The organism is Pseudomonas arsenicoxydans, from assembly GCF_006438915.1.
Lineage (GTDB): Bacteria > Pseudomonadota > Gammaproteobacteria > Pseudomonadales > Pseudomonadaceae > Aquipseudomonas > Aquipseudomonas arsenicoxydans_A.
The window spans coordinates 457,222-502,425 of record NZ_RCZE01000003.1 but is presented as its reverse complement, the minus strand read 5'-3'; the positions used below and the strand labels follow the sequence as shown (position 1 = coordinate 502,425).

General features: G+C 58.7%; 40 protein-coding genes and 4 tRNA genes (1 of these 44 only partly in view). 21 read left to right on the top strand and 23 right to left on the bottom strand.

Annotation, left to right across the window (positions count from 1 at the left end):
• Positions 1-299: 299 nt before the first annotated feature.
• Complete coding sequence (locus tag EAH78_RS08990) at positions 300-836, bottom strand: TetR/AcrR family transcriptional regulator (RefSeq protein WP_140667230.1); 537 nt, start codon at positions 834-836, stop codon at positions 300-302.
• Positions 837-1,001: 165 nt separating this feature from the next.
• Between EAH78_RS08990 and EAH78_RS08985 the strand changes: the two genes are divergently transcribed.
• The 4 genes from EAH78_RS08985 to EAH78_RS08970 all read left to right on the top strand — a co-directional run bounded on the left by EAH78_RS08985 (position 1,002) and on the right by EAH78_RS08970 (position 5,779).
• Complete coding sequence (locus EAH78_RS08985) at positions 1,002-2,195, top strand: MFS transporter (protein ID WP_140667229.1); 1,194 nt, start codon at positions 1,002-1,004, stop codon at positions 2,193-2,195.
• Between the two features lie 42 nt (positions 2,196-2,237).
• Positions 2,238-2,549, top strand: coding sequence for a cupin (locus EAH78_RS08980; protein ID WP_140667228.1), 312 nt, complete (start codon positions 2,238-2,240; stop codon positions 2,547-2,549).
• Between the two features lie 105 nt (positions 2,550-2,654).
• Positions 2,655-3,806 carry a TDT family transporter gene (locus EAH78_RS08975; RefSeq protein WP_140667227.1) on the top strand — a complete coding sequence of 384 codons (1,152 nt, stop codon included), beginning with the start codon at positions 2,655-2,657 and terminating at the stop codon, positions 3,804-3,806.
• A 98-nt stretch (positions 3,807-3,904) separates the two neighbouring features.
• On the top strand, positions 3,905-5,779 hold the full coding sequence (locus tag EAH78_RS08970) for an MFS transporter (protein WP_140667226.1): 1,875 nt from the start codon (positions 3,905-3,907) through the stop codon (positions 5,777-5,779).
• 115 nt (positions 5,780-5,894) lie between these two features.
• Here the strand turns inward: EAH78_RS08970 and sugE are convergent, their stop codons facing one another.
• The 3 genes from sugE to rdgC form a co-directional block, all read right to left on the bottom strand.
• The gene (sugE, locus tag EAH78_RS08965) at positions 5,895-6,209 is read right to left on the bottom strand and encodes a quaternary ammonium compound efflux SMR transporter SugE (protein ID WP_027922462.1); all 315 of its coding nucleotides are present in this window, start codon (positions 6,207-6,209) and stop codon (positions 5,895-5,897) included.
• A gap of 118 nt (positions 6,210-6,327) precedes the next feature.
• Positions 6,328-7,293 carry a bile acid:sodium symporter family protein gene (locus EAH78_RS08960; protein ID WP_140667225.1) on the bottom strand — a complete coding sequence of 322 codons (966 nt, stop codon included), beginning with the start codon at positions 7,291-7,293 and terminating at the stop codon, positions 6,328-6,330.
• A 145-nt stretch (positions 7,294-7,438) separates the two neighbouring features.
• Positions 7,439-8,359 (bottom strand): recombination-associated protein RdgC, encoded by a 921-nt coding sequence (gene rdgC / locus EAH78_RS08950; RefSeq protein WP_046032934.1) that lies wholly within the window; start codon positions 8,357-8,359, stop codon positions 7,439-7,441.
• A 161-nt stretch (positions 8,360-8,520) separates the two neighbouring features.
• On the opposite strand from rdgC, the gene EAH78_RS08945 reads away from it, so the two are divergent.
• The 4 genes from EAH78_RS08945 to EAH78_RS08930 all read left to right on the top strand — a co-directional run bounded on the left by EAH78_RS08945 (position 8,521) and on the right by EAH78_RS08930 (position 9,059).
• Positions 8,521-8,596: transfer RNA gene (locus EAH78_RS08945), tRNA-Val, on the top strand.
• 19 nt (positions 8,597-8,615) lie between these two features.
• Positions 8,616-8,692, top strand: a tRNA-Asp gene (locus EAH78_RS08940).
• A gap of 199 nt (positions 8,693-8,891) precedes the next feature.
• Positions 8,892-8,967 (top strand) — tRNA-Val (locus tag EAH78_RS08935).
• Positions 8,968-8,982: 15 nt separating this feature from the next.
• Positions 8,983-9,059: transfer RNA gene (locus tag EAH78_RS08930), tRNA-Asp, on the top strand.
• A 92-nt stretch (positions 9,060-9,151) separates the two neighbouring features.
• Here the strand turns inward: EAH78_RS08930 and EAH78_RS08925 are convergent.
• Positions 9,152-10,285 (bottom strand): catalase family protein, encoded by a 1,134-nt coding sequence (locus tag EAH78_RS08925; RefSeq protein ID WP_140667224.1) that lies wholly within the window; start codon positions 10,283-10,285, stop codon positions 9,152-9,154.
• Complete coding sequence (locus EAH78_RS08920) at positions 10,282-12,090, bottom strand: di-heme-cytochrome C peroxidase (protein ID WP_140667223.1); 1,809 nt, start codon at positions 12,088-12,090, stop codon at positions 10,282-10,284. The genes EAH78_RS08925 and EAH78_RS08920 overlap by 4 nt, the downstream gene beginning before the upstream one ends.
• Positions 12,091-12,359: 269 nt before the next feature.
• Here EAH78_RS08920 and EAH78_RS08915 point away from each other — a divergent pair, with 269 nt between their 5' ends.
• The 9 genes from EAH78_RS08915 (at position 12,360) to EAH78_RS08875 (ending at position 21,643) form a co-directional block, all read left to right on the top strand.
• Complete coding sequence (locus EAH78_RS08915; protein WP_140667222.1) at positions 12,360-13,073, top strand: FKBP-type peptidyl-prolyl cis-trans isomerase; 714 nt, start codon at positions 12,360-12,362, stop codon at positions 13,071-13,073.
• Between the two features lie 293 nt (positions 13,074-13,366).
• The gene (locus tag EAH78_RS08910) at positions 13,367-13,831 is read left to right on the top strand and encodes a YkvA family protein (protein ID WP_140667221.1); all 465 of its coding nucleotides are present in this window, start codon (positions 13,367-13,369) and stop codon (positions 13,829-13,831) included.
• A gap of 104 nt (positions 13,832-13,935) precedes the next feature.
• On the top strand, positions 13,936-14,277 hold the full coding sequence (locus EAH78_RS08905) for a helix-turn-helix domain-containing protein (protein ID WP_140667220.1): 342 nt from the start codon (positions 13,936-13,938) through the stop codon (positions 14,275-14,277).
• Positions 14,274-14,645 carry a hypothetical protein gene (locus tag EAH78_RS08900; protein WP_007898892.1) on the top strand — a complete coding sequence of 124 codons (372 nt, stop codon included), beginning with the start codon at positions 14,274-14,276 and terminating at the stop codon, positions 14,643-14,645. Before EAH78_RS08905 ends, EAH78_RS08900 begins: the two co-directional genes overlap by 4 nt.
• The gene (locus EAH78_RS08895) at positions 14,646-15,050 is read left to right on the top strand and encodes an SEL1-like repeat protein (protein ID WP_140667219.1); all 405 of its coding nucleotides are present in this window, start codon (positions 14,646-14,648) and stop codon (positions 15,048-15,050) included.
• Between the two features lie 241 nt (positions 15,051-15,291).
• Positions 15,292-19,950 (top strand): RHS repeat-associated core domain-containing protein, encoded by a 4,659-nt coding sequence (locus EAH78_RS33230; RefSeq protein ID WP_140667218.1) that lies wholly within the window; start codon positions 15,292-15,294, stop codon positions 19,948-19,950.
• Positions 19,947-20,264: a hypothetical protein gene (locus tag EAH78_RS08885; RefSeq protein WP_140667217.1), complete on the top strand. Its 318-nt coding sequence runs from the start codon at positions 19,947-19,949 to the stop codon at positions 20,262-20,264. Before EAH78_RS33230 ends, EAH78_RS08885 begins: the two co-directional genes overlap by 4 nt.
• A gap of 192 nt (positions 20,265-20,456) precedes the next feature.
• On the top strand, positions 20,457-20,876 hold the full coding sequence (locus EAH78_RS08880) for a hypothetical protein (RefSeq protein ID WP_140667216.1): 420 nt from the start codon (positions 20,457-20,459) through the stop codon (positions 20,874-20,876).
• 443 nt (positions 20,877-21,319) lie between these two features.
• Entirely contained in the window at positions 21,320-21,643 is a 324-nt protein-coding gene (locus tag EAH78_RS08875) for a hypothetical protein (protein ID WP_140667215.1), read from the top strand.
• 145 nt (positions 21,644-21,788) lie between these two features.
• On the opposite strand, the gene EAH78_RS08870 is transcribed toward EAH78_RS08875, so the two are convergent.
• Positions 21,789-23,579, bottom strand: a complete 1,791-nt coding sequence (locus tag EAH78_RS08870) for a bifunctional diguanylate cyclase/phosphodiesterase (protein ID WP_140667214.1) — start codon at positions 23,577-23,579, stop codon at positions 21,789-21,791.
• Between the two features lie 146 nt (positions 23,580-23,725).
• Positions 23,726-25,807, bottom strand: a complete 2,082-nt coding sequence (locus EAH78_RS08865; RefSeq protein WP_170219107.1) for a carboxy terminal-processing peptidase — start codon at positions 25,805-25,807, stop codon at positions 23,726-23,728.
• A gap of 139 nt (positions 25,808-25,946) precedes the next feature.
• Here EAH78_RS08865 and EAH78_RS08860 point away from each other — a divergent pair, with 139 nt between their 5' ends.
• Positions 25,947-26,909, top strand: a complete 963-nt coding sequence (locus EAH78_RS08860) for a zinc-binding dehydrogenase (protein WP_140667212.1) — start codon at positions 25,947-25,949, stop codon at positions 26,907-26,909.
• Between the two features lie 113 nt (positions 26,910-27,022).
• On the opposite strand, the gene EAH78_RS08850 is transcribed toward EAH78_RS08860, so the two are convergent.
• From EAH78_RS08850 to EAH78_RS08825, 6 genes are all read right to left on the bottom strand, one after another.
• Positions 27,023-27,676: an HAD family hydrolase gene (locus EAH78_RS08850; protein ID WP_045058073.1), complete on the bottom strand. Its 654-nt coding sequence runs from the start codon at positions 27,674-27,676 to the stop codon at positions 27,023-27,025.
• A gap of 34 nt (positions 27,677-27,710) precedes the next feature.
• Positions 27,711-28,700 (bottom strand): ABC transporter ATP-binding protein, encoded by a 990-nt coding sequence (locus EAH78_RS08845; protein WP_140667211.1) that lies wholly within the window; start codon positions 28,698-28,700, stop codon positions 27,711-27,713.
• A complete protein-coding gene (locus EAH78_RS08840; RefSeq protein ID WP_140667210.1) occupies positions 28,697-29,497 on the bottom strand; it encodes an ABC transporter permease in 801 nt (266 codons plus the stop codon). The genes EAH78_RS08845 and EAH78_RS08840 overlap by 4 nt, the downstream gene beginning before the upstream one ends.
• On the bottom strand, positions 29,484-30,329 hold the full coding sequence (locus EAH78_RS08835; RefSeq protein ID WP_140667209.1) for an ABC transporter permease: 846 nt from the start codon (positions 30,327-30,329) through the stop codon (positions 29,484-29,486). The genes EAH78_RS08840 and EAH78_RS08835 overlap by 14 nt, the downstream gene beginning before the upstream one ends.
• Positions 30,326-31,132 carry an alkaline phosphatase family protein gene (locus tag EAH78_RS08830; RefSeq protein WP_140667208.1) on the bottom strand — a complete coding sequence of 269 codons (807 nt, stop codon included), beginning with the start codon at positions 31,130-31,132 and terminating at the stop codon, positions 30,326-30,328. The genes EAH78_RS08835 and EAH78_RS08830 overlap by 4 nt, the downstream gene beginning before the upstream one ends.
• 174 nt (positions 31,133-31,306) lie before the next feature.
• Complete coding sequence (locus EAH78_RS08825; RefSeq protein WP_140667207.1) at positions 31,307-32,371, bottom strand: ABC transporter substrate-binding protein; 1,065 nt, start codon at positions 32,369-32,371, stop codon at positions 31,307-31,309.
• 361 nt (positions 32,372-32,732) lie between these two features.
• Between EAH78_RS08825 and EAH78_RS08820 the strand changes: the two genes are divergently transcribed.
• Positions 32,733-33,446 (top strand): UTRA domain-containing protein, encoded by a 714-nt coding sequence (locus tag EAH78_RS08820; protein ID WP_027922478.1) that lies wholly within the window; start codon positions 32,733-32,735, stop codon positions 33,444-33,446.
• A 109-nt stretch (positions 33,447-33,555) separates the two neighbouring features.
• Here the strand turns inward: EAH78_RS08820 and EAH78_RS08815 are convergent, their stop codons facing one another.
• From EAH78_RS08815 to minC, 7 genes are all read right to left on the bottom strand, one after another.
• A complete protein-coding gene (locus tag EAH78_RS08815) occupies positions 33,556-35,712 on the bottom strand; it encodes a mechanosensitive ion channel family protein (protein WP_140667206.1) in 2,157 nt (718 codons plus the stop codon).
• A 77-nt stretch (positions 35,713-35,789) separates the two neighbouring features.
• Positions 35,790-35,966, bottom strand: a complete 177-nt coding sequence (locus EAH78_RS32300) for a hypothetical protein (protein WP_170219106.1) — start codon at positions 35,964-35,966, stop codon at positions 35,790-35,792.
• A gap of 194 nt (positions 35,967-36,160) precedes the next feature.
• Positions 36,161-37,450: a M18 family aminopeptidase gene (locus EAH78_RS08810; protein WP_140667205.1), complete on the bottom strand. Its 1,290-nt coding sequence runs from the start codon at positions 37,448-37,450 to the stop codon at positions 36,161-36,163.
• A 242-nt stretch (positions 37,451-37,692) separates the two neighbouring features.
• Positions 37,693-38,328 carry an RluA family pseudouridine synthase gene (locus tag EAH78_RS08805; protein WP_027922481.1) on the bottom strand — a complete coding sequence of 212 codons (636 nt, stop codon included), beginning with the start codon at positions 38,326-38,328 and terminating at the stop codon, positions 37,693-37,695.
• Positions 38,329-38,574: 246 nt separating this feature from the next.
• Positions 38,575-38,829, bottom strand: coding sequence for a cell division topological specificity factor MinE (gene minE, locus EAH78_RS08800; protein WP_007944431.1), 255 nt, complete (start codon positions 38,827-38,829; stop codon positions 38,575-38,577).
• Positions 38,829-39,641: a septum site-determining protein MinD gene (minD, locus tag EAH78_RS08795; RefSeq protein WP_123434149.1), complete on the bottom strand. Its 813-nt coding sequence runs from the start codon at positions 39,639-39,641 to the stop codon at positions 38,829-38,831. Before minD ends, minE begins: the two co-directional genes overlap by 1 nt.
• Positions 39,642-39,842: 201 nt before the next feature.
• Entirely contained in the window at positions 39,843-40,580 is a 738-nt protein-coding gene (minC, locus tag EAH78_RS08790; RefSeq protein WP_123434623.1) for a septum site-determining protein MinC, read from the bottom strand.
• A 118-nt stretch (positions 40,581-40,698) separates the two neighbouring features.
• On the opposite strand from minC, the gene EAH78_RS08785 reads away from it, so the two are divergent.
• Both EAH78_RS08785 and EAH78_RS08780 read left to right on the top strand, forming a co-directional pair.
• Positions 40,699-41,631 (top strand): lipid A biosynthesis lauroyl acyltransferase, encoded by a 933-nt coding sequence (locus tag EAH78_RS08785; protein WP_140667204.1) that lies wholly within the window; start codon positions 40,699-40,701, stop codon positions 41,629-41,631.
• Positions 41,632-41,658: 27 nt separating this feature from the next.
• Positions 41,659-42,831, top strand: coding sequence for a patatin-like phospholipase family protein (locus EAH78_RS08780; RefSeq protein ID WP_140667203.1), 1,173 nt, complete (start codon positions 41,659-41,661; stop codon positions 42,829-42,831).
• A gap of 139 nt (positions 42,832-42,970) precedes the next feature.
• On the opposite strand, the gene EAH78_RS08775 is transcribed toward EAH78_RS08780, so the two are convergent.
• Positions 42,971-43,756 carry an outer membrane protein OmpK gene (locus EAH78_RS08775; RefSeq protein WP_140667202.1) on the bottom strand — a complete coding sequence of 262 codons (786 nt, stop codon included), beginning with the start codon at positions 43,754-43,756 and terminating at the stop codon, positions 42,971-42,973.
• A 506-nt stretch (positions 43,757-44,262) separates the two neighbouring features.
• On the bottom strand, positions 44,263-45,204 hold the 3' portion of the coding sequence (locus EAH78_RS08770; RefSeq protein WP_140667201.1) for a nucleobase:cation symporter-2 family protein. The gene runs 417 nt beyond the window's last position; only the last 942 of its 1,359 coding nucleotides appear in the window; its start codon lies off the right edge, out of view — the gene reads right to left on this strand; the stop codon is at positions 44,263-44,265.

The window sequence follows — 45,204 nt, the reverse complement described above, 5'->3', positions numbered from 1 at the left end:
TGCGGATTGATCCGGATTTCAAGGTTGTCTTTAGAAACGTCGATGCCTGCGCAGGAAAACATAGCCAAACCCTCTTACACTCAAAGGTGAGAGCGCTCTGGCTGGGCTCCACGCTTGTAACTGTTCGAGGTAGGCTCGTTCAACTGTTCGGGCTCAATAACCAGAGTGGAGGGGTGAATGGCAGCGTGGGCTCCCACACGTGCTTTAAGCACTCCGGGCGTTCAGCTTGCCACTCACCGCTCTCATCACCAGTCTAATTCCTGCGCAAGACACAAGCGGGCTTGCTCGCGAAGGCGGCCTCACTGATTCAACGCAATCGCGATCAACCGATGCAGCTCCTCAACCTCCAACGGCGCCTCGGAAAACAGGATTCGAAACACGATAGGCGCTGCCACCATGTTGATCAGCCGATCGACACTCGGTTTCGGCTCATTCGGATAACGATCCAGAATCATCTGCAGCTGCCCGCCAATGATCGTCGCGCAGTAGCTCGGCTTGAGGCTGGCTTGCACGTCGCGCAGCATGTTGCGGCCGGGTTCGGAGCTCATCTCGTCCAGATACTGTTCCGCCCAGGCCTGCACATCGCCGCGCAGGCTGCCGGTATCGGCCGATGCGGTTTCCGGCTGCATGCGGGCGAGGGCGACGTCCGCCAACAATGCCGACAAATCTCCCCAGCGCCGATAGATAGTCGACGGCGTAACCCCCGCGCGCGCGGCGATTTGTGGCACGGTCACAGTGGCGCGGTCCTGCTCTTCGAGCAGTTCGCGCACAGCTTTGTGAATCGATTCCTGAACCCGGGCACTGCGGCCGCCGGGACGTAAAGTGGGGCCTGTCATTACCTGTTTCCTGTTCTCGCCGAGACTTGCCGTCGGGCAAAAGCCTCGGCTCTAAAAGCCATGCATCGGACCTTAACACAAAGAATTTGCTTTAAGCGCTGACCAGTAGCACACTCCGCAAAAGCGAAAAATTAGCTTTTGCGGAGACTTTTGCGGAGTGTGCCGATGTCCAGTTCTCATTCAAATCGTGCAAGCCTGTGGTTTCTGGCGATCACTTTACTCAGTTTTCTCGCAGCTTCCACGGCGCCAACGCCGTTGTATCGCTTGTACCAAGAGCAGATGCACTTCTCGGCCGCGACCCTGACCCTGATTTTCGGCGTCTACGCCTTCAGCTTGTTGGCGGCGCTGCTGACGGTCGGTTCGCTGTCGGATCACCTTGGGCGCAAACCGGTTATTTTCAGCGCCGTGGTGTTGAATGCCCTGGCGATGTTGCTGTTTATCAACGCTGACAGCGTCGCGTGGCTGATCAGTGCCCGGGTGCTGCAAGGGTTTGCCACCGGCATGGCGACCGCCGTGCTCAGTGCCACGCTGCTCGACACCGACCGTCAACAGGGGCCGCTGATCAACAGCGTTGCGCCGTTGCTTGGCATGGCCCTGGGCGGGTTGGGCTGTGGTTTGCTCGCCGAATTTGCACCCGCGCCGTTGCACCTGACTTATTGGCTGCTGCTCGTCCTGTTTGCGTTGCAGGCCGTGTATATCTGGCGTTTGCCGGAAAGTGTGTCGCGTCAGCCGGGGGCTTGGGCTTCGCTGCGGCCGACCTTGCATGTGCCGGTTCAGGCGCGCTCGACCTTATGGCGGGTACTGCCGCTGAATACGGCGACGTGGGCGCTCGGCGGTTTTTATGCGTCCCTGGCACCTTCGTTGGTGCGCACGGCCACCGGCTCCACCTCGAACCTGATTGCCGGTTCGACTGTGGCCGCGCTGACGGTGACAGGGGCGTTGATGATTTTCACCCTGCGCAATCGCCCAGCCGTGTTGGCGCTGCAGTTGGGAGCAAGCCTGCTGCCGACGGGGATCGTTCTGGTTTTGCTGGGCGTTCACAGCGCCAGCCTGCCGTTGTTTTTCCTCGGCACGCTCGTCGCCGGTTGTGGTTTCGGTGCCGGTTTTCTGGGGGCCGTGCGCAGTCTGGTGCCGTTGGCTCTACCTCACGATCGCGCGGGTCTGATGTCGGCGTTTTATGTGCTCAGTTACCTGGCGTTCTGTTTGCCATCTCTGTTGGCCGGGAACCTGACGCGAAGCTTTGGCCTGGTTGCGACCACAGACGGCTACGGTGCCGTGTTAATCGTGCTCTCCGTTGGCGCTTTGCTGGCCTTGCTGCGTCAGCGCTCGTTGAAAGCCTGTGGCGCTGATGTGCGTTGATCGCTAGCCTTGGCTTCGCCATTCATTTCGACGGACCGCCCCATGAAGATCATTCGCAGCAAATCCTTCACCGCTGAGCGTGCCTGGGGCGCGTTGGACATCGCCAACATGAACGGCATCACCACCCGTTTGCACTGGACCGATCAGCCTTACAAATGGCACGTCAACGATGGCCAGGAAGTGTTCGTGGTGCTGGATGGGCAGGTGCAGATGCGTTATCGCGAAGAGGGCATCGAGAAGGCAGCGCTTCTGGAGGTCGGCGATATCTTTTATGCCTCTGTCGGCACCGAGCATGTGGCGCATCCGCAGGGCGCGGCGCGGATTCTGGTGATCGAATCGGAAGGCAGTGTCTGAGGCTATATCTGCAAAACAGATAAGTTATAGAGATATTACCCGTTATATAGATATTCGATTCAGTTCTACCATGGGCTCCACCTCACCAGAGGACAGGAGTTCGCCATGACATGCCCTAACAGCGTCACAACCGGTATCAAACCGTTCAGCCATTTGCAGCACCCGCGTGAAGTCATCCGTCAATTCACGCCCAACTGGTTCGCCGCGACCATGGGCACCGGGGTGCTCGCATTGGCACTGGCGCAATTACCCCTCGACATTCCCGGTTTGCGCGCGTTCGCCGAAGGGTTGTGGCTGTTCAATATTTTCCTGTTCGCCGTCTTCACCGCCGTGTACACCGCTCGCTGGGTGCTGTTCTTCGACGAAGCCCGGCGGATTTTCGGCCACTCCACGGTCTCGATGTTCTTCGGCACCATTCCCATGGGACTTGCGACCATCATCAACGGCTTTCTGGTGTTCGGCCTGCCACGTTGGGGCGATGGCGTGATCGATATTGCCGAAATGCTCTGGTGGCTGGACGTGGCGATGTCGCTGGCGTGTGGCGTGCTGATTCCCTACATGATGTTCACTCGTCAGGAGCACAGCATCGACCAAATGACTGCGGTCTGGCTGTTGCCGGTGGTGGCCGCGGAAGTCGCTGCTGCCAGCGGTGGCTTGCTGGCGCCGCACTTGGCGGACGCCCATTCGCAACTGGTGGTGCTGGTGACGAGTTACGTGCTCTGGGCGTTTTCCCTGCCGGTAGCCTTCAGCATCCTGACGATCCTGTTGCTGCGCATGGCGCTGCATAAACTGCCCCACGAAAACATGGCCGCCTCCAGCTGGCTCGCGTTGGGTCCGATTGGTACCGGGGCACTGGGTATGTTGCTGCTGGGGGCGGACGCGCCGGTCATCTTCGCAGCCAACGGTTTGCCAGGCATCGGTGAAATCGCCGCCGGCCTGGGGCTGGTGGCCGGGATCACCCTGTGGGGTTTCGGTTTGTGGTGGATGCTGATCGCGGTGCTGATTACCCTGCGTTACCTGCGCGCCGGCATCCCGTTCAACCTTGGCTGGTGGGGATTTACCTTCCCGTTGGGCGTCTACTCGCTGGCGACGTTGAAACTGGCCAGCACTTTGAACCTGACGTTTTTCAGTGTGTTTGGCTGCGTGCTGGTGGCGTTGCTGGCAGTCATGTGGCTGATCGTTGCCCGGCGCACGTTGCAAGGCGCGTGGCGCGGTGAGCTGTTTGTCTCGCCGTGCATTGCAGGATTAAAGAAATAACCTGCAAAGATTAGGTAATGTGTGGCCTGGATCGACGTTCGGCATTCCAATAACCGTATCCACGCCACTCGCTACCTAACATCAGGGACACATGGAAGATGAGTCACCCCTCGCAGTTCACCTTGCTCCGTACCCGGCGCTTCCTGCCGTTTTTCGTGACCCAGTCCCTCGGGGCGTTCAACGACAACATCTTCAAGCAGTCGTTGATCCTCGCCATTCTGTACAAACTGACCATCGACGGTGACCGCTCGATCTACGTCAACCTCTGTGCGCTGCTGTTCATCCTGCCGTTCTTTCTGTTCTCGGCATTGGCCGGGCAGTTCGGCGAGAAGTTCGCCAAGGACCGCCTGATCCGTCTGATCAAACTCGGCGAAATCGCGATCATGTCGGTCGGCGCGGTGGGTTTCGTCTTTGATCATCTGTCGTTGATGCTGCTCGCGCTGTTTGCCATGGGCACGCATTCGGCGCTGTTCGGGCCGGTGAAATACTCGATCCTGCCCCAGGCCCTGCGCGAAGAAGAGCTGGTCGGCGGTAACGGACTGGTGGAAATGGGCACCTTTCTGGCGATTCTCGCCGGGACCATCGGCGCCGGGATCATGATGTCTTCCAGTCACTACGCGCCTATTGTCTCCAGCGCGATCATCGGCGTTGCCGTGCTGGGTTACCTGGCCAGTCGCAGCATTCCACGAGCAGCGGCCGCTTCGCCGCAAATGCGTCTGAACTGGAACATTTTCAGCCAGTCCTGGGCCACGTTGAAGTTGGGTCTTGGGCAGACGCCCGCCGTATCGCGTTCGATTGTCGGCAACTCGTGGTTCTGGTTCGTCGGGGCGATTTACCTGACGCAGATCCCGGCCTATGCCAAAGAGTGGATGCACGGCGACGAAACCGTGGTGACGCTGATTCTGACGGTGTTCTCGGTGGGGATCGCGCTCGGCTCGATGCTCTGTGAAAAGCTCTCCGGGCGCAAAGTCGAGATTGGCCTGGTGCCGTTCGGCTCGTTCGGCCTGACCGTCTTTGGCTTGCTGTTGTGGTGGCATTCCGGCGGAATTCCGGACAGCGCGACCGGCCATGGCTGGGTCGAAATCCTCGGCTTTGGTCACACTTGGCTGGTGTTGATCGACATCCTCGGCCTGGGGATCTTCGGTGGCTTCTACATCGTGCCGCTGTACGCGCTGATCCAGTCGCGCACCGCCGAGAACGAGCGGGCGCGGGTGATTGCCGCGAACAATATTCTCAATGCGCTGTTTATGGTGGTGTCGGCGATTGTGTCGATCATCTTGTTGAGCCTGGTCAAGCTGTCGATTCCGCAGCTGTTCCTGGTGGTGTCGCTGCTGAACATCGGCGTCAACGCCTACATCTTCAAGATCGTCCCCGAGTTCAGCATGCGCTTCATGATCTGGCTGCTCAGCCATTCCATGTACCGTGTGGAACATCGCAATCTGGATCTGATTCCCGATGAGGGCGCGGCGCTGCTGGTGTGCAATCACGTGTCGTTTGTCGATGCGCTGCTGATCGGCGGCGCGGTGCGTCGGCCGATTCGCTTTGTGATGTACTACAAAATCTACAACTTGCCGGTGCTGAACTTTATCTTTCGCACGGCAGGGACGATTCCGATCGCGGGGCGTCAGGAAGACATTCAAATCTACGAAAGAGCCTTCAAGCGGATTGCGCAGTATCTGAAGGATGGCGAGTTGGTGTGCATCTTCCCGGAGGGCAAATTGACTGCTGACGGGGAGATCAATGAGTTCAAGGGAGGGCTGACGCGGATTCTTGAAGAAACACCGGTGCCGGTGATTCCGCTGGCGTTGCAGGGGTTGTGGGGGAGTTTCTTCAGCCGCGATCCGGGCAAGGGGTTGTTTCGCCGGTTGTGGTCCCGGGTGACGTTGGTGGCGGGGCCGGCGGTGGCGGTTGAGGCGGCGGAGCCGGCGGCGTTGCAAGCGATGGTTGGCGAGTTGCGCGGCACCGTTAGATAGTCGGTGAATGTGCGGGCCCCTTCGCGAGCAAGCCCGCTCCCACACTAGATCGAGTTCCTCCAGATGGAATGCGATCAAATGTGGGAGCGGGCTTGCTCGCGAAAGCGGTAGTGGCTTAAGCGCTAACCTTGAGCCCAACCAACCCGGCAATGATCAACGCCACGCTGGCCAGCCGAAACAGCGCCATCGACTCACCAAACAGAATGATCCCGGCAATCACCGTGCCGACCGCACCGACACCCGTCCAGATCGCATAGGCGGTGCCCAGCGGCAATTCCTTCATCGCAAGACCCAGCAACCCAAGGCTGATGGCCATGGCTGCGACGGTCAGCGCGGTGGGTAGCGGACGGCTGAAACCGTCGGTGTACTTCAGGCCAACGGCCCAGCCGACTTCGAACAGGCCGGCGAAAAACAGGATGATCCAGGACATGAAAGACCTCCATCGATTGACGGGGTCGTCCCCAGATTAATGACTCGATCGAGCCGCGAGGTCGTCCTCGCGTTGCGCGATAGAGTGCCCATCATTAACCCGGGGATCAAGTTTCGGCTTATTCAGTAGCCTGTCGCGCAGCGATTTCCCGGTCTTCTTTCTCGCTCATTCGACGGAAGTACGTCGAGAGCAGCGCCCCGGAAATGTTGTGCCACACGCTGAACAACGCACTCGGCACTGCCGCCAGCGGCGAGAAGTGTGCACTGGCCAGCGCGGCGCCCAGCCCGGAATTCTGCATGCCGACTTCCAGCGCCAGTGATTTGCGTTGGGCCAACGGCAGCTTGAACAGGCGCCCGGTGAAGTAACCCAGTAGATAACCGAAGCTGTTGTGCAGCATGACCACGGCCATGATCAGCAGGCCGGACTCGGCAATCTTCGCCTGGCTGGCGGCGACCACGGCGGTGACGATGATCACGATGCTCACCACCGAAATCAGCGGCAACACTTCCACCGCGTGGCGCACCTTGGCGCCGAGCACGCGTTGCGCAACCACACCGAGGATGATCGGCAACAGCACCACTTGCAGAATCGACCAGAACAGCTCCATGAAGGACACCGGCAACCACGCCGAAGCCAGCAGCCAGATCAGCGCCGGGGTCAGCAGCGGGGCGAGGAGGGTGGTGACGGCGGCGATGGCCACCGACAGGGCCAGATCGCCGCGTGCCAGCCAGGTCATGACGTTCGACGAAGTGCCGCTTGGGCAGCAGCCGACCAGAATCACGCCGACAGCGATTTCCGGCGGCAGGTGGAACGCCTGGCAGAGCAACCACGCCACACCGGGCATGATCACGAAATGTGCAACCACGCCCAACGCCACGCGCCATGGATGGCGGGCGACTTCGGCGAAGTCTTCGAGTTTGAGGGTCAGGCCCATGCCGAACATTACCAACCCCAGCAGTGGCACGATCGCGCCTTTGAGGCCGATGAACCACGCCGGTTGCAGGAACGCCACGACCGCGAAAATCAGTACCCAGTAAGCGAAGGTGTTGCCGACAAAGCGGCTTAATGCAGCGAGTGCGCGCATGGTCTGATCCTTATTATTAGTTAACACCACAAATCAAATGTGGGAGCGGGCTTGCTCGCGAAAGCGGAGTGTCAGTCAACATCATCGTTGAATGACAGTCCCTATTCGCGAGCAAGCCCGCTCCCACAATTGATATCACAAGGCTTTAGATCCCTTGCGGAGTCTCTTCACCGCCCAGCGCTTCAACCAGCGCCGGCAGGAAGTCGCCGAAGGTCAGCATCATCAGGGTGAAGCTGGCGTCCAGTTGGCCCAGGGCCTCTTCGCCGCCGTCCTGTTCCGCCTGATCTTGCAGCAGGTCTTCGAACTTCAGGCGCTTGACTACCATCTTGTCGTCGAGGACGAACGACAGCTTGTCTTGCCAGGCCAGCGACAGCTGAGTGACTACTTTGCCGGTGCTCAGGTGCAACTGGATTTCTTCGCTGGTCAGGTCCTGACGCTTGCAACGCACGATGCCGCCGTCTTCGTGGGTATCACGCAGCTCGCATTCGTCCAGCACAAAGAAGTCGTCCGCGGCTTTCTGGGTGGTGACCCATTCGGTCATGGTGGCGGTTGGCGACATTTTTACCGTCAGTGGACGGACCGGCAGGGTGCCGATCACTTCACGCAGGGTGGACAGCAGATCTTCGGCACGTTTCGGGCTGGCCGAGTTGACCAGAATCAGGCCCTGTTTCGGCGCGATGGCGGCGAACGTCGAGGAGCGACGAATAAAGGCACGCGGCAGGAACGCCTGGATGATTTCATCCTTGATCTGATCGCGTTCCTTCTTATAGACCTTGCGCATTTGCTCGGCTTCGATCTCGTCGACCTTTTCCTTCACGGCGTCACGCACGACGCTGCCCGGCAGGATGCGTTCTTCTTTACGCGCAGAGACCAGCAGGAAGTCGCCGCTGACGTGGACCAGCGGCGCATCTTCGCCTTTACCGAATGGCGCGACGAAACCGTAGGTGGTCAACTCCTGGCTTGCACATGGACGCGCCAGTTTGGTGGCCAGTGCAGTTTCCAACGCCTCGGCATCAACAGGCAGATCTTGGGTCAGGCGATAGATAAGCAGGTTTTTGAACCACATGGGGTAAGTCTCTCCTTATATACAAAGGGGGGCATTATTCTCTTAGCGGCGCCATAGGCCAACCCTTCGCTAAGCCTTTGGAAGGCCTGAGAAAATTATTTAAAAAAGTGCTTGCCAGAGGTGAGGTCGCTCCGTAGAATGCGCGCCACACCGAACGTGAAGGGTGATTAGCTCAGCTGGGAGAGCGTCTGCCTTACAAGCAGAATGTCGGCGGTTCGATCCCGTCATCACCCACCATTCGCATTCAGTGTTACGCGCAGCGGTAGTTCAGTCGGTTAGAATACCGGCCTGTCACGCCGGGGGTCGCGGGTTCGAGTCCCGTCCGCTGCGCCATATTCGGTCACCTGGAACGCTGAACGCCAGGTCACCACGGAAAAGCCCGCTCACGCGGGTTTTTTTCTGTCTGTAGATTGTCCGTTGTTCCTGCAGGTTGCATCGTTTCACCGGTTTTTAGATTTATTTGAAAAAATATTCAATTAAATCAACACTTTATAAAAACCTGTGGCATAATGTGCCCCGCAACGAAGGTAAAGGGTGATTAGCTCAGCTGGGAGAGCGTCTGCCTTACAAGCAGAATGTCGGCGGTTCGATCCCGTCATCACCCACCACTTTCAACGCTACGCGCAGCGGTAGTTCAGTCGGTTAGAATACCGGCCTGTCACGCCGGGGGTCGCGGGTTCGAGTCCCGTCCGCTGCGCCATATTCGGTAATCTGGAACGCTGAACGCCAGGTCACCACACAGAAAGCCCGCTTAATGCGGGCTTTCTGCTGTCTGGCGTTTGGCAATTGCGCTTATTGCTCGGCGTTACGACTGTGCCGGTAGTCACTTACGGCTTCATACACCGCTTTGCGAAGTCGGTTGATGCCGCCAATCGGCCGATGAGCCTCAAGACCAAACCATGGATTGAACGACTGGTTGTCGCATTGGATATTCAAAGCCGGCGTGTCGAAATCTTGCGCGGGTACTTTGATGCGCGCCACGGTCTGGAACGGCGCCGCGTTTTCACTCCATTCTATGCTGGTGTCTTCAATGGGCATGTACTGGCTTGGGTCCTGACGCTGAATTTGCAGGACGAAGCAGGCTGGCACCCGATCGGTCGATAATTGCTGGTTCAGTGCATTGCGCAGGAAGTTTGGCAACTTCTGGTTCTGCGCGGGCAGGGTGTAGGCCGGGCAGCTATCAGCGTCCGGCATCACGCGGAATTTGGCATTGGCTTCACCAAACTTGTAGGGCGAGACCGAAAAGTAAGTGGTCTTCGTCGGACTTTCCGGGGCGGGTGACAGGGTTGCCAAGGCGATAAACAGATGGCGAACCTGCCACGTCCGCGGGTCCCAGGCAGGGAAAAACGCCATCAGATTTTTGCCGTCCGCCTGGGCCGCCACATTCTGACGGTACTCGGCGGCATCGCTGACGAAGAAGTTCGGGTGGCTGAACATCACAAAGTCCTGTTCGCCACGACGTTGTTGATCGCCGAGCAGCTGTTTTCCGGGCACATCGAGCAATTTGAGCGCCATGCCCCGGGCATCACGGATGCTGTCGAACTGCGGATATGCGTTGCCATTGGACAGGCGCATCGTCGCTTTCCAGATTTTGCCGGGCTCGCTGAACACGCCTTGGCGCAGTTCAGTGGTCAGGTCCGGCAACACTTGAACCTCGGCCTTCACGCAGCCATGGGCCTTGGCATGGGCATCGCGCAGGTAGCGGGTGTTCTCACGGTGTTGATCGACGATGCGCACCGCAGTCTGAATAACGTCCTGAGTCATGGCGGCTTCGCCATCCGGTATCACTTCTTGCGCTGAAACAGGCCCGCTGTGCTGCCAGGCGAACCATGCCATCGCCAGCGCATAACCAAGCACACCAAGGCCGAGAAACCACGGAAGGGTCTTGCCGAGAAAAGCGCCAAAGCGCATCCAGAGTCTGCTCATGGCAATTGCGCCTCCAGCGGGCCGCCCAATACCTTCAGGTATTCCAACAGCGCCCAGCGTTCCTGCGGTTGCAGCAAGCGGCCAATCACGCCGTTGCCACGCTGGCCGGCGCGGAACTCGTGACCGCTGTTGTGATTGCCGGTGATGCGCGTGTCGAACACAAAGCCATTGGTGAAGGCCTCGGTGCGATAGCCGAGATGTTGCGGGTCGTACTCGAACGTACCTTTATAGAAGGTCGTTGCGCGTTCATCTTGAGGCGAGAGCAGTTGGTAAATGCTCGGTACCGAGCCGTTGTGCAGAAACGGCGCCGTGGCCCAGACGCCTGCCAACGGCCTTGCCTTATAGGCGCGCAGCTCACGTACGCCAATCGGCAGGCCGAAGCCATTCATGGCGGGCTGTTCAGCGGCAGGAATGTTCGCGTCACGGTAGGCGCGGTTTCCGACGAAAGCCGTGATGTAGGCGAGCCCTTTGGCTGATGACAGCTGACTCAAATCCAGCGGTTCAGTGGGTGTCGGCTGCAAATGCACGTCAAGCTGCTTGAGTTCCGCCAGATCCCATTGCAGGGCGGAGAGGTCGAAGCGATGGTCGGCAATGTTGTTGGCGGCGCCCGGGTCTGTACCAATGAAATCCACCGGCAGCATTTTCAGGTGTTGCACCCAGCGTCCGTCACTGTCGACAGTGCGGGGCAAATGGCAGCCGGCGCAGTTTTCGCTGAACAACTCGCGTCCCTTGGCCGCCAGCGGCTTGTCGACAGCGCCGAGTAGCTCTTGCGGCCAGGCGGGTGGTTTGAGCCGTTGCAAGGTTTCTTCGATCTGGTGCAGCTCGCGTAACCGCACACTCGACGGATAACGTCCGTCACCTTTGAGCGGTTGGCCGTTGGCATCGAAGAAACTCAGTGTGGCGCCCACACCCAGGGATTCGCCGATGTTACGGGCCATGGGTTGTTGCGCCGAACCGTTCCACTGCACCCAGTCGAACGTCCACATGTCCCACAACTGCGGGTAATCCACCGGGGCATTGGCCACTCGGTAGTTGTCGGCTGAAATCGCATCGCCGAACGTGGCGTTGGCGATGCGCCCGAAGGCGTCGGTACGGCCCGGTCCTTCCTCGGTGGGGTAGAGCCCGCGATGGGTATCGTTCCAGGCGATTTTCACAAAGGTAACGAGGGACGCTTTGAAGTCTTCGCGCAATTGTTGGTGCCGGGCGTCGTACTCCTCGCCCAGCACATTGCGGGCGAAGCGCTCGAATTTCCACGGATTGAGGTAAGTCGAGGTCAGACTGGCGACCATCGCTTGTCCGAAACTGCCGCCTTTCAACGTAGGAACACTGGAAGGCAAGACATGCTGCGCCGAGCCGCCGTCAATGCGGATCGCCTGGCCGTTGAAGCGCAATTCACCGGTGTGGCAAGCGGCACACGTGATGTCGAGAAACTCGTCTCGGCTGCCGGGGTTTTGGTGACGGGCAAAACCTAGGGGCAAATTCCCCGGGTTGTCTGGCGTGGCTTTCTGGCCCGGATCGATCAGGAAACCAAAGCGGGCGAGGTACTCGGGCGAGGCAAATCGTTGTTGCGAGAAGGGCAGTTCAAGGACGTTGAACCAGTCATAGCGCAAGCCTTTGACCTGGGTTCCCTGGGGCGTGAAGTAGTAAGCCTGGCGGTCTTCAGCGCTCCATTGCTCCAGGTAGTGCACCTGTTGCGCAGGCGACCAGGTCGGCAGTTTCGGATTGGCGACGTAGTACAGAACCACGGCCAGGCCGAGTCCCAGCAGCACAGCCACCAGCATCAGCAGGCGAAATAAGAGGCGCAAGATAAACATCCTTGTCGAGTTGTGGCTCTCTTATGCCTTAGCGTCCGGGGTGCGGCAAGTGGCCATTACGCCAGATGTTGTGGGATACGGGATCAGCTGCTGTAGGTGCCAGATGACAGAAGCTTCATGATGCCAATCCGCAAATGCGTTAAAACACCTGAACTTATCAGAAGTTTCCAGCTCTCATGCCGGTAGCCATTGGTCGTGGCCGCCTGATAAGCTCGCGGCTTTACTCGATTGCCCTTTAGGCGCATGAACAAGGAAATAGCATGAAACAGCATCGGTTGGCGGCGGCGGTAGCCCTGGTTAGCCTGGTACTCGCGGGTTGTGATTCGCAGACCAGTGTAGAGCTGAAGACTCCGGCGCAAAAAGCTTCCTACGGTATTGGCCTGAACATGGGCAAAAGCCTGGCTCAGGAAGGCATGGATGACCTGGATTCCAAAGCCGTAGCCCAGGGCATCGAAGATGCCGTTGGCAAGAAAGAGCAGAAGCTCAAAGACGAGGAGCTGGTCGAAGCCTTCGCCGCACTGCAGAAGCGTGCTGAAACGCGTATGGCCAAGATGAGCGAAGAGTCGGCAGCTGCCGGCAAGAAGTTCCTCGAAGAAAACGCCAAGAAAGCTGGCGTAGTGACTACCGCCTCGGGCTTGCAATACGAAGTGGAAAAGAAAGCCGATGGCCCACAGCCTAAGCCGACCGACGTAGTGACTGTTCATTACACCGGCAAGCTGACCAACGGCACCGTCTTCGACAGCTCCGTCGAGCGCGGCAGCCCGATTGATCTGCCGGTCAGCGGTGTGATTCCGGGTTGGGTCGAAGGCCTGCAACTGATGCACGTTGGTGAGAAGTACAAGCTGTACATCCCTAGCGAACTGGCTTACGGCGCCCAAAGCCCAAGCCCGGCGATTCCAGCCAACTCGGTGCTGGTATTCGACCTGGAACTGCTGGCGATCAAAGATCCAGCCAAAGAAGACGCCGCCAAGTAATCAGCGTCTACTTTGACAACAACGCCTCGCTTATGCGGGGCGTTGTTGCATCCGGGGTTCGGCGCAGGTAAACAAAGCGAACGGTTGCTGTACGCTGGAGTCATAGCCATTGAAGACGCCCGTGCTAGCCGCGCCGGCGCGCCAAGTCAATGAAATCTTGGGTTTTTTTATGTGAGTAAAAAACGCCCGATCTGAGCCGGACCCTTATGAAACGGGGCTTTCAGCCGTGAAAAGCAGCTCTGTTCACAAGGTTATCCACAATTTGTGTGGATAACATTTCAGTGGGAGGAATGATGAAAGCACCCTGGAATTTCGCTCGATTCTTGCCCCTCGCCGGGCGCCTGCTCGCGCGTGGGCGCTTGCCGACGCTGCTGTTCGCCGTCGCCAGCAAAGGTGCCAGCCAGGGCAATCGCCTGGGCAAGGTCAAGGACGATCTGCGCTTGTTGCAGGCGCTGTGCCTGGCCTACTGGCGTGGGGAATACCGTGCCGTCAGCCCGAAGGCGTTGGTCTCGGTGGTCGCCGGCCTGATGTATTTCCTCAGCCCGGTGGATGCCATCCCGGATTTCATTCCGGTGTTCGGCATGCTCGATGACATCGCCGTCCTGGCCTGGCTGATGAAAGTCCTCGACGACGAACTCAATGCCTTCCGCGCCTGGCGCAAACGTCAGGTGCCGGAGAAGCTGGCGGTGGTCGAACGCCTGCCCGATACCCCGGAGAAACTTCAGCTCCAGGGTCCCCAAAAGAAACGGGGCGACTGAGGATCCAATTTATTGATACCCCCGCGCGACCTTGGCCGCTGTTAGGATTACACTTCTAGGGAAAAGTGCCGACTCGCAAAGTGTCGTTGTCCTACGGGGAAGTCATGGATATTCAGATAATCACACGCGAAGGCGAGCCCGAGTATGCAGTTTTACCGTGGGCTCAGTACCAGGCTCTACTGAAAGCAGCAGGCATCAACGAACAACCGGCGCCAGACGCGCCAGTGCATCGCACGGCAACACCAGACCAGATTCTTCCAGGTCTGGATCAACTACGCAGTTTGCGCGAAGGGAAGGGCATCGCCATCGAGGCGCTCGCCCGCACGGTAGGCATCAGCCCGTCTTATCTGGCCTTGATCGAAAGTGGCGAGCGTCTACCCGACGCTGCGATTCGCCGCAGCCTGGCCTGGGAATTGACGGTGCCAGGGTGGAGGGATGAATCGTGAGCGTACGCATCAGTCGTCAACATTGGGACGGTTTGCTGGGTGAACTGGATCAGGCGCGTCGTCAGCGTCATCTTCTGACCTATCGAGCGTTGCTGGAGCGTTTGCAATTGCCCACACCGGCCATGCAAACCCTCACCGCTGCGCTCGAACATCTGGCCGCGCTGGATGCCCGGGCCGAGCAACCCCTGCGCAGCTCGCTGGTGATCAGCCAGGGGGCCAGCCGTCTGCCGCGCACCGGCTTCTTTGAATGTGTCGAGCGCCTGGGGCGTTTCTCCGGGCCGTCCGACGGTGTCGCCGCCGCCTCCTGGCACGCATCGGAAGTGGTGCGTGTGTTCGAATACGAATACCCCGAATCAGCCGAGGCCTGAGTGTTTTTAAAACTCAAGGCCCGGGCCGGTTACTGGCTGGCCCGCCGGTTGTTTCACTGGTCATGGTTCGTGCGCCAACCGCGAGGCTGGAGCTGGCTCGAAGGCCAGTTCGCCCGTATGGCGAACCTGGGTGACGTCGGCGCTCAAAGCTTCTATGGCCACATCCTGACCTTCCGCGGCGTCGGCCTTGGGGCTCGCGAGGAGGGCGTGCGATTGCTGCGCCTGGCGGCGTTGGCGGGGGATGGCAAGGCGGCGTATCAGGTTGGGGTGATCAGTCTGGCTGGAACGCCGAGCAAGGCGCCGGATCCAGCTGAAGCTAAGCGCTGGTGGGAAATGGCTGCGAAGGCCGGGCATCCGTTGGCTGAGCTCAAGTTGAAAGAGTTGACGGCTCGGGGTGATGGGTAGTAACACCGCCGGTGTCTGAAGTACAAACGTGGCATGAGGGAAACTTCACGCCACGTTTTCGTTTAGGGCTGTTTGTTGTTTATCGATCGTTAATTAAAGATTTGTCCTACGTCCATATCCTACTTCCCTGACTTCTTTCCTGATTGATCCCCCGCAAAGTCTCGCGCGCCCATTTTCTGCGCGAGGGATTGCTCATGTTCGACCCGATTTTCCACCTCACTTCATGCCGTTCGGTGCGTTGATGGCGCACATCGCCCGCATCGAGCAGGAGCTCGACCGTTTTCCAGACACCCTGTCTCTCTACCGTGAACAGCTGAAACGCTGGTTTAGCCAAGCGGCAGACCAAGCCAGTCACATTGCTGATTTGCCTTCGTTGATGGGTATGGAGCGGATCATTCGTTTCGGCGACGCCATCACCACAGTGAGCAGTGGTGACGACGAATTTTTCTCTACCGTCGTGCAGTGCTCGAAGGGCAAAACGCTAGAGATCGAGAGCAAGTTCGAATCGGTTTATGACATTCCGTTGGGGAATATTTCGGTTGATGTGATTGCCATGGATGGCGGCAAGATCACACCGGTCAAGCTCGATGAAAATGGCAAAGGCACTTTTACGGGGGAAGCGGGCAAGTTCTATCGCATTCGCGTCAATGACGAAGTAACACCGCAGCAAGTCGATGATCTTTTCACGTCCTACGATGGCCTGACACAGCAACTGGAATCATGGCTGCGCAAAGAGTGGGAGGGGTTTAAGCCGCAGTGGTCGAAGTCGACGTTTGCGGCCGCCGGGAATGGATTGCTGGCGGGTAGTTGGGCTGCGGTCATGGGGCTATGGGATGGCCTGAGCCTTGTCTTTGACATCCTTAAAAATCCTGGCGCTCACCTTGAAAAGCTTGGCAGCGGTGCGCAGCAACTCATCGATTTGGCGAAGCAATCTCCCGCAGCGATGGAAAAAGCCATGCTGCTGGCCAGTGATGAAGCGGCACTTTGTTTGTTGTTTCGGGCTGCGAGTTTGTGGCTATCGGCGTTACCGCCCAGTGAAATGGCCGGTAAGTCGGCAGAGGTTGCCAGCCACGTCATCGTCTCGGTGCTGATCGATATTTTGATTGCCTCGGCACTGGCATTCACGGGTGTCGGTATCCCCGTCGCCGTAGCCTATCTGAAGCTTCGTGGCATCAAGTACGGGATGGTATTGGCCGGTCTCGCGATACGTTTCGTCGAGGCAACGTTCAACATCCTCACCACCTTCATGAAGTACGTCGACCAGTACAAAGCCGTCGCCGCACGCGGTGTCGCGGCCGGATTGAAACAAGGCCGCATGCAACTACGCTGGGATGCCAAACGCAACACCACCCTCAAGCAAAACGAACACTACGACAACGCCCCGGATCAGGCGAAAAACCCCAACGGCGACGCCGCCGATTCCGCCAATAAAACCGCCACCAACAAATGCCCGGTGTCGATGGTCACCGGCGAAGAACTGCTGACCCTCACCGACGGTTCGCTGGACGGCCGCCTGCCGTTCGACTTCACCCGGCTCTATCGCACCAGCGCTGCCGAAATCGATGGTGGCCTCGGTTTTGGCTGGAGCCATTCGCTTTCCCATCGACTGGACATCGACGGCGACAGCGTCATCTGGATCGACCACGAAAACCGTCGCACCACCTTCCCGTTGCCGACCGCTGAACGCCCGGCGATTCACAACAGCTTGTCGCGCGCGGCGATTTATCTCGGGGCCGAAGCCGAAGAACTGATCCTCGCCCAGGCCGGTGACGAGACGCGGTTTTATCACTTTCACTACGGTCGACTGACGGCGATCAGCGATGCCTACGACAACCGCCTGCGCATCACCCGCGACCGCCAAGAGCGCATCCAGCGTCTCGACAACGGCGCCGGCCGCGCCTTGCGCTTGCGTTATGAGCGCAGCCATTTTGTCGCCGTCGACTACCAGGTATTTGTCCCGGCCGAGACCCTCGATGAGTCCTGGAAGACCGAGCAAACCCTGGTCAGTTACACCTACGACGAACGCGCACAACTGATCGAAGCCAGCAACGCCGCCGGTGAAAGCGAACGCTACGACTACGACGACCAGCACGTCATTCTCCAGCGGCAACTGGCCGGTGGGGCGAGTTTCTTCTGGGCGTGGGAACGGTCCGGCAAGGCTGCCCGATGTGTCCGCCATTGGGCCTCGTTTGCGCAGATGGATGCGCGCTACGTCTGGGATGACGCGGGCAGCGTCACCGTGCACAACCTCGACGGCAGCGAAGAGGTTTACGTCCACGACGAGCGGGCGCGGCTGGGGCGCAAGGTCGAACTGGACGGCGGTGAACAGCTCAAGGCCTACGACGATGAAGGCCGGCTGATCGCCGAGCAGGACCCGCTCGGGGCGGTGACTGAATACCGTTACGACGAAGTCGGACGGCTGGTGGCGCTGATTCCGCCGGAAGACGAGCCCACGGCCTACGAGTATCGCAACGGCTTCCTACACGCCCGCTATCGCGGCAAAGCGGTGTGGAAGTATCAGCGCAATGCCCAGGGTGACATCACCGAAGCGACCGATCCTGACGGTCAGGTCACCCATTACCACTACGACGACAAAGGTCAGCTACTGTCGATCCGCTACCCGGACACCAGTCGGCATGTGTTCGTCTGGAACGCATTGGGGCAACTGGTTGAGGAAACGCTGCCCGATGGTGGCGTGCGACGGTTTTCCTACGATGCGCTGGGCCGGCAGCTTACCCGTCAGGACGAACATGGCGCGGTCACCCAGTCGCAATGGGATGCTGTTGGCCGACTGATCCAGACGATTCTTCCTACCGGCGCCAGCCGCGCCTACAGCTACAACGCTTACGGCAAGATCACCGCCGAGCGTGACGAACTCGGCCGCATCACGCGCTATGAATACCTCGACGACCTGCACCTGGTCAGCCGCCGGCTCAATGCCGACGGCACCCAGCTGAAGTATCGCTACGACAACGCGCAGCTGTTGCTCACGGAAATCGAAAACGAATCCGGCGAAAAATATCAGCTGGACTACACCCCCGGCGGATTGATCCGACAGGAAACCGGATTCGACGGCCAACGCACGGCGTACGCCTACGACCTCAATGGCCAGCTGCTGGAGAAAACCGAGTTTGGCGCTGACGGCGCGCAGCTGATCACTGCGTATGAGCGAGATTCGGCCGGGCGCTTGCGGGTCAAAACCCTGCCCGACGGCCTCAAGGTTGAATACCGCTACGACAGCCTCGGCCGGCTGATCGGCGTCGACGACGGTCACGACCATCCGCTGGAATTCGAATACGACCCACAAGACCGGCTGATCACCGAGCATCAGGGCTGGGGCACGCTGCGTTATGGCTACGACGCCTGCGGCCAACTCAATCGCCTGCGCCTGCCCGACGGCAGCAAACTCGATTACCACCACGCCAAGGGCGGTGCGCTGACCGCCATCGACCTCAACGGCGCGCGGCTCACCGGCCACCAATTTGCCTTCGGCCGTGAGCAACAACGCCAACAAGGCCAGTTGCTCAGCGACTTTGCCTACGACGATCAGGGGCGCCTGCAAGCCCATGCCGTCAGCCAACAGCAACAACCGCTGTATCGCCGCGACTATGCCTACAGCGCCAACGGCAATCTCGACCATATCGCCGACACCCGCCACGGCCAACGCAACTACACCTACGACCCGCTCAACCGCCTGACCCGCGTGCGCCACACCCGCGACACCCCGCCGGAATCCTTCGCCCACGACCCGGCCGGCAACCTGCTGATGCAGGACCGCCCCGGCGCCGCGAAAGTGGTAGGTAATCGACTTCTCCTACAAGGCGACCGCCACTACGACTACGACGCCTTCGGCAACCTGATCCGCGAACGCCGCGGCACCGGGCAAAAACTCGTCACCGAATACCGCTACGACTGCCAGCATCGCCTGGTCGGCGTCACCACTCCGAACGGTCGCACCGCCAGCTACCGCTACGACGCCTTCGGCCGCCGCATCGCCAAAACCGTCGACGGCCACACCACCGAATTCTTCTGGCAAGGCGATAACCTCGTCGCCGAAAGCAGCCGCGAGCACTACCGCAGCTACGTCTACGAACCCGGCAGCTTCCGCCCGCTGGCCATGCTCGACGGCAAAGGCCCACGCAAGGCCTGCCCGTTCTACTACCAACTCGACCACCTCGGGACGCCGCAGGAACTGACCGATTTTGGTGGCGAGATTGTTTGGTCGGCGAAGTACAACGCCTACGGCAAAGTCACGCACCTGGCGTTCGGCGGGGGCGAGCAGCTTGAGCAGCCCCTACGCTTTCAGGGGCAGTACTTTGATGCTGAGAGCGGCCTGCATTACAACCGGCATCGGTACTATGATCCGCAGGTTGGCCGGTATCTGACGCCGGACCCGGTGAAGTTGGCGGGTGGGCTGAATCAGTACCAGTACACGCCGAATCCGACGGGGTGGGTTGATCCGTTGGGGTTGAGCGGGAACTGTCCGCCACCGAATAAACCTGGGTGTCAGGCGCCGGATGATACCGCTGGTGTTAGGGTTGATGAAGGTGAGCCGAAGCTGCCGAAGGCTTACACTCAATTTCCAGAAGATCCAAACGAGCTTACGGAAGTGTTAGGCGTCCAGCCCAAAATTTCGCAGACTCAACATGGAAGTCAAAGAATGACGTGGCGACCTAACGCGGACACTATTATTAGATTTGAAAGTCACCCCGGAGATGCTGGACCATTTAATGCGAGGCATCATGGTGAACACTATCATTTAGAGCTCAAGCCTAATAATTTAAGTTGGAATCAGGCGGATAGAAATAGGGAGGTTATAAAAGTCAAACCTGAAGGCTATCAACTCGGGCACGGAACTGGCTTTATTGCCGGTGAGAAACATCCAGGTATATTGAAATGACAGAATTTACAGTTTCAGACGGCACCATTGAAAAGATGACGTGTGAGCGCGAACGGGTCTTTATAGAGTTTCTTGACTGGCAGGAGGAGCGTTGGATAATTATCTTTGAAAATGTATTAGGTGTTAAGTCTGTTGGAGCAATAGGTGTGGAGGTGTCGGAGATGTTTGCGAAGGATGTGACATCGTTGTCGCAGGAGTTGTTTTTGATTGACGCTTCGGAAGTCGGGCTAAACTACTGCTTCACTTGTGCTCGCGAATGCAACATTGTTTTGACAGTGATAGCGAGCGGATACACTGTTGAAAAGTGTGATTGAAGTGCCAAAGGGGATGGATTTATTTTTGCTGCCGGCTTCAGAGCGACAAATAAATCCGACCCATTTTTTTCATAAACCGAACAAGAAAGACGCTCGTAACCCAACACTAAATGAAGAACTGAATTGGTTTTAAGTTAAGTTCGATAAGAATATTGTGCTACGGCCTTTTACTGGTTTTCCTTTGGAGAGAAAATGATGTTGCGAGATCCATTTTTAAATGAAGAGTTTCAACCCGATTTGATGTGGTTTATTGGCGTCTTTGATGTTTATGATCGTGAGGAAACTCTGGGCGCGGAACTGGAGGTATTTGATCCTAATGATCGCTTTGACAGAGCGGAGCTGATCAAAAGATACAGTTTGAATCTAGGTTATCTGTCCTATAGACATAAGTTCGTGCTCATGGATTTTCTAGCGGAAAAGTTAAGCGATGCGTCTTATGATTTTCAGAGTTTGTTTGATATAGATGAAGAAGATGCAGGTAGTTGGCCGCGTGGTGAGTGGTATGCATTGGAGGATCCCCGTGGGTTTCTTCAAGATGTCTATATGTTGGCTCAGGAGGCATGGAAGGAAGATCTTCTTTTAGCGAGCGTTGAAGATCGGGCCAGCTGGTGATGGAGAAGGTGGCGCCTATCAGTCTGGAATCCTCCGCGTCGGCATTCGCATTGCCAATTGCCAGCACTACGGAATGTTTAAGTATTGTTTAAAGAACTCGTAACTATTACGAAATTTCCGGGCAAGCTCATCGGAAGTTTCCTTCAAGTTGTGTCGGCTTCCATGAACTGGTGGGCGATTGGTTGCAGGGATAGTCTTTGGCTGTCACCGCGCAAGTGGTGGCAGGGTGTAGGAGCCCTTTCTCATGATGCAACAGCTCTGTCGTTTGATTGCGGCACTTAACTCGTGCCCATATGATCGTTCGCGGCGGCTGTGCGCGGGACACGCTTCGGCGTGACCGAGGTTCATGAGTGCTCGGTACTCCTACTCCTGCGTATGGCTGCCACCTAAACCTGTAGGAGGGTGCGTTTGGCAGCTCATTTTCATACTCATGGAATTTACAAATGACGACGCTAACGCCAGATCCACCCTACGAAAAACCAATCCCCCATCCCAAAAACCGCTTCATGGCCCTCACCAGCAACTGCACTGACATGCCCACGCTGTTCGTCGATACCCACGCGCCGCTCGATGTTTTATACGACGCCGCCAACTATCGAATCCGCGCCGTCACGCAAGTGCTGGAGAACATGTCGATGCGCGGATCGGTTGAGTGTGAATCCTTCATCCTCAGCGATTTTGCCTTGCTGTGCGCCATCCCGTTGCGCGATGGCTGTGATGTGCTGGATGTGATCGGGCGGCGGTTGCGGGCAATGCCGTCGGAGTAGCGTGATGATCGTTCCCATGCTCTGCGTGGGAATGCAGCCAGTGACGCTCTGCGTCACATAGGTGTCAGGCTGGACGCTCGAGGTGGGGCTGGAGCGCGGAGCGCCCCTTGAGGCATTCCCACGCGGGAGCGTGGGAATGATCGGGTTAGCGGTGGCCGGCCATTAGCGTTTCTTCGGCTGCTGGCACCACCAAACTATCAATCACATGCACGCTATACCCCTGCACATTCTTCGCATGGTGCTTGGCCTGCGAAGCCATCTCCGCCAACTGGCTCGCATCGAGTTGTCCACAGGCCTGTGGATGCAAATGCACCACGCCGATCGACAATGACAACAATGGAAACTCCTGCCGCACACCCTGACGGTTCGGCGCGATAAAGCACCCGGCTTCCAGGTGTTCGCTGCGGTAGAAACGTCGGCATTGGCTATGGAAGTCGTCCAGTAACTGGTTCAAACGTTTACGCCAGTCTTCCGGGCCGAGCACCAGCAGGAAGTCGTCGCCGCCGATATGGCCGACGAAGTCGCGGGACGGGTCGACGCGGTCATTCAGGCATTGCGCCAGACAGAGCAGGACTTCATCTCCACGGCCGTAGCCGTAGATGTCGTTGAAGGGTTTGAAACTGTCGATGTCGACGTAGCAGATCACCGACTCCCGTTCCTGTTGCAGCAAACGCGTCAGGCATTGCTGGATCGGTACGTTGCCGGGCAACAGGGTCAACGGGGTGGCGTAGCGGGCTTGCTGGATTTTCAGCTCGGTAATCAGCTTGAGGACATCAATCACCCGACCCAGGCCCAGATAACTGCCATTGAGGGTGATGATGAAGTCTTCTTCAATGCGTTGTCGCGCACGGCTGGTGATCAGGCGGCTGACTTGTTGCAGCGACTGGCTCATTTCCACGGCGAGAAAGTCGTCGTTCATCAAGCGGCTGATCGGTTTGCGTGCGAACAGGTCGGTGGCAAAGGGCTTCAGCAGCGCGTCCGACAGTGAATGGCGGTGAACGATGCCGCAGGGTTGGCCTTGATTGTCGAGCACCGCCAGGGAGTTCAGGTTGGCTTGGCGGCGGAACGCTTCGAGCACGGTGGCGGTCGGTGTGTCGTGCGCAACCGCCGATTGGTCGTTGAGCAGGGGGCTGAGGTCGCTGCCTTCGTCATTCAGCGCTACGGCGGTACCCTCGTGTTTGGGCATCAGGGTGCGAGCATCCCGGGGTGGATGTTCCTGAGGACGGCACAGCAGATAGCCCTGGACCAGATCAACGCCCATCTCGGTCAGTACCGCGAGCTCTTCCGGCAACTCAATGCCTTCGGCAATCACTTGAGCGCGTGAGGCTTTGGCGATCTGCAGGATCGATCCGACAAACTCGCGCTTGAGTGCGTCCTGATGAATGCCGTCGATGAAGTGACGATCGATCTTCACGTAATCCGGGCGAAGCTCCGACCACAATCGCAAACTGGAGTACCCCGCGCCCAGATCATCCAGCGCAATGGAAAATCCCATCGCCCGATAGTGATGCAGTGCGTTTTGCAGCAACTGGAAGTCGTCGGTAGGGGTTTGTTCGGTGAGTTCGATCACCACCTGGCTCGGCGGAATGCCGAAATCCTGCAGCAGTTGCAGAGTGCGGCCGGGTTGATGGGCCGCCTCGAGCAGGGATTCCGGGGAGACATTGAGGAACAGTTTGCCCGGCAGTTGCTGTTCGTTGAAACGTCGGCAAGCGCTTTCGCGGCAAGCAATTTCCAGCTCGCTCAAGCGACCGGCCTGGCGGGCCACGGAGAACAAGGCGATAGGGGAGTGCAGCGGACTGTTTGACGGGCCTCGGGTGAGGGCTTCATAGCCGACAATGCGTCGTTCGGAGAGGCAAATGATCGGCTGGAACAGGCTGTGCAAGCCGCTTTGAGCCAGTATGGAACTCAAGGCGCTCAGCTGTTCTGTCGTGGTCATGGCAATCTCGGGGCGATAAAAAAGGACTGGGAGCAGCCTCTTGTCAGAGGTGCTCCCAGTCCCTTATTTCACGACAGAATGATGACTGTTTGATGACGCTCCGGGGAGCGTCAGCATTAAATTGCCATCATCTTGCGTGTAACCGCTTAGTGCTTGGCAACTGCGGTGTTGAGTTTCAGGTAGTCCAGCAGGATCCGACCGGTTTCGCTCAGGTAAGCGTCGTCTTCTGGCTTGGTCTTGTCCGGCTCGGCCGCGATGGCGTCTTCGTCTTCTTTCTTCAGTTCTTTGAGCGGCTCTTCACCCTTGGCCTTGCGACGGATGTTTTCCATGGCCAGTTGCTTGGCTTCGATATCGGTGTGTTGGGCACGACGTTCAGCTTCGTTGAGGCTGACGGTTTTTTCTTCCATCAGCTTCTGCGCAAGGGCCAGTTTGTCGCGGATAAATACGAACTCCGCGTCCTTGGCCGAGCGTGTGTCGTGCTCGGACTTGAGCTGCGTCAGGTACGGCTTGAATGGGTCTACAGCCGGTTTGATCGCCGCATGGATGGTGTCCCATGGCATGGCTTCAGGCAGGGCGCTTTCGCCGATTTCCTTGGTGTCGATGATCGATGGGTAATCGATGTCCGGCAGTACGCCCTGATGCTGGGTGCTCTGGCCGGAAACCCGGTAGAACTTCGCCAGGGTCAGTTTCAGTTCGCCATGGTTCAGCGGCTGAATGGTCTGCACGGTGCCTTTACCGAAGGTCTGGCCGCCGATAATCAACGCACGGTGGTAGTCCTGCATGGCGCCGGCAAAAATCTCCGAAGCCGAGGCGGACAGGCGGTTGACCAGCAACGCCATCGGGCCTTTGTAGAACGCGCCCGGGTTTTCATCTTCCAGCACATCAACCCGGCCATCGGCGTTACGCACGAGAACTGTAGGCCCCTTGTCGATGAACAAACTGGTCAGCTCGGTGGCTTCCTGCAAGGAGCCGCCGCCGTTGTTGCGCAGGTCGATGACCACGCCATCGACCTTGTCTTTCTGCAACTCGGTCAGCAGTTTCTTGACGTCGCGGGTGGTGCTCTTGTAGTCCGGATCGCCGGCACGGAATGCCTTGAAGTCGAGGTAGAAGGCCGGGATCTCGATGACGCCGAGCTTGTAGTCCTTGCCATCCTGTTTCAGGTTGAGGATCGACTTTTTCACGGCCTGATCTTCAAGCTTCACCGCTTCGCGGGTGATCGGCACGATTTTGGTGGTCTGGTCGTTTGGCGCATTGCTGGCCGGAATCACTTCCAGGCGCACCACGGTGCCTTTCGGACCACGGATCAGCTTGACCACTTCGTCCAGGCGCCAGCCCACCACGTCGACCATCTCTTTGTTGCCTTGGGCAACGCCGATGATCTTGTCGGCCGGGGCAACCTGCTTGGTCTTGTCGGCCGGGCCTGCCGGCACCAGGCGCACGACTTTCACCTGGTCGTTATCGCTCTGCAACACGGCGCCGATGCCCTCAAGGGACAGGCTCATGTTGATGTCGAAGTTTTCCGCGTTATCTGGCGACAGATAGTTGGTATGCGGGTCGTAGGACATGGCGAAGGTGTTGATGTACGCCTGGAAGATATCTTCCGCACGGGTCTGGTCCAGTCGCGCCAACTGGTTCTTGTAGCGCTTGGTCAGGGTTTCCTGAATCTGCTTGGAGTCCTTGCCCGCAATCTTCTGCCGCAGCACTTCGTCCTTGACGCGTTTGCGCCACAGGTCGTCGAGTTCAGCGGTGGATTTGAGCCAAGGGGCGTCCTTGCGATCGATCAGCAAGGTTTCCTTGGTGGTGAAGTCGATCTTGTCGACGCCTTTGTTCAACTCGGCAAGGGCGAAGTCCAGACGCGCCTTGACGCGGTCCAGGTAGCGCTTGTAGATGGTGAACCCGGCGTTCAGGTCGCCGCTTTTGAGGAAGTCGTCAAACTGGGTTTTCCATTTGTCGAATTCCGCAATGTCGCTGGCCATGAAATAGCTGCGCGACGGGTCCAGCAGCTTGAGGTAGCTGTCGTAGATGATCACGGAGCGCGCGTCATCGAGCGGCGGCTTGCTGTAGTGATGGCGCTTGAGCAACTCGACGACGTTCAGACTGGCGATTACTTCGTCACGATCAGGCTGAAGCTTGTCCCAGCTATTGGCGGCAAACGTATTGGTCGATATCGGTAACAGACCGATACCAATGAAAAGGGCTAGGGCGGTGCCAGGGAAAAAATGCTTCATGCTGATTCGACGCGGGGACAATTGATCACGCATATTAGGCCGTCTTTGAAGTCGCCGGATCCACGAGAGCCGGTCGCATAATGCAAGAAAGCCCGGCGCTACAGCTACGGGCTCAGTCCAGACTCACTATGGAGGCACTGTGAAAGCATTGCAAGGCGTTGAAGGTCAAGTGGAGTGGCTTGAAGAGCCCAGTCCTACATGTGATGTAGGACAAGTTCGTATCCGAGTAGCGGCTGCGGGTCTCAATCGCGCCGATTTATTACAGAAAGCAGGTCTCTATCCACCACCGCCGGGAGCCAGTCACGTACTGGGTCTTGAGTGTTCAGGGGTGATCAGCGAGGTGGGCGCGGGGGCTTCCTGGCAGGTCGGCGATCGGGTTTGCGCCCTGCTGGCCGGGGGTGGGATGGCCGAAGAGGTAGTTGTCGACGGACGGCATGTGTTGCCGGTCCCCGAAGGTTTGTCCCTGATCGAGGCGGCAGCGCTACCCGAAGTGTATGCGACCGTCTGGCTGAATGTGTTTCAACTCGCTGCGCTCAAGCCGGGTGAGAAAGTTCTTCTCCACGCTGGAGCAAGTGGAATTGGTTCAGCTGCCATTCAGTTGTGCAAGGCGTTTGGTAACCCGTGCTGGGTCAGCGTCGGTTCCGCCGAGCGATTGGCTTACTGTGAAGCCCTGGGGGCGCAGGGTGGGGTGGTGCGCAAGGGCGGTCTGGACAGTTTGAATGACCTTGGGCCGTTCGATGTGATTCTCGACCCGGTGGGCGGCAACTACGCCGCGTTGAATCTGAAGTTGCTGGCCCTTGATGGTCGTTGGGTGCTGATCGGCCTGATGGGCGGCCGTGAGGCGCAACTGGATCTGGCTCAGGTGCTGGCCAAACGCGTGCAACTGCTGGGTTCGACCTTACGCAGCCGCGACGATCAGTTCAAGGCGGATCTGTTCAGTGACTTGGGCCAGCATGTCTGGCCGCTGTTTGCCGAGGGGCGACTGAGCCCGCAGTTGGCCAAGACGTTCCCGATCAAGGATGCCGAAGCGGCGTTTGCCGAGTTGGCAACCAACACGGTGGCGGGGAAACTGGTGCTGGTGATCGACGAAAGCCTGACCTGACAATACAAAACTTGTGGGAGCGGGCTTGCTCGCGAAAGCGGTGTGTCATTCAACATTTTTGTTTAATGTAAGTCCGCTTTCGCGAGCAAGCCCGCTCCCACAAGGGATTTGTGTTACTTCCAGAGGTGGATCGGCCAGCCGGCTTTTTCGGCGTGTTCAAGCAGCACCGGATCCGGGTTGACCACGTGTGGGAAATCCACTTTCAGCAACAACGGCAAATCGTTGCGTGAGTCGGAATAAAAACTCGCGCCTTCAAGGTTTTCCTCTTCCGCATCCAGCCATTCCAGCAACCGGGTGATCTTGCCTTCGCGGTAAGTCAGGGTGCCGACGGTGTGGCCGCTGTACACCCCGTGCGCCACTTCCAGTTCGATACCGAGAATTTCGTCGATGCCCAACCGGTCGGCAATCGGTCGCACCAGGTGCGTGCCCGACGCTGAGATCACCAGAATCCGGTCGCCGGCCTTGCGGTGGGCGGCAATGGCTTTGGTGGCGTCGCTGAAAATGATGGGCTCGATGAAATCTTCAACCCACGGGCCGACCAGATGGTCGACCTCTTCAGGCGTCCTGCCAATCATCGGCTCCAGGCTGAAGGTCATGTAGTCCTCCATCCGCAGCTTACCGTGACTGTAGGCGTCCATCAGTTCGTTGTTCTGACGCATGAACGACTCAGGGTCGACCCAGCCCAAGCGGCCCATTTGCTCGCTCCAGAGGGTGGCGCAGTCGCCGTGGATCAGGGTTTCGTCCAGATCAAAAATTGCCAGGGCCATCAGTGCAGTTCTCTCTTCAACATCAGCAAAGGCATCAGGCTACCTCACAGAGCGCCGTCGGATCGATGGAAAGTGCCAGACGCTGACCATCGGGATGCAGATCGGCGGCCGAGCGGTTGAGCACATCCACCACCAATTCCACGCCGCGGGCTTCAATCCGGTAACGAATCACGTTGCCCAGCAAGCTGTGACTGCGCACCTGCGCGTCGAGTTGGCCGTTCAGGCTCAGTTCGATGGCTTCCGGGCGAATCGCGATGCGATGGCTGATCGGCCGTTGCAGCAGCTTCGACGCGCTGTCGGCGTCCAGCAGGTTGTAGTTGCCGATAAAGCCTGCGGCAAATACATCGACGGGCGCGGTGTACAGGGTTTCGGCGTCGCCACTCTGTACGATCTTTCCCTGATTCATCAGGAAAATCCGGTCAGACATGGTCAGCGCTTCTTCCTGATCGTGTGTGACGAAGATCGTGGTCAGGCCCAGTTCGCGTTGGATTTGACGGATCTGTTCGCGCAAGTGCTTGCGAATGCGCGCGTCGAGGGCCGACAGCGGTTCGTCCAGCAATAATAGCCGTGGACGGGTGACCAGTGAGCGGGCGAGGGCCACACGTTGGCATTGGCCGCCAGAGAGTTGATGCGGATAACGCGAGGCGAAGTCGTTCAGCTCCACCAGTTTCAGCACTTCGGCGACACGTTTGTGACTGTCGTCGGCGTTGACCTTTTGCATGCGCAAACCAAAGGCGATGTTCTGCTCCACGGTCATGTTGGGGAACAGTGCGTAGCTTTGGAACACCATGCCGATGCCGCGCTTTTGCGGGCTCATTGGCACCAGGTCGACACCCTCCAGCAAAATCTTGCCGCCATCGACCGACGTCAGGCCGGCAATGCAGCGCAGCAGCGTGGATTTACCGCAACCGGATGGACCGAGCAGGGTGACAAATTCGCCCTTCTGGATTTCGCAGTTGATGTCACTGAAGACCGTCGTACCCGCGTAATTCTTTTGAAGATGTTGGACGCTGACATAGCTCATTCGCTTTTGTCCTTGTTCAAGATATTGGCCGCCCAGGTCAGAACCAGCACAAAGAAGAAATAGGAAATCACCAGCGCACTGGTGAAGTGGCCGCTGCTGTTACGCATGTTGTTGAGGTAGACCTGCAGGGTTTCGTAGCGAGTGCCGACGAGGATGTTGGCGAACACGAACTCACCGAACAGGAACGAGAACGACAGCAGCAGCGCCACCATCAAACCCTTGCGCAGGTTCGGCAACACCACCAGGAACGCCGCTTGAAAGGTGCTGGCACCGAGCAGTTGGGCGGCGTCCATCAGGTCGCGCAGGTTGATCGCTTGCAGGTTGTTGGTGATTGCCCGGTACATGAACGGCAGCGCAATGGTGAAGTAGCAACCAATCAGAATCCACGGCGTGCCGACCATCGCGAACGGTCCGGAACCGTAGAGCTGCAACAGCCCCACCGAGGACACCACCGGAGGCACCGCGAAGGGCAGCAGGATCAGGATGTTCATCAGCGCATCGAGTTTCGGGAAGTGGTAATGCACCACGAACAGCAGCGGCAGAATCAGCACCACCGACAAAATCAATGAGCCGACGCAGACCAGCAGCGACTGGCCAAACGCGTTGAGAAAGCGTGGATCGCTCCACAGCTGGATGTACCACTTGAAGGTAAAACCGCTGGGCAGGATGGTCGCCGACCAACTGCTGGCGATCGAGTAGATCAACGTCCCGAACAGCGGCAACAACAGAATGGCAAACAGCAGGTACACCACGACGCGGTGGTAGACACCGGCGGGGCCCAGTTCAGCGCGAGACATGGTAGCTCCTCTTCAACAGCAGCTGATGCACGATGGTCACCAGGGTCATCAACGCCACCAGCACCACCGCCAGGGCACTGGCGAGGTTCGGGTCGAGGGAAATATCACCGGACACCATCGCCGCGATGCGGATCGGCAGCACGTTGAAGTTGCCGGTGGTCAACGCATACACCGTCGCGTAGGCGCCGAGGGCGTTAGCCAGCAGGATCACGAACGTACCGAGCAGTGCCGGCGTTAGTACCGGCAAACCGATGTGCCGCCAGAACTGCCAGCCGTTGGCGCCGAGCAATTCGGCAGACTCGCGCCAGTCTTCGCGCAGGGCATCGAAGGCGGGGTAGAGCAGCAATACGCCAAGCGGAATCTGGAAGTACGTATAGAGAATGATCAGCCCGGTCTTCGAGTACAGGTTGAAATCCTGAATGATCCCGGCTTGCTTGAGCATGATGGTGAAGCTGCCGTTAAAGCCCAGCAGGATGATGAACGCGAAGGCCAGTGGCACGCCGGCGAAGTTGCTGGTCATGTTGGCGAAGGCGTTGACGAAGTTGCGCAGTTTTGAGTCAACCCGACGCAGCGAGTAGGCGCCAAGCACCGCGATAATGATCCCGAAAACACTGGACCAGAAACTGATCTCGAGGCTGTACTGGATTGCCTGCAAGTAGAACTTCGAATTGAAGATCTTGGTGAAGTTGGATATGCCCCAACCGAACTCTTCTGATTGCAGGCTGTTGATCATCACCCAGACCAGCGGGGCGATTTCGAACACGATAAAGAACAGGGCGAACGGTACGAGGCACAAGGCTGCCAGCCACTTGCTACGGGTATTGGCATTCACTTGAGCAGCTCCCGGCACACAGGTTTGTCGTGGGCCGCGCCCAGCAGTTCGCAGACCGTGCCGCAGATTTCAGTCTGCTTCGGTGCGGCGCTGGTGTTGAAACTGAACGCGTCACCGAGGACAAACAACGGCACTTCGCGTTCTTCCGGCAACAGGCCGTTGTGGGAGCGGTCGTTGTTCATGCCGTGGTCGGCGGTTACCAGGACTTGATAACCGGCGTCGAGCCAGGTGCGCAGGTAGTCGGCGAGGATGATGTCGGCCGAGCGCGCGCTGTTGCGGTATTGCGGGGTGTCGAGGCCGTGCTTGTGCCCGGCGTCGTCGATGTTCATCGGGTGGATCAACAGAAAATTCGGCGCATGCCGCAGGCGCAGGCTTTCGGCGTCGGCGAACAGGTGCGAATCCGGGTAGTGGTCGTTCCAGTAGAAGTGACCGTGCTGGATCGGCAGGGCTTCATCGTCGGTGTGACGATCCCGGGCGGCCACGAACGGCGAACGGTTGTACAGCTCGCTGACCCAGTGATACGCCGCCGCAGCGGTTTTCAGGCCTGCGTCCGTGGCGTAGTGATAAATGCTGCGCTGGTTGGACAGGCGCGAAACGTTGTTGTGAACGATGCCGCTCTCGATGGGCGGGACGCCGGTGAGAATGCATTCGTACAGCGGGCGGGACAGGGACGGCAGCTCGCACTCCAGCATGTAGAGTGCCGCGCGTCCTGCGCCGACGTAGGCCTGCAAGTGCCCCATGGTGTGGCGCGCGACCTCATAATTGAGGCCGTCGAGCACGACAAGGATGACGTTGTGCTTCATAGGGGCAAAAACTCCGCGAACAGTGATTCAAAAAACTCAGACTTCACACGGTCCAGTGTGGGAGCGGGCTTGCTCGCGAAAGCGGTTTCACATTCAACATTTAGGTTGACTGACACACCGCTTTCGCGAGCAAGCCCGCTCCCACATTAGATTTTCAGCGTTTGCTCTACCGCATTACTGCATATTGACGATGACTTCTTCGTTCCACTTTTGAGGAAGGGCCTTGGAGGTCTTCTCCCATGCATCGGCGTCTTTGATCGGCGTGACCTTTTTGTACTGCTCGTTAGGCAGCAGCTTGGCCTTGACCTCGGCGGGCAGGGTCAGGTGTTCAGCACGGATCGGACGCGCGTTGCCTTTTGCCAGGTTGATCTGGCCGGCGTCGCTGAAGATGTATTCGCGGGTCAGCTTGGCGGCGTTCGGGTTTTTCGCGTACTTGTTGATGATGGTGGTGTAACCGGAGATCACCGAACCATCGGATGGAATCAGCACGACATAGTCATCCGGATTGGCCATCTTCGCTTTGTAGCTCAGACCGTTGAAGTCCCAGACCACGCCGACTTCGATTTCACCCTTTTCCATGGTGGCAATCGTCGGGTTAGCCATGGACAGGCGACCCTGTTTGGCAATGTCTGCGAACAACAGCAGGGCCGGTTGCAGGTTTTTCTCGTCGCCACCATTGGCCAGGGCTGCTGCCAGTACGCCGTTGGCCGCCTGGGCTGCGGTGCTCACGTCACCGATGGACACCTTGTACTTACCGGTCTTGAGGTCAGCCCACTTGGTCGGTGCTTCCGAACCGTGCAGCAGCTTCTTGTTGACGATGAAAGCGATGGTGCCGGTGTAGGCCAGTGCCCAGTTGCCGTCCTTGTCTTTCGCCCAATCTGGCACCTGTGCCCAGGTTGTCGGCTTGTAGGGTTGCACCACGCCTTGCTTGACCGCGATCGGGCCGAAGGCTGCGCCCACGTCGCCGATGTCAGCGCTGGCGTTGTCTTTTTCAGCGGCGAACTTGGCGATTTCCTGAGCCGAGCTCATGTCGGTGTCGATGTGCTTGAGTCCGTAGGTTTTTGCCAGGTCTTCCCAGGTGCCTTTCCAGTTGGCCCAGTCATCGGGCATGCCGACGCTGTTGACTGCGCCTTCCGCTTTCGCAGCGGCTTCGAGGGTTTTCAAATCATCAGCCGCCATGGCGGCGGTACACATGGCAATGGTCGAGCCTAACAGTGATGCCAGGAAAAGCTTTTTCATCCGAAGCTCCTTTGGGCGTTTTCAACGCTGCGATTGCGGTTGTGTTGGTCTAGGTCAGCAATACCTGAGCCAATTTAGGCGGGCTCGATGACACTTTCATGTCGGTCGTCGCCCGGCAGCACAATAATTTGCCCGGTATTGGCAGGTGCCCGGTAAGCGTAGACCATGGGCAAAGGCCCGGCACGCAAGGGACTTGGCCGATGTATTGCAGGGTTTGCAGGGGACGATCGGATGACCGTTGGGTAGCTTTGTCATCTATCAGTCATCTGCACTGCCTACGCTTGCAGGATCAAGATGAGCCGGTTTTACAGCGCGGTTCTGCCCCGAAACAGTGCTGGTCTAGTCCAGATAGGTAACGTTGATGCGTGATGAGGCAACAAAAGCGGTGACAGCCATTGGTCAGGTCCTGCAGGAACAGCTCGATCACGGTCTGTTGGCGCCCGGCAGCAAGCTACCGGCCGAGCGCAAGCTCAGTGAGTTGTTCGGGACCACACGGATCACCGTGCGTGAGGCGTTGCTGCAGTTGGAAGCGCAGGGGCAGATTTATCGCGAAGAGCGCCGCGGCTGGTTCGTTTCGCCACCGCGCCTGGCCTACAACCTGATGCAGCGCAGTCATTTTCACGCGATGGTCAGTGCGCAGGGGCGAGTGCCGTCTACCGAGGTGATTTCGGCGCGATTGCAACCAGCCTCAGCGGCGGTGTGCGCCTGGTTGCAACTGCCGGCGCTGTCGAGCGTGATCCAGATCTGCCGCGCACGGCGCATTGATGAGCGGCTGGTGCTGTACGTGGAGCACTATCTGAATCCGCAATATTTTCCGGGGATTCTTGAGTTTGATTTGAATCAGTCGATTACCGAGTTGTACGCGCGGCATTACGACTTGCACTACGGGCGGGTGCGTTTCGAGATTGTGCCGACTTCGCTGTCGGTGGATGCGGCAGCGGCGCTGCGGGTGTCGGTAGGGAGTCCGGGGTTACGTATTGCACGGGTCAATTATGATCAGCATGAGCGGCTGATCGACTGCGACCTGGAGTTTTGGCGGCATGATGCGATTCATGTCGGGGTGGATGTGGTTTAGTTCGCAGGAAACCGGGTTGACCCTATCGCGAGCAGGCTCACTCCTACAATTGAAATGCGTTCAAACTGTAGAAGTGAGCCTGCTCGCGATAGCGGTCTGACAGGCAACACTATTCTTTCTGTGGCCCACCCGCCGCCGTAGCCACCTGAACACTCATACGCGGCATCGCCAGATCCAGTCCCGCCTCATCCAGATGCCGCTTCAGCGACAGGTTGAACGCCCGCGAAACTTCCCACTGCTTGATCGGCGCTGTCTTGAATCGGGCGCGCAGAATCGCGTTGCCGGACTCGAAACTCTCGACCCCCTGGATCTCCAGCGGCGACCAGATGTTGCGCCGTTGCAGTGGGTCGGTGCGCATTTTCTGCCCGACTTCGCGCATCAGTTTGATCGCGCTATCAATGTCCATGTCCGACGGCACCGCCACCCGGAAGATCGCGTAGCCGAATTCCCGGGAGTAATTCTTGATGCTTTTGATTTCGCTGAACGGAATGGTATGGACGATGCCGTCGATGTCCCGCAGGCGCACGGTGCGGATGGTCAACCCTTCGACGGTGCCCAGGTGGCCGCCGACGTCCACGTAGTCGTCGATGGCCAGGGAGTCTTCGATGATGATGAACAGCCCGGTGATCAAGTCTGCTACCAGTGACTGTGCACCGAAACCGATGGCCAGGCCGATCACACCGGCACCGGCCAGCAGTGGCGTGACGTTCATGCCCATGTTCGCCAGCGCGACGATCATCGCAATAATAAAAATCGCCACGAACAGCACGTTGCGGATCAACGGCATCATCGTCTGCGCGCGGGTGTTGGCCAGGCCTTTGCGTGAGCGGGTGAGCGCGAGGTGTACGGCAGTGTCGCTGAGGATCCAGATCAGCCAGGCGAAAATAAGCGTGCCGGCGAGGCTGAACAGTTTGACGCTGACTTCATGGCCTTCGCCTTCTGTGAAGGTGATCAGCGACATACCCCAGACCCGCAAGCCGAGTTCGATGAACGCCAGCCACACCAGCAAGTGGGCGAGGGTGTAGAAAAAGTTTTTCAAGCGTTCCGAATACAGTGCATGGCGCTTCACACCGCGTTGTGGTTTGAGGGCATGACGGCGGACCAGTCCGTTGATGACCATGCACAACACCAGCAACACGGTGCAGATCAGCGACTGGCGCAAGGCGGTGCTGGTGTCGCCGGCCGAAACAAACGTGGCGAACAGCGAGACGCCCACCAGCACAAGCGCCGGGACGTACCAATAGGTGCCGAGAATTTCGATGGTGTCGCTGAGGGCGCGACGGGTCAGGCGTCGGGACAGCGGCTGATTGCGGATCAAGTGCGCGATCGGCCGGCGGAACCGCAGGATGAACAAACCGGTGGAAATCGCTGCCAGCACGTTGGCGGCCGTCGCCGCCGTGTGCGCCAGGTGACTGCCAAGACCGGCGACCAGTCGTGGATCGTTCAGCGCCTCACCAAACGCGGCGAAACTGCCGATCAACCACAACGGCCGAAAGGCCTGGTGCCTCAGGATATACAAGGCGCGGTGGCGGTGCGGACCATCGAGCAGGGAAAAAGCGATCACGCAGATCGCCGAGAAACACGTGCCGACCACCAGCGCGTAAGCCAACACCATGGCCAGGCTTTTGCCCAGTGACGAGGGCAGGGCGTAGCTCATGTAAACGGTGATCACCAGAGCGATTAGCCAGGGCCCGAGCTTGCGCAGGGCGAAGCGCAACATGTCCACGGCCTTGGGGTGTTGCGGCAGTTCTTCGGTCAGCCCGAAGCGCATGCGCACCCGGTGACTGATCCAGATCAGGGCCGCGGCAAGCAGGCTCCAGACCATCAGGATCATGGCGAACGCGAAAATGATCGGCAGCCATTCACTGGCCGGCATCATCAAGGCTGACAGTTCGTCTCTGGCCTGGCCAAACTCTTCAGACCAGCGATTGATGGGGCTGTCGGCCCCGGAGAATTGTTTTTCGAAGGTGGCGAGCGTGCCGCCGATCAAGCCCAGCACGCCTTCTTCGGCGGCCGGCTGAGCCTTTTTGGTGGCGTCGCGCAGTTTCTTCAGGTCGGCCAGCAGTTTGCTGCGCTGCTGGTCGTTTTCCAGCGACTTGATGACTTCGTCCAGCGATTGACCCAACGGTTCCTGCGCCTCTGGCTGGGCTTTCGTCGAGCCACTGAGCAGGCTCGGCAAACCGGCCGCCTGGACAGGCGCCATCGGCAGCAACGTCATCAGGCAGACAAGGAAGAAACACGGCAGGGCGAATAGGCGGGCAAGCACTAGGCGGTCAACCTCGGGGTGAACGGATCGACCGAGTGTACGAGCCCGTCTAAATCAATGCGAGTCGGGGGGAGGATTTATTCGTTGAGTTTGGCGAGGATCTTGAAAATCACCGTGCCGAAAATGGTCAGCATGCCGATCCACATGGCGAATACACCGGCGTTTTTGTCGCGAAAGTTGAAGCCGATGGCCAGCATGATCATCCCGACGAGGATCGGGATCAGCATGGCGTGAAACGAAGACATCGAGATCATGGAGACTGCCTTGTCAGAAGGAACAATGACAGTTTAGTTGGCTTTGGGTGGCCGAGGATGATGCGTATCAAGCAAAGTGCTGCAGTGGCCGTGCTGCCGTCTTCGCGAGCAAGCCCGCTCCCACATTTGACCGCATGCTTCGCTTGGAATGCAGTCGAATGTGGGAGCGGGCTTGCTCGCGATGCTTTTAGGGGCTACGGCAATTCCTGGCAGGCGTAGAACGCGCTCAGCACTTTGACCAGATGCGCCAGGTCATGGCTGCCGCACAATTCACGGATCGAATGCATGGCGAACGTCGGCAGGCCGATGTCCACGGTGCGCACGCCCAAGTGGCTGGCGGTGATCGGGCCAATGGTCGAGCCACAGCCCATGTCGCTGCGCACTACAAAACTCTGCACCGGCACTTCTTCAGCCATGCACAGATGACGGAAGAAACCGGCGGTTTCGCTGTTGGTGGCGTAGCGCTGGTTGCTGTTGACCTTGATTACCGGGCCGGCGTTGAGTTTCGGGCCGTGGTTGGCGTCATGCTTGTCCGCGTAGTTGGGGTGCACGCCGTGGGCGTTATCGGCCGACACCAACAGCGATTTCTGAATGGTGCGCACGAATTCGTCACCTTCAGGCAGCAGGCGCCGCAGCGTCTGCTCCAGCATCGGGCCATCAGCGCCACAGGCTGAACAGGAACCCACTTCTTCGTGATCGTTGCAGACCAGCACGCAGGTTTCGTCGGTTTCGGCGGTCAGCAAGGCTTGCAGGCCGGCGTAGCACGACAGCAGGTTGTCCAGGCGCGCGCCGGCGATGAAGTCACCGTGCAGGCCGATGATCGCAGCGCTTTGGGTGTCGTAGAAACTCAGCTCGTAATCAAGCACCACGTCGGCGTTCAAGCCATGTTCCAGTGCCAGCTGGTTGGTGAGCACGGCGCGGAAATCCACGCGTTCGTCACCGGCGAATTGCGCGAGGATGGGTGGCAATTCGGTCTGCGCGTTGATCGCCCATCCCATGTTGGCTTCACGGTTAAGGTGAATCGCCAGGTTCGGAATGGTCGCGATGGGCGTCTTGAAGTCGATCAACTGGCTTTCGACCTTGCCATCACGGCGGAAGGTCACGCGGCCGGCGAGGGACAGGTCACGGTCGAACCACGGCGCCAGCAACGCGCCGCCGTAGACTTCGACGCCCAGTTGCCAGAAGCCCTGACGTTGCAGTTCCGGCTGGGGCTTGACCCGCAGGCAAGGGCTGTCGGTGTGCGCGCCCACCAGGCGAATACCGCCATGCAGCGGCGAATGACGACCCATCTTGATCGCGACGATGGAGGAATCATTACGGGTGACGTAATAACGACCATTGGCTTCGGTGGTCCAGGGCTCGCGCTCATCAAGTCGCACGAAACCGGCCGCTTCCAGGCGCTGGACGAGGCTGGCAGTGGCATGGAACGGGGTAGGGGAGGCCTTGAGAAAGTCGATCAGGCCTTGGTTCAACTCTTCGCGCATAAGAAGCTCCAGACAGCAATGGCGCCAGTTTAACGTATTGAAAGCGCAAAGTGCGGCGGGCAATTGTCGGGGGGGGGGCATGAGATTCAATGTGGCGAGGGAGCTTGCTCCCGCTGGGCAGCGGAGCGGCCCCCAGTTCCATTGATGCGGTGTTTCAGACACATCGCATACACAGGGTTTGCGGCTGCTGCGCAACCGAGCGGGAGCAAGCTCCCTCGCCACAGAAAATATTCACCACTGGATCAGAACGGCGCAGGGCACTCGAAGCGCAAGCGTTCACCGGTTTGCGGGTGGGTGAAGCTGAGCATGCTGGCGTGCAGGCACAGGCGCGGCCAGGCGGCCAGGGCTTGCTCGTGGGCGTAGAGCCCGTCACCCAACAGTGGGTGGCCGATGGAAAGCATGTGCACGCGCAGTTGATGCGAGCGGCCGGTGATCGGCGTCAGTTCGACGCGGCACCAGTCGCCACAGCGTTCCAGCACACGCCAGAAGGTCAGGGCGTGCTTGCCGAATTCATGGTCGACCACATGGCGTGGCTTGGTCGGCGGATCATAGCGCAGTGGCAGGTCGATGCTGCCGCTGTCCAGTTCCGGCTGACCCCAGCACAGCGCTGTGTAGGCTTTTTCGGTTTCGCGGTCGTGAAATTGCCGGGACAGCTCGCGATGAGTGTCCGGGTCACGGGCCAGCAGGATGATGCCGGAGGTTTCCCAGTCCAGTCGATGGACGATTCGCGCTTCCGGGTAACCGTTTTCTTGCAGGCGGGTAATCAGGCAGTCCTTGTTGTCATCGGCCCGGCCAGGGACGGAGAGCAACAGGGTCGGTTTGTTCACCACCAGTACGGCGGCGTCCTGATGAAGAATGTGGACATTGGACAACGGCATTAAAACAGCCTCGTAACAAACGCCAACGGCGGCTCAGGCCTTCGATCCCGTAGGAGTGACCTGTGGCGAGGGGGCTTGTCGGAACGCCGCATCGCCCCGTTGGGCTGCGAAGCAGTCCCAAGACTTCCGGGGTACCGAAGGTCCTGTGAGTGCTGCGCACTCAAACGGGGGCAAGCCCCCTCGCCACAGTTCGCCCCCACACAGGGACCTGAAAGGCCTGAGCCGCCGTGGCTCCCGCTGGATCGATTAACGATCCGGCAGGGTGATATTGAGTTCCAGAATCGAGCAGCTGCCCTGGTTTTCCAGAGCGACGTGCACGTCATCGGACCCGATATTGACGTACTTGCGGATCACTTCAACCAGTTCCTTCTGCAAGGCTGGCAGGTAGTCCGGCGTACTGCGTTGGCCGCGTTCATGCGCCACGATGATCTGTAGACGCTCTTTCGCTACCGATGCGGTACTTGGCTTCTTGTTGGCACGAAAGAAGTCAAAAATGTTCATTACCTACCTCCAAACAGGCGCTCGAAGAATCCCTTCTTCGTGACATCGAGGAAACGATGTTCCACGGTTTTGCCCAGCAGACGGTCGACGGCATCGCTGTACGCCTGGCCGGCGTCGCTCTGGTCGTCGAGGATCACGGGCACGCCCGAGTTGGAAGCCTTGAGCACCGCTTGCGATTCCGGAATCACACCCAGCAGGGTGACAGCCAGAATCTCTTTGACGTCTTCGACGCCAAGCATTTCGCCATCGCTGACGCGTTGCGGGTTGTAGCGGGTCAGCAGCAAGTGTTCCTTGATCGGATCTTCGCCGCGTTCAGCACGACGCGATTTGCTGGCCAACAGGCCCAGCATACGGTCCGAGTCACGTACCGAGGACACTTCCGGGTTGGTCACGACAACCGCTTCATCAGCGAAGTACATGGCCAGGTGGGCGCCTTTCTCGATGCCCGCCGGGGAGTCGCAGACCACGAACTCAAATTGTTCCTTGAGCTCCATCAGGACTTTTTCCACGCCTTCCACGGTCAGCGCGTCTTTGTCGCGGGTCTGACTGGCGGCCAGAACGTAGAGGTTTTCCAGACGTTTGTCTTTGATCAGGGCTTGTTGCAGGTTGGCTTCGCCGTTCACTACGTTGACGAAGTCATACACCACGCGACGCTCGCAACCCATGATCAGGTCGAGGTTACGCAGGCCGACGTCGAAGTCGACGATCACTGTTTTGTGACCACGCAGAGCGAGGCCGGTACCGATAGCGGCGCTGGTGGTGGTCTTACCCACACCACCCTTGCCGGATGTAACCACGAGAATCTTGGCCAAGGTGTTTCACCCCTAAGGAAAAAGGACTTTTAGCCCCTGAAAAACATCTCTTGAAAAACTACTGCAGTCGGACAGCCTTGGCTGGAATCCGGTCCTGAGCGGGGCTTACCTCCGGTAAACACTGCTTTTGGCCGTTTTCCTACTTCGTTTGAGCCGTTTTCGCTACGTTTTAGAGATGCTTGGAAAATGCGGCAGTATCCGTTAAAGCCGAATGATGTTCAACACATCGCCGGACAGGCTGACTTGTACACCCGCGCCCCACAATGGGTCGCGACGCAGATCCTCGGAGACCTTGTAGTGGCCTGCGATGGACACCAGTTCAGCGCTCATTTGCTGACAGAAAATCCTGGCTTTCGTGTCGCCCTTGACGCCGGCCAACACTCGACCGCGCATCGGGCCGTATACATGGATGTTCCCATCGGCGAGAAGTTCCGCACCCGGGCTGACCGAGGAAATCACCACCAAATCGCAACCCTGGGCATAAATCTGCTGGCCACCACGTACTGGCGACGTGATGATTTTCGTCGGTTTGATAGTCGGTTCCGGCGGTTTTTCCGGTTTTTTCTTCACCTGGCCTTCGAGGGGATCAAGCGCACGCTCACGGGCGCCGGACGGCGGCAGCACCGGCAGATCGACTGCAATGGCGGCCGCGATGTCTTCGATGCGGCTGGCGCGGATGGCCAGGGTGCGCAAGCCATGCTGGCGACAGACGCGCATCAGGCCCGGCAAATCCACCGCGCCTTCGCTGGCCGGGAGCTTGTCCAGGGCCAGCACCAGCGGTGCATTGCTGAAAAAATTAGGCGCCTGAGCGACCTTGGCGGCCAATTGCCGATCAAGGTTTTCGAGGTCGTTGCGGGCCAGTTCCAGCACCGTAATGGCGAGCATGCTGCCCTTCAACTGGAACACGGGATCCTGGTCTTGCGGTTCGGTTTGGCTCATGGTCGGCATACAACGGCTTGTCACTAAAAGTGCCGAGACTTATAACGAGAACGCCCGCAAGCCGCAAGCCGGGTCGAACGATGTAGAATGCGCGGCCATTGTCTTTCCGGAACCTTTAATGGATCGCCCGCGTTTTCGAAAAACATTTCTAATGCCGCGTTTCTGGCCGCTGTGGTGTGGCTTGGGGCTGTTGTGGCTGATTGTTCAGCTGCCGTATCCGGCGTTGCTGTTTATCGGTCGCCTGCTCGGTGCCTTGATGTTTCGGGTAGCCGGCGACCGACGGCGCATCGCCAAACGCAACCTTGAGCTGTGTTTCCCTGAAAAGTCCGCTGCCGAGCGCAAGCGCCTGCTTAAGGAAAACTTTGCTTCCACCGGCATCGCCTTCTTCGAAATGGCCATGAGCTGGTGGTGGTCGCGGCAGCGCCTGGCCAAACTGGCCCATGTCGAAGGCCTGGAGCACCTGAAAAAGGCCCAGCGCGACGGCAAGGGCGTGATCCTGATGGCCTTGCATTTCACCACGCTGGAAATCGGCGCGGCGCTATTGGGGCAGCAGCACACCATCGACGGCATGTACCGCGAGCACAAGAACCCGCTGTTCGACTACGTCCAGCGCCGGGGGCGTGAACGGCACAACCTCGATTCGCTGGCGGTCGAGCGCGACGATGTGCGCGGGATGCTCAAGTTGCTGCGCGCGGGCCGGGCGATCTGGTACGCACCGGATCAGGACTACGGCGCCAAGCAAAGTATTTTCGTGCCGCTGTTCGGCATTCAGGCAGCCACCGTGACCGCCACCAGCAAGTTTGCGCGGCTGGGCAAGGCGTTGGTGGTGCCGTTCACTCAGGAACGTCTGGCGGATGGCAGCGGTTATCGACTGGTGATCCATGCGCCGCTCGAAGGTTTCCCCGGCGAGACTGAAGAGGCCGATTGCATCCGCATCAATCAGTGGGTCGAAGGCGCCTTGCGTGAATGCCCGGAGCAATACCTCTGGGCCCATCGCCGCTTCAAGAGCCGGCCACCCGGCGAGCCCAAGCTGTACAAAAAACGCGGTTGACCCCTTTAAGCGCCATGGAGTGTTGCGATGAGTCTTGCTGAACCGGTTACAGGGTTGATTCTTTCCGGCGGCGGGGCTCGAGCGGCGTATCAGGTGGGCGTGCTGGCGGCTATTGCCGAGTTGCTGCCGCTGGGCGCGGCGAACCCGTTTCCAGTGATCGTCGGCACCTCGGCCGGGGCGATCAACGCGGTCAGTCTCGCCAGCGGTGCGATGGATTTTCGTGGCGCCATCGAGCGTTTGACTGCGTTCTGGCAGGGCTTTCGCAGCCATCTGGTGCTGCGCAGTGACTGGCCCGGCGTCATCCATCAAGCCAGCCGCTTTGTCAGTCACAGTTTGCTCGGGCTTGGCGCTCACGTGCCGGTGGCATTGCTCAACAGTTCGCCGCTGCGTGGGTTGCTCAACGACAAACTGAACATGGCCGGCATCGCCGAATCCATTGCCCAGAAACAGTTGCAGGCGGTCGCCGTGACGGCGTTTGGCTACGAATCCGGCCAGGCGGTCACCTTCTATCAGGGTGGCGGCACTATCGATTCGTGGCTGCGCCATCGGCGTATCGGCATTCCGACCCAATTGAGTGTCGAGCATTTGCTGGCCAGTTCGGCCATTCCATTGCTGTTCGCCCCGGTGAAAATCGGCGAGGAATACTTCGGCGACGGTGCAGTGCGCCAATCCGCCCCGATCAGTCCGGCCCTGCACCTGGGCGCCACTCGCGTGCTGGTGGTGGGTGTCAGCGGCAACCCGCGTGGTGTCGACCCGGAGCAACCGCTGCAGCGCGCCTATACCGGGCAACAACCGACCCTGGCGCAGATTGGTGGGCACATGCTCAACAGTACGTTCATTGACAGCCTGGAAAGTGACATCGAGTTGTTGCAGCGTCTGAACCAGTTCAGCCACTTGATGCCCGCGGGGACGCCGACCCGTGCGTTGGGCGTGGCGCCGGTGGAGGTGCTGGTGATTTCGCCGAGTCAGCCGATCGATGAAATTGCGGCGCGGCATCGGCAGGAATTGCCGGCGGCGTTGCGCCTGTTTCTGCGGGGGCCTGGGGCAACGAAGACGAGCGGGGCGGGGGTATTGAGTTATCTGCTGTTCGAGGCGGGGTATTGCAGCGAGTTGATTGATCTGGGGCGGCGGGATGCGCTGGCCAAGCGTGAGGAGCTTTGCCGGTTTCTTGGGTTGCCGGAGCCTGTAGTTTCGGCTTGAGATGGGTGGTGTGGCTATCGCGGGCAAGCCACGCTCCCACAGGTTTTGTGTCGTTTCACATAACTTGAAGCGATCCAAAACCCTGTGGGAGCGTGGCTTGCCCGCGATGGCGTCCTAAAGAACGCCAATTACAGCCGGATCAGAAGTGAACCTTGACCAGCAAGCTCGTCGCGCTCTGATCAGTCTTGAAGCCCTGGCTGTCTTCGATACCGTATTTGTTTTTCCAGTAGTCATATTCGATACCGACGTACAACTGCTTGTCGCCCAGCTTCAGTGCCTTGCCCAAGTCGTATTTGATCTGTGGGTTAAAGTGCAGGTTGGCGTGGTATTCGCCTTCTTTGTTGACGTCGTTGTCGACCACCCAGTCCATGAAGCCGTCGATCACAACGTCCGAGCTACCCATCGGGATGGTGTAGGACCAGACCGGAGAGACCTGCCAGATGTTGTCACCCGGGCGGCCGCCTTCGCTGTGACGGTTGTAGAAGTTCAACTGGAAATAGTCGAAGCCCGGGATGGACAGGTCGAAACCCGGACCGATCAGGTACGACTCGGTATCGTTCTCGCCAAACTCATAGGTCATGGCCAGCAGCACGTCCTTGATTGGGCCGAATTCCAGCTTCTGATCGAAGATCTTGCCGAACGACAAACGTGGGCTGAGTTCGCCGTAGTAGGTGTTATCACCCGCATAGGCGTCTTTCTTGCCGTTGTAGAAGATCTTGTCGATGAAGAAGTAGTTGTCGCCGTACTTCCAGCCATCGGCGTGCTCGAAGGTCACTGTCTGCTGGATGTTCGGGTTGACCTGGAAATCCTTACCGTACAGGTAGGTCAGGCTGTTGGTCTGCCATTGCAGCAGGTCGCCGGCCATGGCCTGGCCGCCGGCCAGTAAAGATCCCGCGAGCATCAGGCTGGTGCACGTACGTTTCATTCGGTTGCTCCCAAAAAGTAGGTGGTTCCACGTTATTTTTTTAAGCTCGGCGCTCTGGTGTGGCGCCTGTTTCTGTAGCGGTAAAAAATCATCCATTCGGTCAGCTTTAATGCTGTTAGCAAGAGCTGCGCCAAGGTTTTCAAAAAGCAAAAAAACTCCCGCTCGGCTGCTCAAAAACAGTCGATTGAGAGGGGGTGTGGAATGCCTTGGTACCGTCCAGAGCCGGGATAAGCTGGCTTTCTGGTCAGGAATTAAATCCGGGCTTTTTTTTAAAGCGGATTCAGGCGGCCGCGGAGAATACTGACTACTCGGCCAGGTCTCAAGTGCCCCGCAACAGCGCACCGACGACAGGTGTGGGGCACGGTTATCTGAGGTTGGCCGCTCGTTGCTAAACGAGCGGCTTGAGTCGGTAAAAACCATCTGTTGCTTCCTCTTGTTTTTATTGTTGAGGCGCAGGCAGTCCCGCCTGTGGGAATGAATTCCCACAGGTTTTGTGCTCGTCTGTATTAATGCGGGTGAGCAGGGCAGTCGTTGATGGCCGCGCGCTCGGCGCCACCCAAAATGTTGAACAGCAGGTTCAGCGTCAGGGCGCTGATCGTGGCCATGGCGATACCGCTGTGGGTAATCGGGCTCATCCATACCGGCAGGTGGGCAAAGAACTCGGGGCGCACCACCGGGATCAATCCCATGCCGATGCTGACGGCCACCAACAGTTGATTTCGGCGGTCGCCGATGTCGGCTTCCTGAAGGATCTTGATGCCAGTCGCGGCCACCATGCCGAACATCGCAATCGCCGCACCGCCGAGGACCGCTGGCGGAATCGACGCGACCAGGAAGGCGGCTTTGGGCAGCAGGCTCAAGACGATCAACAAGCCGCCAGCGACGATGGTCACCGAACGGCAGCGCACGCCGGTCATCTGCACCAGGCCGATGTTCTGTGCGAAAGAGGAGTGGGTGAAGGTGTTGAAGAACCCGGCGAAGAACGAGGCGCCGGCGTCACACAGCAAGCCGCGACGCAGCATCCGTGGGCAGACTTCCTGGCCGGTGATCTTGCCCAGGGCGAGGAACATCCCGGTGGACTCGACGAAGATGATCACCACCACCAGGCACATCGACAGAATCGGGGCGAGTTCAAACTTCGGCATGCCGAAATGCAGCGGGGTGACGAATTGCAGCCACGGCGCTTGCGCCATGCCGCTGAGGTCGACCATGCCGATCAGACCGCAGAGCACGTAGCCCAGGCACATGCCGATCAACACGGAAATATTGACCCAGAACCCCCGCATGAAACGGTGCACCAGCAAAATGGTGCCCAGCACCAGCGCGGCAATGGTCAGGTAAATAGGCGAGCCGAATTGTGTGGCGCCGGCACCGCCACCGGCCCAGTTGACGGCCACGGGGAACAGCGACAAACCGATCGAGGTGATCACGGTGCCTGTCACCAGGGG

Coding starts and splice junctions, on each gene's coding strand:
- EAH78_RS08990 (WP_140667230.1), bottom strand. CDS start 836: ATGACAGGCCCCACTTTACGTCCCGGCGGCCGCAGTGCCCGGGTTCAG.
- EAH78_RS08985 (WP_140667229.1), top strand. CDS start 1,002: ATGTCCAGTTCTCATTCAAATCGTGCAAGCCTGTGGTTTCTGGCGATC.
- EAH78_RS08980 (WP_140667228.1), top strand. CDS start 2,238: ATGAAGATCATTCGCAGCAAATCCTTCACCGCTGAGCGTGCCTGGGGC.
- EAH78_RS08975 (WP_140667227.1), top strand. CDS start 2,655: ATGACATGCCCTAACAGCGTCACAACCGGTATCAAACCGTTCAGCCAT.
- EAH78_RS08970 (WP_140667226.1), top strand. CDS start 3,905: ATGAGTCACCCCTCGCAGTTCACCTTGCTCCGTACCCGGCGCTTCCTG.
- sugE (WP_027922462.1), bottom strand. CDS start 6,209: ATGTCCTGGATCATCCTGTTTTTCGCCGGCCTGTTCGAAGTCGGCTGG.
- EAH78_RS08960 (WP_140667225.1), bottom strand. CDS start 7,293: ATGCGCGCACTCGCTGCATTAAGCCGCTTTGTCGGCAACACCTTCGCT.
- rdgC (WP_046032934.1), bottom strand. CDS start 8,359: ATGTGGTTCAAAAACCTGCTTATCTATCGCCTGACCCAAGATCTGCCT.
- EAH78_RS08925 (WP_140667224.1), bottom strand. CDS start 10,285: ATGAGCAGACTCTGGATGCGCTTTGGCGCTTTTCTCGGCAAGACCCTT.
- EAH78_RS08915 (WP_140667222.1), top strand. CDS start 12,360: ATGAAACAGCATCGGTTGGCGGCGGCGGTAGCCCTGGTTAGCCTGGTA.
- EAH78_RS08910 (WP_140667221.1), top strand. CDS start 13,367: ATGAAAGCACCCTGGAATTTCGCTCGATTCTTGCCCCTCGCCGGGCGC.
- EAH78_RS08905 (WP_140667220.1), top strand. CDS start 13,936: ATGGATATTCAGATAATCACACGCGAAGGCGAGCCCGAGTATGCAGTT.
- EAH78_RS33230 (WP_140667218.1), top strand. CDS start 15,292: ATGGCGCACATCGCCCGCATCGAGCAGGAGCTCGACCGTTTTCCAGAC.
- EAH78_RS08885 (WP_140667217.1), top strand. CDS start 19,947: ATGACAGAATTTACAGTTTCAGACGGCACCATTGAAAAGATGACGTGT.
- EAH78_RS08880 (WP_140667216.1), top strand. CDS start 20,457: ATGATGTTGCGAGATCCATTTTTAAATGAAGAGTTTCAACCCGATTTG.
- EAH78_RS08875 (WP_140667215.1), top strand. CDS start 21,320: ATGACGACGCTAACGCCAGATCCACCCTACGAAAAACCAATCCCCCAT.
- EAH78_RS08870 (WP_140667214.1), bottom strand. CDS start 23,579: ATGACCACGACAGAACAGCTGAGCGCCTTGAGTTCCATACTGGCTCAA.
- EAH78_RS08865 (WP_170219107.1), bottom strand. CDS start 25,807: ATGAAGCATTTTTTCCCTGGCACCGCCCTAGCCCTTTTCATTGGTATC.
- EAH78_RS08850 (WP_045058073.1), bottom strand. CDS start 27,676: ATGGCCCTGGCAATTTTTGATCTGGACGAAACCCTGATCCACGGCGAC.
- EAH78_RS08845 (WP_140667211.1), bottom strand. CDS start 28,700: ATGAGCTATGTCAGCGTCCAACATCTTCAAAAGAATTACGCGGGTACG.
- EAH78_RS08840 (WP_140667210.1), bottom strand. CDS start 29,497: ATGTCTCGCGCTGAACTGGGCCCCGCCGGTGTCTACCACCGCGTCGTG.
- EAH78_RS08830 (WP_140667208.1), bottom strand. CDS start 31,132: ATGAAGCACAACGTCATCCTTGTCGTGCTCGACGGCCTCAATTATGAG.
- EAH78_RS08825 (WP_140667207.1), bottom strand. CDS start 32,371: ATGAAAAAGCTTTTCCTGGCATCACTGTTAGGCTCGACCATTGCCATG.
- EAH78_RS08820 (WP_027922478.1), top strand. CDS start 32,733: ATGCGTGATGAGGCAACAAAAGCGGTGACAGCCATTGGTCAGGTCCTG.
- EAH78_RS32300 (WP_170219106.1), bottom strand. CDS start 35,966: ATGATCTCGATGTCTTCGTTTCACGCCATGCTGATCCCGATCCTCGTC.
- EAH78_RS08810 (WP_140667205.1), bottom strand. CDS start 37,450: ATGCGCGAAGAGTTGAACCAAGGCCTGATCGACTTTCTCAAGGCCTCC.
- EAH78_RS08805 (WP_027922481.1), bottom strand. CDS start 38,328: ATGCCGTTGTCCAATGTCCACATTCTTCATCAGGACGCCGCCGTACTG.
- minE (WP_007944431.1), bottom strand. CDS start 38,829: ATGAACATTTTTGACTTCTTTCGTGCCAACAAGAAGCCAAGTACCGCA.
- minC (WP_123434623.1), bottom strand. CDS start 40,580: ATGAGCCAAACCGAACCGCAAGACCAGGATCCCGTGTTCCAGTTGAAG.
- EAH78_RS08785 (WP_140667204.1), top strand. CDS start 40,699: ATGGATCGCCCGCGTTTTCGAAAAACATTTCTAATGCCGCGTTTCTGG.
- EAH78_RS08780 (WP_140667203.1), top strand. CDS start 41,659: ATGAGTCTTGCTGAACCGGTTACAGGGTTGATTCTTTCCGGCGGCGGG.
- EAH78_RS08775 (WP_140667202.1), bottom strand. CDS start 43,756: ATGAAACGTACGTGCACCAGCCTGATGCTCGCGGGATCTTTACTGGCC.